This is a genomic window from Rhodococcus sp. H-CA8f, from assembly GCF_002501585.1.
Lineage (GTDB): Bacteria > Actinomycetota > Actinomycetes > Mycobacteriales > Mycobacteriaceae > Rhodococcus_F > Rhodococcus_F erythropolis.
In genome coordinates, this window is the sequence record NZ_CP023720.1 from 6,067,325 (window position 1) to 6,124,995 (window position 57,671).

At 62.9% G+C, this 57,671-nt stretch carries 56 protein-coding genes (2 of these 56 running past the window's edge); 31 read left to right on the forward strand and 25 right to left on the reverse strand.

From position 1 onward, the window contains the following. Positions 1-552, reverse strand: the 5' portion of a protein-coding gene (locus CPI83_RS28205; RefSeq protein WP_029254163.1) for a hypothetical protein. It extends 39 nt beyond the left edge of the window; only the first 552 of its 591 coding nucleotides appear in the window; its start codon is at positions 550-552; the stop codon falls past the left edge of the window. Positions 553-710: 158 nt separating this feature from the next. Here CPI83_RS28205 and CPI83_RS28210 point away from each other — a divergent pair, with 158 nt between their 5' ends. Then, positions 711-1,478 carry an SDR family NAD(P)-dependent oxidoreductase gene (locus CPI83_RS28210; protein WP_019746337.1) on the forward strand — a complete coding sequence of 256 codons (768 nt, stop codon included), beginning with the start codon at positions 711-713 and terminating at the stop codon, positions 1,476-1,478. A 55-nt stretch (positions 1,479-1,533) separates the two neighbouring features. Here CPI83_RS28210 and CPI83_RS28215 read toward each other — a convergent pair whose 3' ends face one another. After that, positions 1,534-3,861, reverse strand: coding sequence for a bifunctional diguanylate cyclase/phosphodiesterase (locus CPI83_RS28215; RefSeq protein ID WP_097388065.1), 2,328 nt, complete (start codon positions 3,859-3,861; stop codon positions 1,534-1,536). A 138-nt stretch (positions 3,862-3,999) separates the two neighbouring features. Further along, positions 4,000-5,556: a TM0106 family RecB-like putative nuclease gene (locus CPI83_RS28220; RefSeq protein WP_029537352.1), complete on the reverse strand. Its 1,557-nt coding sequence runs from the start codon at positions 5,554-5,556 to the stop codon at positions 4,000-4,002. Positions 5,557-5,680: 124 nt separating this feature from the next. Here CPI83_RS28220 and CPI83_RS28225 point away from each other — a divergent pair, with 124 nt between their 5' ends. The 8 genes from CPI83_RS28225 (at position 5,681) to cysC (ending at position 12,772) form a co-directional block, all read left to right on the forward strand. Continuing rightward, positions 5,681-6,334: a DUF6474 family protein gene (locus CPI83_RS28225; protein WP_003944178.1), complete on the forward strand. Its 654-nt coding sequence runs from the start codon at positions 5,681-5,683 to the stop codon at positions 6,332-6,334. Between the two features lie 14 nt (positions 6,335-6,348). Further along, positions 6,349-6,864: a hypothetical protein gene (locus CPI83_RS28230; protein ID WP_092765645.1), complete on the forward strand. Its 516-nt coding sequence runs from the start codon at positions 6,349-6,351 to the stop codon at positions 6,862-6,864. A 52-nt stretch (positions 6,865-6,916) separates the two neighbouring features. Next, the gene (locus CPI83_RS28235; RefSeq protein WP_069146702.1) at positions 6,917-7,585 is read left to right on the forward strand and encodes a YcnI family protein; all 669 of its coding nucleotides are present in this window, start codon (positions 6,917-6,919) and stop codon (positions 7,583-7,585) included. Beyond that, positions 7,585-8,103 carry a copper resistance CopC family protein gene (locus tag CPI83_RS28240; protein ID WP_020905707.1) on the forward strand — a complete coding sequence of 173 codons (519 nt, stop codon included), beginning with the start codon at positions 7,585-7,587 and terminating at the stop codon, positions 8,101-8,103. The genes CPI83_RS28235 and CPI83_RS28240 overlap by 1 nt, the downstream gene beginning before the upstream one ends. Before the next feature lie 4 nt (positions 8,104-8,107). Further along, complete coding sequence (locus CPI83_RS28245) at positions 8,108-9,049, forward strand: CopD family protein (protein ID WP_069146704.1); 942 nt, start codon at positions 8,108-8,110, stop codon at positions 9,047-9,049. Between the two features lie 122 nt (positions 9,050-9,171). Next, complete coding sequence (locus CPI83_RS28250; RefSeq protein WP_019746329.1) at positions 9,172-9,981, forward strand: Stf0 family sulfotransferase; 810 nt, start codon at positions 9,172-9,174, stop codon at positions 9,979-9,981. Continuing rightward, positions 9,978-10,892 carry a sulfate adenylyltransferase subunit CysD gene (gene cysD, locus CPI83_RS28255; RefSeq protein WP_019746328.1) on the forward strand — a complete coding sequence of 305 codons (915 nt, stop codon included), beginning with the start codon at positions 9,978-9,980 and terminating at the stop codon, positions 10,890-10,892. Before CPI83_RS28250 ends, cysD begins: the two co-directional genes overlap by 4 nt. Beyond that, entirely contained in the window at positions 10,892-12,772 is a 1,881-nt protein-coding gene (gene cysC, locus CPI83_RS28260) for an adenylyl-sulfate kinase (RefSeq protein ID WP_097388066.1), read from the forward strand. Before cysD ends, cysC begins: the two co-directional genes overlap by 1 nt. Here the strand turns inward: cysC and CPI83_RS28265 are convergent. Genes CPI83_RS28265 through CPI83_RS28280 form a run of 4 tightly spaced genes read right to left on the reverse strand, consistent with a single transcriptional unit; the run spans position 12,769 to position 19,748 of the window. Then, the gene (locus tag CPI83_RS28265) at positions 12,769-14,139 is read right to left on the reverse strand and encodes a sulfatase (RefSeq protein ID WP_097388067.1); all 1,371 of its coding nucleotides are present in this window, start codon (positions 14,137-14,139) and stop codon (positions 12,769-12,771) included. The two genes, cysC and CPI83_RS28265, sit on opposite strands and share 4 nt — an antisense overlap. A 56-nt stretch (positions 14,140-14,195) precedes the next feature. Further along, entirely contained in the window at positions 14,196-17,393 is a 3,198-nt protein-coding gene (locus tag CPI83_RS28270; protein ID WP_069146705.1) for a carboxyl transferase domain-containing protein, read from the reverse strand. After that, complete coding sequence (locus tag CPI83_RS28275; protein WP_020905702.1) at positions 17,390-19,087, reverse strand: AMP-binding protein; 1,698 nt, start codon at positions 19,085-19,087, stop codon at positions 17,390-17,392. Before CPI83_RS28275 ends, CPI83_RS28270 begins: the two co-directional genes overlap by 4 nt. Before the next feature lie 25 nt (positions 19,088-19,112). Continuing rightward, positions 19,113-19,748, reverse strand: a complete 636-nt coding sequence (locus CPI83_RS28280) for a TetR/AcrR family transcriptional regulator (protein WP_019746323.1) — start codon at positions 19,746-19,748, stop codon at positions 19,113-19,115. A 1-nt stretch (position 19,749) separates the two neighbouring features. Here CPI83_RS28280 and CPI83_RS28285 point away from each other — a divergent pair, with 1 nt between their 5' ends. Then, positions 19,750-19,929 carry a hypothetical protein gene (locus CPI83_RS28285; RefSeq protein WP_060938715.1) on the forward strand — a complete coding sequence of 60 codons (180 nt, stop codon included), beginning with the start codon at positions 19,750-19,752 and terminating at the stop codon, positions 19,927-19,929. A gap of 1 nt (position 19,930) precedes the next feature. On the opposite strand, the gene CPI83_RS28290 is transcribed toward CPI83_RS28285, so the two are convergent. Further along, positions 19,931-20,518: a DinB family protein gene (locus tag CPI83_RS28290; protein ID WP_019746321.1), complete on the reverse strand. Its 588-nt coding sequence runs from the start codon at positions 20,516-20,518 to the stop codon at positions 19,931-19,933. A gap of 18 nt (positions 20,519-20,536) precedes the next feature. Here CPI83_RS28290 and CPI83_RS28295 point away from each other — a divergent pair, with 18 nt between their 5' ends. The 4 genes from CPI83_RS28295 to CPI83_RS28310 all read left to right on the forward strand — a co-directional run bounded on the left by CPI83_RS28295 (position 20,537) and on the right by CPI83_RS28310 (position 24,245). Further along, on the forward strand, positions 20,537-21,784 hold the full coding sequence (locus tag CPI83_RS28295) for a hypothetical protein (RefSeq protein WP_046377698.1): 1,248 nt from the start codon (positions 20,537-20,539) through the stop codon (positions 21,782-21,784). Positions 21,785-21,849: 65 nt separating this feature from the next. Continuing rightward, positions 21,850-23,499, forward strand: coding sequence for an MFS transporter (locus CPI83_RS28300; protein WP_021332682.1), 1,650 nt, complete (start codon positions 21,850-21,852; stop codon positions 23,497-23,499). 3 nt (positions 23,500-23,502) lie between these two features. Further along, entirely contained in the window at positions 23,503-23,955 is a 453-nt protein-coding gene (locus CPI83_RS28305; protein WP_097388068.1) for a DUF6325 family protein, read from the forward strand. Then, positions 23,952-24,245: an SHOCT domain-containing protein gene (locus CPI83_RS28310; protein WP_069146707.1), complete on the forward strand. Its 294-nt coding sequence runs from the start codon at positions 23,952-23,954 to the stop codon at positions 24,243-24,245. The genes CPI83_RS28305 and CPI83_RS28310 overlap by 4 nt, the downstream gene beginning before the upstream one ends. 1 nt (position 24,246) lies before the next feature. Here CPI83_RS28310 and CPI83_RS28315 read toward each other — a convergent pair whose 3' ends face one another. The 5 genes from CPI83_RS28315 to CPI83_RS28335 form a co-directional block, all read right to left on the reverse strand. Then, a complete protein-coding gene (locus tag CPI83_RS28315) occupies positions 24,247-24,933 on the reverse strand; it encodes a SagB family peptide dehydrogenase (RefSeq protein WP_097388069.1) in 687 nt (228 codons plus the stop codon). Continuing rightward, positions 24,930-25,910 (reverse strand): ABC transporter substrate-binding protein, encoded by a 981-nt coding sequence (locus tag CPI83_RS28320; protein ID WP_063315292.1) that lies wholly within the window; start codon positions 25,908-25,910, stop codon positions 24,930-24,932. The genes CPI83_RS28315 and CPI83_RS28320 overlap by 4 nt, the downstream gene beginning before the upstream one ends. Then, the gene (locus CPI83_RS28325) at positions 25,907-26,701 is read right to left on the reverse strand and encodes an ABC transporter ATP-binding protein (RefSeq protein ID WP_097388070.1); all 795 of its coding nucleotides are present in this window, start codon (positions 26,699-26,701) and stop codon (positions 25,907-25,909) included. The genes CPI83_RS28320 and CPI83_RS28325 overlap by 4 nt, the downstream gene beginning before the upstream one ends. Beyond that, positions 26,698-27,765, reverse strand: coding sequence for an iron ABC transporter permease (locus tag CPI83_RS28330; RefSeq protein WP_058038095.1), 1,068 nt, complete (start codon positions 27,763-27,765; stop codon positions 26,698-26,700). Before CPI83_RS28330 ends, CPI83_RS28325 begins: the two co-directional genes overlap by 4 nt. An 84-nt stretch (positions 27,766-27,849) precedes the next feature. Next, on the reverse strand, positions 27,850-29,109 hold the full coding sequence (locus CPI83_RS28335; protein ID WP_097388071.1) for an MFS transporter: 1,260 nt from the start codon (positions 29,107-29,109) through the stop codon (positions 27,850-27,852). Between the two features lie 92 nt (positions 29,110-29,201). Between CPI83_RS28335 and CPI83_RS28340 the strand changes: the two genes are divergently transcribed. The 5 genes from CPI83_RS28340 to CPI83_RS28360 all read left to right on the forward strand — a co-directional run bounded on the left by CPI83_RS28340 (position 29,202) and on the right by CPI83_RS28360 (position 34,343). Beyond that, entirely contained in the window at positions 29,202-29,390 is a 189-nt protein-coding gene (locus CPI83_RS28340) for a streptamidine-related RiPP repeat protein (RefSeq protein WP_047272767.1), read from the forward strand. Between the two features lie 94 nt (positions 29,391-29,484). Continuing rightward, positions 29,485-30,297: a hypothetical protein gene (locus CPI83_RS28345; RefSeq protein ID WP_097388072.1), complete on the forward strand. Its 813-nt coding sequence runs from the start codon at positions 29,485-29,487 to the stop codon at positions 30,295-30,297. Then, entirely contained in the window at positions 30,294-31,721 is a 1,428-nt protein-coding gene (locus CPI83_RS28350) for a CocE/NonD family hydrolase (RefSeq protein WP_097388073.1), read from the forward strand. The genes CPI83_RS28345 and CPI83_RS28350 overlap by 4 nt, the downstream gene beginning before the upstream one ends. Further along, complete coding sequence (locus tag CPI83_RS28355) at positions 31,714-33,054, forward strand: YcaO-like family protein (RefSeq protein WP_097388074.1); 1,341 nt, start codon at positions 31,714-31,716, stop codon at positions 33,052-33,054. Before CPI83_RS28350 ends, CPI83_RS28355 begins: the two co-directional genes overlap by 8 nt. Further along, entirely contained in the window at positions 33,051-34,343 is a 1,293-nt protein-coding gene (locus tag CPI83_RS28360) for a YcaO-like family protein (protein WP_097388075.1), read from the forward strand. The genes CPI83_RS28355 and CPI83_RS28360 overlap by 4 nt, the downstream gene beginning before the upstream one ends. On the opposite strand, the gene CPI83_RS28365 is transcribed toward CPI83_RS28360, so the two are convergent. Next, positions 34,290-35,261 (reverse strand): sugar nucleotide-binding protein, encoded by a 972-nt coding sequence (locus CPI83_RS28365; RefSeq protein ID WP_097388076.1) that lies wholly within the window; start codon positions 35,259-35,261, stop codon positions 34,290-34,292. The genes CPI83_RS28360 and CPI83_RS28365 overlap by 54 nt on opposite strands. 51 nt (positions 35,262-35,312) lie before the next feature. On the opposite strand from CPI83_RS28365, the gene CPI83_RS28370 reads away from it, so the two are divergent. Further along, positions 35,313-35,939, forward strand: coding sequence for a TetR/AcrR family transcriptional regulator (locus CPI83_RS28370; protein WP_019746303.1), 627 nt, complete (start codon positions 35,313-35,315; stop codon positions 35,937-35,939). 6 nt (positions 35,940-35,945) lie between these two features. On the opposite strand, the gene CPI83_RS28375 is transcribed toward CPI83_RS28370, so the two are convergent. The 3 genes from CPI83_RS28375 to CPI83_RS28385 form a co-directional block, all read right to left on the reverse strand. Then, positions 35,946-36,386 carry a PAS domain-containing protein gene (locus CPI83_RS28375; protein WP_003943598.1) on the reverse strand — a complete coding sequence of 147 codons (441 nt, stop codon included), beginning with the start codon at positions 36,384-36,386 and terminating at the stop codon, positions 35,946-35,948. 111 nt (positions 36,387-36,497) lie between these two features. Then, positions 36,498-37,238: an ABC transporter ATP-binding protein gene (locus tag CPI83_RS28380; protein ID WP_097388077.1), complete on the reverse strand. Its 741-nt coding sequence runs from the start codon at positions 37,236-37,238 to the stop codon at positions 36,498-36,500. Continuing rightward, positions 37,235-38,281 carry an ABC transporter permease gene (locus CPI83_RS28385; protein WP_198586329.1) on the reverse strand — a complete coding sequence of 349 codons (1,047 nt, stop codon included), beginning with the start codon at positions 38,279-38,281 and terminating at the stop codon, positions 37,235-37,237. Before CPI83_RS28385 ends, CPI83_RS28380 begins: the two co-directional genes overlap by 4 nt. A gap of 114 nt (positions 38,282-38,395) precedes the next feature. On the opposite strand from CPI83_RS28385, the gene CPI83_RS28390 reads away from it, so the two are divergent. The 4 genes from CPI83_RS28390 (at position 38,396) to CPI83_RS28405 (ending at position 42,503) form a co-directional block, all read left to right on the forward strand. Further along, positions 38,396-39,598: a sensor histidine kinase gene (locus CPI83_RS28390; protein ID WP_021332670.1), complete on the forward strand. Its 1,203-nt coding sequence runs from the start codon at positions 38,396-38,398 to the stop codon at positions 39,596-39,598. Further along, on the forward strand, positions 39,595-40,212 hold the full coding sequence (locus CPI83_RS28395; RefSeq protein ID WP_019746299.1) for a response regulator transcription factor: 618 nt from the start codon (positions 39,595-39,597) through the stop codon (positions 40,210-40,212). The genes CPI83_RS28390 and CPI83_RS28395 overlap by 4 nt, the downstream gene beginning before the upstream one ends. 92 nt (positions 40,213-40,304) lie before the next feature. Next, positions 40,305-41,543 carry an HNH endonuclease signature motif containing protein gene (locus CPI83_RS28400; RefSeq protein ID WP_097388079.1) on the forward strand — a complete coding sequence of 413 codons (1,239 nt, stop codon included), beginning with the start codon at positions 40,305-40,307 and terminating at the stop codon, positions 41,541-41,543. A gap of 144 nt (positions 41,544-41,687) precedes the next feature. Next, positions 41,688-42,503, forward strand: a complete 816-nt coding sequence (locus CPI83_RS28405; RefSeq protein WP_019746297.1) for a siderophore-interacting protein — start codon at positions 41,688-41,690, stop codon at positions 42,501-42,503. Between the two features lie 9 nt (positions 42,504-42,512). Here CPI83_RS28405 and CPI83_RS31270 read toward each other — a convergent pair whose 3' ends face one another. Then, on the reverse strand, positions 42,513-42,941 hold the full coding sequence (locus CPI83_RS31270; RefSeq protein ID WP_230091052.1) for a hypothetical protein: 429 nt from the start codon (positions 42,939-42,941) through the stop codon (positions 42,513-42,515). 115 nt (positions 42,942-43,056) lie between these two features. On the opposite strand from CPI83_RS31270, the gene CPI83_RS28420 reads away from it, so the two are divergent. Then, entirely contained in the window at positions 43,057-44,013 is a 957-nt protein-coding gene (locus CPI83_RS28420) for a proline dehydrogenase family protein (protein WP_097388080.1), read from the forward strand. Positions 44,014-44,073: 60 nt separating this feature from the next. Here the strand turns inward: CPI83_RS28420 and CPI83_RS28425 are convergent, their stop codons facing one another. The 3 genes from CPI83_RS28425 to CPI83_RS28435 form a co-directional block, all read right to left on the reverse strand. Then, positions 44,074-44,517, reverse strand: coding sequence for an SRPBCC family protein (locus tag CPI83_RS28425; protein ID WP_019746286.1), 444 nt, complete (start codon positions 44,515-44,517; stop codon positions 44,074-44,076). A gap of 3 nt (positions 44,518-44,520) precedes the next feature. Beyond that, complete coding sequence (locus CPI83_RS28430) at positions 44,521-46,074, reverse strand: succinic semialdehyde dehydrogenase (protein ID WP_003943578.1); 1,554 nt, start codon at positions 46,072-46,074, stop codon at positions 44,521-44,523. A gap of 78 nt (positions 46,075-46,152) precedes the next feature. Then, positions 46,153-47,469, reverse strand: coding sequence for an MFS transporter (locus CPI83_RS28435; RefSeq protein WP_021332663.1), 1,317 nt, complete (start codon positions 47,467-47,469; stop codon positions 46,153-46,155). Positions 47,470-47,540: 71 nt separating this feature from the next. Here CPI83_RS28435 and CPI83_RS28440 point away from each other — a divergent pair, with 71 nt between their 5' ends. Both CPI83_RS28440 and CPI83_RS28445 read left to right on the forward strand, forming a co-directional pair. Next, the gene (locus CPI83_RS28440; protein WP_097388081.1) at positions 47,541-48,512 is read left to right on the forward strand and encodes a helix-turn-helix domain-containing protein; all 972 of its coding nucleotides are present in this window, start codon (positions 47,541-47,543) and stop codon (positions 48,510-48,512) included. 30 nt (positions 48,513-48,542) lie between these two features. After that, the gene (locus CPI83_RS28445; RefSeq protein WP_003943558.1) at positions 48,543-48,920 is read left to right on the forward strand and encodes a DUF5313 family protein; all 378 of its coding nucleotides are present in this window, start codon (positions 48,543-48,545) and stop codon (positions 48,918-48,920) included. Between the two features lie 7 nt (positions 48,921-48,927). Here the strand turns inward: CPI83_RS28445 and CPI83_RS28450 are convergent, their stop codons facing one another. Both CPI83_RS28450 and CPI83_RS28455 read right to left on the reverse strand, forming a co-directional pair. Continuing rightward, entirely contained in the window at positions 48,928-50,679 is a 1,752-nt protein-coding gene (locus CPI83_RS28450) for an oleate hydratase (protein WP_306305300.1), read from the reverse strand. 22 nt (positions 50,680-50,701) lie between these two features. After that, positions 50,702-51,628, reverse strand: a complete 927-nt coding sequence (locus CPI83_RS28455) for a TetR family transcriptional regulator (protein ID WP_060938731.1) — start codon at positions 51,626-51,628, stop codon at positions 50,702-50,704. A 115-nt stretch (positions 51,629-51,743) separates the two neighbouring features. On the opposite strand from CPI83_RS28455, the gene CPI83_RS28460 reads away from it, so the two are divergent. The 3 genes from CPI83_RS28460 to CPI83_RS28470 all read left to right on the forward strand — a co-directional run bounded on the left by CPI83_RS28460 (position 51,744) and on the right by CPI83_RS28470 (position 56,170). Further along, positions 51,744-52,697: a cyclase family protein gene (locus CPI83_RS28460; protein WP_003943547.1), complete on the forward strand. Its 954-nt coding sequence runs from the start codon at positions 51,744-51,746 to the stop codon at positions 52,695-52,697. Next, positions 52,694-54,343, forward strand: a complete 1,650-nt coding sequence (locus tag CPI83_RS28465; RefSeq protein WP_029254129.1) for a long-chain fatty acid--CoA ligase — start codon at positions 52,694-52,696, stop codon at positions 54,341-54,343. The genes CPI83_RS28460 and CPI83_RS28465 overlap by 4 nt, the downstream gene beginning before the upstream one ends. A gap of 378 nt (positions 54,344-54,721) precedes the next feature. Then, positions 54,722-56,170, forward strand: coding sequence for a histidine-type phosphatase (locus tag CPI83_RS28470; RefSeq protein ID WP_097388082.1), 1,449 nt, complete (start codon positions 54,722-54,724; stop codon positions 56,168-56,170). On the opposite strand, the gene CPI83_RS28475 is transcribed toward CPI83_RS28470, so the two are convergent. Then, positions 56,116-56,499, reverse strand: coding sequence for a helix-turn-helix transcriptional regulator (locus tag CPI83_RS28475; RefSeq protein WP_021332657.1), 384 nt, complete (start codon positions 56,497-56,499; stop codon positions 56,116-56,118). The two genes, CPI83_RS28470 and CPI83_RS28475, sit on opposite strands and share 55 nt — an antisense overlap. A 168-nt stretch (positions 56,500-56,667) precedes the next feature. Continuing rightward, on the reverse strand, positions 56,668-57,126 hold the full coding sequence (locus CPI83_RS28480; RefSeq protein WP_019746277.1) for a hypothetical protein: 459 nt from the start codon (positions 57,124-57,126) through the stop codon (positions 56,668-56,670). A 170-nt stretch (positions 57,127-57,296) separates the two neighbouring features. Here CPI83_RS28480 and CPI83_RS28485 point away from each other — a divergent pair, with 170 nt between their 5' ends. After that, positions 57,297-57,671: the beginning of an oxygenase MpaB family protein gene (locus CPI83_RS28485; protein ID WP_029537326.1), read on the forward strand. Its footprint extends 522 nt past the window's final position; the window shows 375 of its 897 coding nt (coding positions 1-375); it begins with the start codon at positions 57,297-57,299; its stop codon lies off the right edge, out of view.

Consider the following 57,671-nt stretch of genomic DNA (forward strand, 5'->3'; position numbering starts at 1 on the left):
GAATCCGGAGTTGTGATACTGCCGAAATGGGCCCTTGCCCTTGGCAACAAGATGCTCCGCGAGCGGACGAACCGTCGTCATGTCGACGGGCAGTTGAGCAAACTGTTCCAACGCATCCGAGTCCTCGAGACTGCAGTCGATCACGGTCCCGTCGCCGTCGGCGGACGCCAACTCGGTGCGTCTGATGGCGACCAGATCGTGCTTGGCATCGAGTTCTTCGATGCTGCAGCCGGTTCGCGATTCCAGTGCCGAACTGGATACGTACACGGACATGACGTGCTCGATCGGCTTACCGCCGACCAGATGGCACTCGACGCTCAGAATCTCCATCGGACCGATGTTGAGTGTGAACAAGCGATGGCGCTCCGCCGATCGATTTGTCGACGGCAGGCAACTGATCGTCCACTGTTCGATCTCGACGGCGGCCGGAGCGTCGAACGCGTAGGAGAGAACCTCGGCAATCAGCTCGGCAAGATCTTCGAAGAGCGGGTCGCGCTGCAACCGCTCGAAATTCTCGACAGAAGCGGCGGGACGCACAGGCGCCTTGCTCACGCAGGTCCCCTCTCGTCCGGTGCTTTGCTCTCAGACCTCGCGTCCAAGGTACCCAGCCCTACGCGGGTCTCGCGCGTTCGCCCTCACATACACCCTCGCGTTATGGTTCTCGACACGCACCACCGCCTTACCGATCGCTAACTCGAGGAGCACACGAAGTGGAAATCAAGGGAACCGCAGCACTGGTCACCGGAGCGGCATCAGGCCTCGGCGCCGCAACAGCCAAGCGCCTCGCCGACGCCGGTGCTACCGTCTTCGGCCTGGATCTGCCCGCGTCGATCGAGCGCGCAGGCGACAACGTCCCCGCCGGCGTCACTCTCATCCCCACCGACGTGACCAGCGGCGAAGAGGTCGAGGCAGCGATCAACCAGATCGTCGAGTCGGGCTCCCCGCTGCGTATCGTGGTCAACTGTGCCGGTGTCGGCTGGGCCGGACGCATCCTGTCCAAGAAGGGTCCGCACGACCTCGAGCTGTTCCGCACGGTCATCACCGTCAACCTGCTCGGCACCTTCAACGTCATGCGCCTCGCGGCCGACGCCATCTCCAAGACCGAGGCCGTCGACGAGTCCGGCCAGCGTGGCGTCGTCATCAACACCGCTTCCGTTGCTGCCTTCGAAGGACAGATCGGCCAGATCGCGTACTCCGCTTCCAAGGGCGGAGTGCACGGCATGACTGTTCCGGCTGCCCGTGACCTCGCGCAGTTCGGCATCCGCGTCAACACGATCGCCCCCGGCATCATCGACACCCCGATGCTCGCAGGCGTCACCGACGAGTACCGCAAGGGCCTCGAGGCCGGCGTTCCGTTCCCGTCCCGCCTGGGCCAGCCGTCCGAGTACGCGCAACTCGCGCAGATGATCGTCGAGCACGACTACCTCAACGGCGAGACCATCCGCATGGACGGCGCTCTCCGCATGGCGCCGCGCTAACTTCCCTGCTGTGCGCCTTTATTAACCGCCCGCGGTTAATAAAGGCGCACAGTTGTCAGAACGAATGAAAATACCCACCGCTGGATTGGGCAGTTGCGCTGAGGTACTCGGCCACTTCCGTCGCCGGCATCGGTCGGCTGACGTAGTAACCCTGAACCAATTCGCAACCGGCGGTACGCAAGAGACTCAATTGGTCGGCCGTCTCCACGCCTTCCGCCAATGACTGCATACCGAGCGCCTTCGCCACCTCGACCACCGAAGTGACAACTGCCGAATCACCCTCACTCAGTTCGGTGATGAACGACCGGTCGATCTTGAGAATGTCCAACGGCAGGTTCTTCAAACTCTCGAAAGACGAATAGCCAGTTCCGAAGTCGTCCAGGGCAATCGCAATTCCGGTGGCACGCAGGCGATCCAGCTCGGCGACGGCAAGCTCCTCTACCGCTCCCGTCTCTGTGATTTCCAGCTGAAGCCGTTTGCTGGACAGACCGGATGCCTCCAGCGCATCGTTGACTGCTGATCCGAAGCCGGACGACATCAGTTGCACCGGAGAGACGTTTACCGTCACGTAGGTATCATCGGGCCAGGTCGTCGCTTCGGCGCAGGCCATGTGTAAAACCTGAAGCCCCAGCGGGACAATCAAACCCGTCTCTTCCGCGACATCGATGAAGATGCGCGGCGCAAGCACTCCCCGCACCGGGTGGTTCCAGCGAAGCAGTGCCTCGAATCCCTCGACGCGGCCGGTGTCCGCACGAACCTGCGGTTGGTAGTACAGCTCGAACTGCCGAGACTCGATCGCAAGCCCAAGCTCTTGCAGGGCCGATGCTCGTTCCCTGGCCCGCGCGCGCAGCGCCGGTGAGTATTTTCCGACCCGGTTCTTGCCGGCAGATTTTGCCGCATACAGCGCCAGGTCGGCGGACATGACAAGCGTGTCCGCGTCTTCGGAATCTGCCGGCGCGCTGGCATACCCGATCGATGCACGAACCTCGATGCGATTCCCCCGCACGAAAAACGGCTCACGCAATGCACCCAGATAGCGAGCAAACACCTCGCCGCCGTCCCCTGTTCCCCGCAAGACGACGCCGAATTCGTCGCCACCGATTCGGGCGCACATGGCGCCGTCGACCACCCGATTGAGCCGTGCAGCAACGGAAATCAACAGTTTGTCGCCGACGGGGTGCCCTAACGTGTCGTTCACCGACTTGAAATTGTCCAGGTCGAGGATGCCGACAAGAACCTGCTCGCCGGTCCGGACAGCGCCGAGCGCGTCGGACAGCTCCGTGCCGAACGTCCGGCGATTCGGGAGCCCGGTCAGTCCGTCGGTTGCAGCAAGCCAAAGAATTCGCCGCTCGTAGTTGTACTTCTCGGTGACGTCCGAGCCCACGCCTCGCCAACCAACGAACTCCATGGCCTCGGAAAGCCTGGGATGACCCGACAGAGACCACCATCGGTCGACGCCGCCGACACGAACGGGAATGACGACCTCTCGAAACGGCATGAGGCGGTCGAGGTGATCTCCGATGACGTGGGCCGCGGCTCGACCACTCTTCGTCGAACCGACGTCGAGCCGATCCAACAATCCGCGCAGCGACAGGGTTCGCAGGTCGGAGACGGAGACTCCCGAGATCTGCGACAGCCGAGCGGAGGTGTGCGACAACGTCCCGGTGGTGTCGACTTCCCACAGCCAGTCGCGCGACCCACCCTCGAAATCGTCGAGAAGCAAACTGACCGTCTGGCGCTCGGCAGCAGCCTCGAACTCGGCAAGACAACGACTTCGGAACGACGCCCAGAGGTACACGACGCCGATAATCAATGTCACCGAGAAAACGACCAACTGGAACGAGAGGACAGTGTATTCCGTGGTTCTCTTAGGCAGGATAACGACGAGCAATCCGATGCTGTGCACCAGAATCCACGCTACCGCTATCGACCGAACCGTCGACAATGCCACGGCGCCGGCGCCCATGACTCCGGCGAATGTCGCTATAAGCACAAGCTTTCGCGAGTTGTCCGTCACGGGCAGCATCGCTGCGGCGAGAACGACAAGCAGAAGCCCAAGCAGGATCACCTCGAGCATGAGCGCCCAGTAGTCGTACCTCGTCGTATGTTTGGGCGTGTACCGGCCCTTCAGGACGACTCGCGGTATCCAGACGCGCACCGAATTGAGGACAACCAAGAAGGCCGCAGAACCCCAGATCACCCGAAACTCGTTGTGACCGGGGGGTATGACGTACGCAAGCAAAGCGCATACGCTGAGTACATTGACCATGTTGGCCAGTGGCGCGACCGTCGTCACCTGCAGTATCTGGCGTGCGAAGAGGTCGCGCCGCTCGACGTCAGACAGTTCGGCGTCGCTCGCACTCGAAGTCAGCCTGCTCAGCATGCAACACCCTCCATCGTGGAGCCGACCAGATGAAGGTAGCGCGGATGCGGGTTCGGGGCACACGATGACGAGAAACTACGAATTGAAACACACTGTTAAATAGGATGTTTCAGACAATAGCGACAGAACGGATCAGCGCTACAACTCGGAAGCCAGCGGAATTTCCTTCTCCGCGCGGTCCGTCATCCACTCACGTAGAACCTTGGTGGCAATGACGTCGTCCTCGTTGTATTGCAGGATGCGTGTCCGCTGCGTCTCGTCGGGCTCACCGTCGTAGCCGACCGCCTCGCGGTACCACGCCATCGACGCTTCACCACCGGCTTCGGCGTCACGCCAGTTGAACCCGGCGACGGGGGCAATCTTCTTGAGTCCCTTGCCGTTCGGGCAGATGAACTGATCACTCACCGCTTGATAGATGTCGACCCACTGCGGACTGTCGATGAACTCGCGGATCTCGTCCTTGCTCGGAATCCCGGGCTCACCGGCAAACCTGCGCGCCGAGTCCAACAACCACTTGTCCTCGGCCGAACGCGAATAGCAGTATGCGGCAAAGGTTTTACCCGAAGCAGCGGCTGCGGCACGCTCCGCCATCAGCCAGCCCCAGAACTCCGCGAACGACCGCGCCTCGTCACGCGTCGGCAGCGGATCCCACGTCGCAAATCCTCGATACATCGAGAAGCCACCGACATTGAGCAGCGTTCCCCACAGGTAGGCGCCGTGCTCCTGATAGCTCTCCATGTCGACGTCGATCTCGATGTCCGCCCGAGTCACCGAGATCTTCTCGAACCGCCGCACCAACGGAGCATCTGCCAACCACGCCTTGGCGATCACGACTGCGTCGTCGAAATTTCCGTGCGGCCAATCCTCGAGCGGCTCACCGTCCCAGGCGGCCAGCTGATCTATCGTGTTGCAGCCGACGTCGCGCAGAAGCTCCGCGCGCGATCCGACAGCCACCAGGCTGACATCGCGGTTGCGAACCAACTCCTGCTTGCATTCGGTCCACCACGGGCACGACTTGCACTCGCTCACCTGTGAAGGGGACGTCAGCACCTCACCGCGGGCAACAGCGATACGGTCGGCGAAACGCTCGTCGTAATCGTCGAGAATCGCACTGAGGTCGTGGACGAGGACGCAGTCTCCGTTGTATCCGATCGCGCCTGCCGTGAGCGACGGGCTCGCCAGCCCACGACGCTCGAGCATCCGATAGACCTGCGCGACGCGCATCTGATCGCGGACCTGACTGCGGACCTTGCGCTTGGGATCGACCGCGGGCTCCCATTCGAAGAGCCCCGAGGTGATCGCGCCCTGGCCGGGATCGGTCACCTTGTGATTGACGACAATGACGGGGATGTACCCGCCGCCCTCGTCGTCACGGATGAGCATTTCGCAGCGGCCCTTGCGTCCGGTGTCGCGCTCGACGGGCAAGACCGCGCCCCAGATCCGGTCCGCGCCGGCCTCACAGGCAGCAAGAGTGTCACGAGCCTGAGCCGACGCCGATTGATCGGGGTTGATCTTCACCCAACGCTCGGGAGCAGCGCCGATCACGAGTTCGGCGATCTCCGCGCGCTTCGCGATCGCGGCATCCTGGCGCTGCTTGACGCCGGTGTCGACGGGTTCCGAAGCCGATTTCCCGGGAAACAACCCGTCCAGACGCACCCGATGACGGCATCGGGTCAACGCCCCCGAATCGATGATCGGGAGCTGGGGCGCGGGGTTGTTAACGGAACACACGATGACGAAGATTATGTGCTCCCCTAGGCTGAAGCCGAAGCGCAGGTACCTGGCAACACACAAACACCTGGAAACGGGGTCCTTTTCGATGGGGTTGTTCAAGAAGCGAAAGTCTCGTGCCACCCGCAAGGCGGAGGCAAAGGCTCTCAAGCACAAGGCTGAGGTCGAGGCGAAGCTCAACGCCAAGAGCCAGCGTAAGCGCGACAAGGTCGAGACCAAGTCGCTCAAGAAGCTGGAGAAAGCCGAGATCGAGTCACAGCACAAGATCGAAAAGGCGCAGATCGCGACCCTGAAGGCGCAGGAGAAAGCCGCTGCGAATCAGGGCCTGACTGTCGCCAAGGTGCGTAAGTACCTGGGTGTGGCACGTCTGCTTGCCCCCGTTCTCCTGCCGATCGCCTACCGCGCTGCCACGGCTGTGCGCGCCCAGCTCGACACCACGCGCGCGCAGAAGATGGGCATCGCCGTCGACCAGCTCGGTGACTACACCGGTCACGGCGCGAAGTTGAGCGCTCGTATCGCCGGCGCCGAGAGCTCGGTCACCGAGATCCTCAGCCGCAAGCCCGACGATGCGGAGACGCAGCGTTTTGCCGCCGCCATCCGTGAGCGCCTCGGCGATCTCAGCACGGCAGTTCGCGCTGCCGAGCAGATGCCTCAGGCTCGCCGTAAGGCAGCTCACCAGGCAATTTCTTCCGAACTCGACGGCGTCGAAGCAGATCTGCTCGCACGTCTCGGCGTGCGCTAGACCTGAGAACGCCAGTGAGAGCAGCCGAGCAGACCGCGACCCTCCGGGGGATATCTGTCGGTTCCGCTTCGGCTGCTCTCGCTGTCGCCGCGCATGGAATCGGCGGAGGCGAGCTGCCACAGTCGTCGTCGCTGACCCTGTTGCTCGCCGTCTGCGCAACCGTCGGCGCCGTGACAGCCACCCTTCCCGCCCTCTCCCGGGGGCCCGCTGCCCTGATCGTGGCTCTTGGCCTGGGTCAGCTTGCCGCCCACACCACCATGACGCTCTCCGAGCACGCTCATTCGCCCGCTCCGGGATTGCTGATGCTCGGTGCTCACGCCGGTGCCACCGTCGCCTGTGCGGTGGCGGTCCTGGCCGCCGAGCGCCTCTACCGCGTTGTCACCCACGCTCTCCACGTCGTCCTGGCGTCCCTGGCTCCCGCCGCCGTCACTTCCCGCGGCCACACCGTCTCGACCGGAATCCATCACGGACCCGTCGACGCCCTTCTTCGCGCCAGCATCTCGCGGCGCGGTCCTCCTGCCCTGGTCTGAAGATTCGTAGAACTCCCCACCCCTTCACCAGACCAAGAGGACACTTCCCGACATGAAGAACACCCTGATTTCGCGTGCGGTTGTCACGACCGTCGCTACCGGCAGCGCTGTGCTGCTGGCCGCCGGAATTGCTTCAGCACACGTCAGCGTCGTCGCACCAGGAGCTACGCAGGGCGGGTACTCCGTTCTCACGTTCCGCGTGCCCACCGAATCCGACACCGCTTCGACCACCAAGCTGACGGTGGCCCTCCCCGACCTCAAGTCGGCACGCACCGAACCGATGCCCGGTTGGACCGCCGTCGTCGAGAAGGACCCCACCTCGCTGGTCGCGAAGTCCGTGACGTGGACGGCCGACCCCGGCGTCGGAATCGCCCCCGGCCAGTTCCAGCAGTTCGTCCTTTCCGCCGGCCCGCTGCCGGAGCAGGAAGAGGTCGAGTTCAAGGCCGTCCAGACGTACAGCGACGGCAACGTCGTCAACTGGGATCAGGAAGAACTTGCCGACGGCAGCGAGCCGGACAAGCCCGCGCCGACGCTGACTCTCGCCGCATCCACCGGCGACGCCCACGGAGCCCCCTCTGCCGATAACACTGCCGAGACGTCCGATGCTTCCGAATCTTCTTCGTCAGACAACACCGCGCGCTGGCTCGGCGGCGTCGGCCTGGTGCTCGGCGCCTTGGGCGCTGCACTCGGCCTCGGCGCACTGGTCAGGAGCAAGCGCTGATGAGTACCCGGATCAAGGTCATCGCCGTCGGCATGCTCGCGATGCTGGCCACGATGCTCGGAATGGGCACGGCCAGTGCGCACTCCGCGGTTGTCGGCTCCAACCCGGAAAACGGCGCGTCCATTCAGGTTGCGCCTGACAAGGTTTCGGTCACGTTCAACGAGGCTCTGCAGGCGCAGTTCGCGGCGCTGACGGTCACCGGCCCGGACGGCAACCTCTGGACCAAGAGCGATCCGTCCGTCGAAGGACCCACTGTCAGTGCAGACCTCGGCGATCTCGGGCCGACCGGCGTCTACACCATCGCGTACCGAGTCACTTCCGCCGACGGCCACCCCGTCAACGGAACTCTGACCTTCACCCTCACCGAGGCGGGGTCGGGCACTCCCGGCGCTGCCGCCGCGTCGAGTACGGGTGAGTCGGAGTCCGGCAGCATGCCGGTGTGGATCTTCATCGTCGCCGGCGTCGTCGTGTTCGGCGGCGCGCTGTTCTTCGTGCTGCGTAAGCCGAAGTCGAGCTGATCGCGTGACGGGTACGGCAAACAGGTGGTGGTTGCTGTTTGCCGTACCCACAGCTCTGCTGGGAGTCCTCATCGCCTGGGGCCTCGCGAGCCCGTCGGGACCCGAATCGTCGAGCACTGTCCGCGTTCTCGCGATCGGATGCGGCTCGTTGACGCTCGGCATCGCGACGCTTGCCTGGATGGGCCGCAGTGAACGCCGCCCGGCAACAACCCCCGCCGTCATGTGGACTCAGCTCACCGCGGCGGCAGCGGTTTGGCTCGTCGCCGAGATCACGCTCCTCGTGCTCAATGCCGCAGCCGCAGACGGCGCCCCGGTCACCTCGCTGACCATCGGGCACTTCGGCGCATTCGTCTCCGAGGTCAACGTCGGCCGCGTCGGTGTCGCGATCATCGCGTGCGCGTTTGCCGTGGTCTGTTACGGCATCTACGGGTTCACCAATCCCGAGACGGTGCCCGTCGCACCGGCATTGGTCGTCTCCGCGTTGGCGCTCGCTGCCCGCCCGATCACCGGGCACATGGCGCAGCAGAGCTTCGGATCGATCCTCGACGCCGTTCACGTCCTCGCTGCGGCCTTGTGGTTCGGCGTGCTCGCCGCACTCGCGCTTGCCGTACCGTCGCGCGGTGCCTGGGCGATCTGGTTGCCCAGGTACTCCGCCCTCGCCTGGCGATGTGTCCTCGCGTTGGTCGTCACCGGTATCGTCAACGCCGTGGTGCGACTCGACTCGCTCTCCGCCTTCTACGACACCGCTTACGGCCGGGTGATCCTCGCCAAGATCGTGGCGATCGCAATGCTCGTCGCACTGGGATGGTGGTGGCGCCGGACATGGGTGGTCGCAAGTGCTGCACACCGCATGAGTTCGGACGGATCCCTGCGCCGCGCCATCGGTGAAGTTGTCTTCATGGCCATCGCATTCGGGCTCGCCGCGGCCCTTGCGACAACTGCGTAAGACGTGCCTCAGCACAAGATTTCGTGACCCGCACATTTAACGTTTCACGTCGAGATTTAACCTCTACGTGAGTTTATTTTCCCAGCTTGCGGCGGTTTCCGGCCACCCTTAGCGTTGCTCGCATGACGGAGGCCCAACGCTCGTTTCTCGTCTGCGCTTCGCAGCGCAGTGGCAGTACTTTGCTGGTCGAATCCCTGCGAGCAACAGGGGTCGCGGGTGAGCCGGAAGAGTTCTTCCAGTACCTCCCCGAGACCTCGCGTTCGCCGCAACCGAGGCAGTGGTTCGAAGACGTCACGGACGAGTCCGTCCTGGGGCTGCTCGCCCCGTTCCACCCGGGTACGCCGGACACCCGCACCTCCGAGCAGTGGCGCACACAACTTCTCGAACTCGGCCGAACACCCAACGGAGTCTGGGGCGGCAAGCTGATGTGGAATCAGACACCGCTCCTGCTCGATCGCGCAGCCGGATTGCCGTGGCGCAGTGGGACAGATCTACGTTCCGCACTCCACGACACTCTCGATCACGACCTGCAGTTCATCCACGTCTATCGAGAAGATGTTGTCGCTCAGGCTGTATCGATGTGGCGAGCCGTGCAGACGCAGGTCTGGCGCGACGACGCGACCCCACCGAATCTCTCGGACGGTGCGCAGTACAACGCGCTCGGAATCGCACACCTGGTGACGATTCTCGGTGAGCAGGAACGACAGTGGAAGCGCTGGTTCGAGGAAGAGGACATCTCCCCCATCGAGATCGGGTTCCGCGATCTCACCGAAGACCCGCAGTCCGTGGTCGCAAAAACCCTCATTTCCCTCGGTCTCGACGGACAACTGGCCCCACCACCGCCGCTGCGTCGTCAGAGCGACGGACGCTCCCGCGAATGGGTGCAGCGTTATCGCATCGACGCCGAACAGAACGGATACCCCGTCACATGAGCACCGTCACCGATGTCGTCGACGAACTCCGAGTTCTCGAATCCGAAGCGGTTCACATCATTCGAGAGGTGGTGGCAGAACTCGAAAGACCGGTACTGCTCTTCTCGGCCGGCAAGGACTCGATAGTCCTGCTTCGACTCGCCGAGAAGGCGTTTCGACCCTCCCCACTCCCTTTCCCGGTCCTACACGTCGACACCGGTCACAATTTCGAGGAAGTCATCGAATTTCGCGACCGCCGAATCAAGGAGGGCGGGCACACACTTCTGGTTGCTTCCGTTCAGGATTCGATCGACCAGGGTCGAGTGCAGGAGTCGACCGAGACCAGCGGATCGCGAAACCGCCTGCAGACCAGAACTCTGCTCGACGCTCTCGAAGGCGGGCGATTCGACGCCGCATTCGGCGGCGCCCGCCGGGACGAGGAACGCGCGCGAGCCAAGGAACGAGTCCTGAGCTTCCGTGACGAGTTCGGCCAGTGGGACCCTCGGGCGCAACGGGCCGAACCGTGGTCGCTCTACAACGGTCGGATCAGACGCGGAGAGTCCGTTCGTGTCTTCCCGCTGAGCAACTGGACAGAACTCGACATCTGGCGCTACATAGCCCAGGAGGAACTGGAGTTGCCGCCCATCTATTTCGCGCACGAACGGCGGGTATTCGAGCGCGACGGAATGCTCCTCGCTGCTTCGGAATTCAGCACCGACGCCGAGAACGCCGCGGCAACGACCGAGTGGGTGCGATATCGAACCGTCGGCGATCTGACCATCACCGGCGCCGTTCGATCGCACGCCACCACCATCGACGACGTCGTCACCGAGATCTCGGCCGCGACGGTTTCCGAACGAGGCGAGACTCGCGCAGACGACCGAACCTCGGTCGCCGCGATGGAAGACCGAAAGCGTGAGGGCTACTTCTGATGACCACCACCATCACTCGCCAACTCCTGCGGCTGGCCACGGCGGGTAGCGTCGACGACGGCAAGAGCACGCTGATCGGCCGACTGTTGCACGACACCGACAGTCTGCCTACCGATCACCTCGATTCCGTGACCGACGAGCACGGTGTCGCCGACCTGGCTGCACTCTCCGACGGATTGCGCGCCGAGCGTGAACAGGGCATCACGATCGACGTCGCGTACCGATTCTTCTCCACTCCGACCAGAAGTTACGTACTCGCCGACACCCCGGGACACGAGCGCTACACGCGCAACATGTTCACCGGCGCGTCCAACGCCCACGTAGCGGTCCTGCTGGTCGACGCGAGAACCGGCGTGCTGCGTCAGACGCGTCGACACGCCAGAATCGCAGCGCTACTTGGTGTTCCGAACCTTGTGGCCGTGGTGAACAAGATCGATCTGGTGGGCTTCGACGAAGCGAGATTCGCGCAGGTACAGGAAGAATTGCGGGTATTGGCACGCCAGCTCGGGCGAGGCGACGTACTTGCCATCCCCGTCTCCGCGAAAGCCGGCGACAATGTCGTGACCCGCTCGGAGAACACCGCGTGGTACAACGGGCCGACACTTCTCGAATATCTCGAAGGCGTCGAACTCCTTGCGCCCGCGACCCACATCGAGGAACTTCGGCTTCCCGTGCAGTGGGTTTCGCGTCCCGATCTGCAGAATCGGCGCCGGTACACCGGCCGAATTTCGGCAGGCACACTGAGCGTCGGAGACGAGGTAATGGTCCTGCCGTCCGGATCGAAGAGCACCGTGATCAGCCTGGACACCCTCGACGACAACCGCAGTACTGCCGTTGCACCACTGTCGGTTTCGGTGGAACTGGCCGATGACATCGACGTCGGACGTGGCGACGTTCTGGTCAGCGGCGGTGCGCAGGCTCATTTGCCGGTTCTGGCCCGAGAACTCGAAGCCACGATCTGCTGGTTGTCGAACACTCCATTGCGAGCCGGCGATCGGATAGCGCTCAAACATACTTCCCGGACCGTGCGCGCGACCGTTCAAGAACTGCACACCCGACTCGACCCCGAGACGCTCGATGAGCAGGACAGCCCAGTCGAACTGGGGCTCAACGACATCGGAACGGTCACGCTCCGAACCAGTTCCGTGGTGGTCGCCGACACCTACGACCACAATCGGGACTCCGGCGCTTTCATTCTGATCGACGAGCAGAGTAACGACACCGTCGGCGCCGGCACCATTCTCGAGCCACGCGTCGTCGTTCCCGGTGAGCAGACCCGCAACGACATCAAGTGGCATCCGTCTTCACTCGAACGTCAGCGGCGGTGGGCGTCGACGACCCAGAAGGGCGCGACGATCTGGTTGACCGGCCTACCTGCCTCCGGAAAATCCACCGTCGCTGTGGCTGTCGAACGTGCGCTGGTCGACGCGGGACGCACCGCGTATCTCCTGGACGGTGACAACGTCCGCCACGGTATCTCCGACGATCTCGGGTTCTCGCCGGGAGACCGGGCCGAGAACATCCGGCGCGTCGGACATCTCACTCGACTGTTCGCCGACGCCGGCGTCGTGGCCATCGCGTCGATGGTCTCACCGCTGCGTTCGGATCGGGCAATTGCGCGTGCTCTCAACGAAGCTGCCGGGCTCACTTTCCTCGAAGTTGCCGTCACCACTCCCGTCGAAGAATGCGAACGCCGAGATCCCAAGGGCCTGTACGCGCGTGCGCGAGCCGGTGAACTGAAGGGGCTCACCGGAATCGACGCACCGTACGAGACTCCGGAGGACCCGGACCTGGCTTTCGACACGACAGGCGCTGACATCAACGAACTGGTCGGGCGGGTCATCGCATTGTTGGAGGAGCGCGAAACCGCCAGGCCCTAGGGGTTTTCGGTGTCCGACTCGAGGTAACCGCGGTCCGCACTGTAGGCGGACCGCACGTTGGGTCGGACACCGATCTTCTCGAGGTAGGCCGCCATGCGATGCACCGCCATCGCGCTTCCCAATGCCTCGTCCGGGAGACGATCATCCGTTTCGGCGCGCCACGTGTGAAGCTGCGAGGACAATTCCGCCTGTATTGCCGAGACTTCCGGTCGATCGATCAGATTGATCCTCTCGTCGGGGTCGGCACGAAGGTCGTACAGCTCCCGGGGTGCGCGTACCGCCAGATGCTCGGTGCCGAGCGCCTTTCCGGAAAGACTGTCCTCTATGTCGAGCGGTAGATCCAGAGCGGGGCGGACAGCGTAGTTCTCGATGTAGCTGTAGTCCTTGGTGCGCACCGCGCGAATGGGATCGAAACTGTCGTGAAAGGTCTTCTCCGTGAACAAGGAGGTTCGGACAGGTTCGGACGGCTCGGTTCCACGATCGACGAGGGCATCGGCGTGCGAGCGCCCTTCCACCTCGGTGGGGACGTCGATACCGAGGAGATCGAGAATGGTCGGAACAAGATCCACACCGCTGAACAGTGTCTCGTATTCCTTTCCGCCACTGCGATACCGAGCCGGAGGGCGAGCGATCAACGCAATGCCGGTGCCGGGGGCGTAGAGCGTCGACTTGGCACGTGGGAACGCGGCGCCGTGATCGGTGAGAAAGAAGACCCACGTGTTCTCGTCGAGCCCCTCTTCCTCGAGCGTCCCGAGCAGATCACCCACCGCGGCGTCGGCTACCTCTACGCTGCCGTGGAATTCGGCCAGGTCCTCGCGTACCTGCGGCACGTCGGGAAGATATCCGGGCACCTCCAGCGCTGCGGTGTCCGCCAGGGTATAGCGATCGGCCGGGTACGGCCGATGCGTTTCGAAGAACCCCGTGGTGAGAAGGAAAGGCTCGGGCGGGAAGCGTCGTAGCCAGTTCTGGGCGCGCGGAACCACGTAGTCGCAGAACGAGTTCGTGACGTCGTACTCGTGATAGCCAAGCCGCTTCGGGTACGCAGTCTCGTGCTGCATGCCGAAGAGCGAGGTGTACCAACCGTTGTCGGAGAGGATCTGCGGAAGCGTCTGCACCTCAGCGTGGTACTCCCAGCCGTGGTGCGCCAACCCGATCAGACCGTTGTTGTGCGGATACCTGCCCGAGAAGAGAGAACCGCGCGAAGGTGAGCACAGCGGCGCCGTCGCGTGTGCGTCGGTGAACCGGATGCCCTCTGCCGCCAGCCGGTCCAGGTTGGGGCTGTTGACCCCGGCGACACCGTAACTCGCGAGGTGTCGGCCCAGGTCGTGCCAATGAATGATCAGGACGTTATCTCGCGCAGCCGACACGTGGGCAAGGCTAGTTGCCCTGCCCACGTGCGGCAACAGCTCGAATCAGCAGGATCTCAACTGTTTCTGCCGAGCTGCCTGATCCAGGCGCGGGTGTCGGCGGGATCGATGACATCGTCCAGTTCGAACGTGGTAGCCGCCATCAATGCCTTGCCCTGTGCGTAGGCCAGTTCCACGAACTGACCGAACAGAGTTTCCCGAGCCTCCGGGTCTTCGACGGATTCGAGTTCCTTACGGAAACCGAGGCGCACGGCACCTTCCAGACCCATCGGCCCGATCTCGCCGGTCGGCCACGCCACCGTGAACTCGGGTGCGTGGAAGGAACCACCGGCCATCGCCATGGCGCCCAACCCGTAACCCTTGCGCAGGATGATCGTTCCGAACGGCACCGTCAGGCGAGCACCGGCAACGAAGAATCTGCCGAACCTTCGGACCGTCGCCTCCTCCTCCGAGTCCGGACCCACCATGAATCCCGGTGTGTCGCAGAGGGTCACCAGAGGAATGCGGTGCGCTTCGAGCAGTTCCAGGAAATCCGAAGCCTTGTCCGAGGCTTCCGCGTCGATCGCTCCGCCGAGATGCTCGCTGCTGTTCGCCAGCACACCGTACGGAACTCCTTCGACACGAACGAGTGCCGTCACTACACCGCGACCGTAATCTCGACGCAGTTCCAGGACGCTGTCGACGTCCGCGATCGCCTCGATCGCTCCACGAACGTCATACGAGCGCAGGCGATTCTCCGGGACCACGTGCCGGGAGAGCCGCGGATCCGGAGCCGTCCACGCCTGGCTCGCGCCCTGGAAGTAGCCGAGGTACTGCTTCGCCAGCGCCACCGCATGAGCGTCGTCGTCAGCCACCAGGTGTACGACGCCGTTACGGCGCTGCACGTCGATGGGGCCGATGTCCTCGGGGCGGAAGTTTCCGAGCCCGCCGCCCTCGACCATGGCAGGGCCTCCCATGCCGATGTTGGCGTCGGGCGTCGCGATCAGTACATCGCAGGCACCGGCCAGGGCCGCGTTGCCCGCGAAGCAGCGGCCGGACACGACAGCGACCATGGGTACGCGGCCGCTCAGCGCCGCCATGGCACGGAAGGTTCCCAGTTCCAGGCCCGCTCCCGCCCCTGCATCGGTGTCACCGGGGCGACCACCGCCGCCTTCCGCGAACAGCACTACCGGAACTCGCTTACGATCGGCGATCTCGAGCAGGCGGTCGGTCTTGGCGTGATTGCGCATGCCCTGGGTACCGGCCAGCACCGAGTAGTCGTACGAGATCACGACGCTCTCGCCGCCGCTGATGGTCGCCACTCCGCCGATCAGACCGTCAGCGGGAGTGTTGGCGATCAGGTCTTCCTCGCTTCGCCGACTGCGCTGTGCTGCCAGCGCGAGAGCGCCGTACTCGACCAGGGTGTCGTCGTCGACCAGGTCGTAGACGTTCTCGCGAGCAGTCCGCCGCCCCAGCTTGTGGCGCTTCGCCACTGCCGCGGGCCGCGCCGCGTCCAGGGTCACCTCGTGGCGAGCGATGATCTCCGCCAGGTCGGGACGTACGTCGTCGAGGTCCACCTCGTCGACCTCGGCGAGCTTCGATCCCGCGCTCGCGCTACGGACGACGAGCAACGGTTCGCCCGCACTCACCGATCTCCCCGGTGACGACAGGACCCGGACCACTTCGAGGTCACCGGGCGCCGAGAGAACATGCTGCATTTTCATCGCTTCGAGGACGGCAACCTGGCCACCCGCATGGACGCCGTCACCGACTGCGGCAAGTTCGACGACGATTCCCGCCATCTGTGCACGGACCACGTCCTCGTCCGGCGCGATGTCCACACTCGCGGAGGGTGTTTGTGGGCCCGCTTCGGGAACGAGGTCCGCCAATCGAGAACCCAACCAGTCGACGTCGACCAGGCCGTCGCGGAAGTCCTTGTCCGACAGTAGTGCCTGCAGGAATTCGAGGTTGGTCGCCACGCCGTCGATGGTGAACTCACTCAAAGCAGCAATCGACTTGCGCACAGCGGCAGGAAAATCCGATCGATGCGTGTGGGTGACGACCTTCGCCAGCAGCGAATCATAACGCGCACTCGGCGAGAGTCCGACCGTACCGAAGGTGTCCACTCGCACGCCGGGTCCGCCCGGAGGAGTGAAGTTGTCGAGCGTGCCGGAGGACGGCAGCGCATTGCCGTCCGGCGTCATGGTTTCCATGTTGACGCGGGCCTGTATCGCAATCCCCGAAGCGTTTGCCACGGATCCGACCGTCTCCGATACCTTCTCGACAGCAGTGATTCCGGTTGGCAGGTCCAGGTCCTCGAACGGAACCCCGTCCGCGATCGCGAGTTGCACGGCGACGAGGTCGATTCCGGTGACCTCTTCGGTCACCGTGTGCTCCACCTGAATTCGTGGATTGACTTCGAGGAAGACGAATCCGCGTTCCTCGACCAGGAACTCGACCGTCGCGATGCCTCGATAGCCGACCTCGGCGCACAGCCTTGCGGCCGCAGCGTGAAGACGCTCGCGCAGGGCCCCCGACAGCCCCTGCGCGGGCGCAACCTCGATCAACTTCTGATGCCGACGTTGGACGCTGCAATCACGGTCACCCAGAGCGAGCGCGTGGGTTCCGCCTTGCCCCGGCGCCGCCACGATCTGCACTTCGATGTGCCGAGCGTGCTCACTGAGTACCTCGGCGAACAGTGCCGAACTGCCGAATCCCGACTGGGCTTCGGCCGCACACACACGGTACGCGTCGTCGAGCGCTTTCGGGTCGCGCACCGCGCGCATGCCGCGGCCACCGCCGCCGCTGAGCGCCTTGATCATGATGCCGCGGGAGTTGCGCTCGAAGAATTCACGCACCTCGTCGAGGTCGGCGTTCGCCGATGTCGATGGCAGGACCGGTACGCCGGAGTCGACCGCCGCAGTGCGGGCACTGGCCTTGTCGCCGAAAGTCCGGAGAACCTGGGCGTCCGGGCCGACGAAGACGATGCCCGCCTCGGTACACGCCTGCGCGAATTCGGCATTCTCACTGAGGAATCCGTAGCCCGGGTGCACGTGCGTGGCGCCCGTTTCGGCCGCGATCTTCAGCAGTGCGCTCTGATCGAGATACGCGGATGCGCCCGAAGCTCCGAGCGGCACCGACTCCGTGGCCGCCGCGACGTGCGGACTGGACGCGTCGTCCTCGGCGTACACCGACACCGTCTCGATCCCGAGTTCACGGGCAGTTCGAATGATCCGCAGCGCGATTTCGCCGCGGTTCGCAATCAGCAGTCTCACTTTTCCCCCTGAGTGCGCTCGAACAGATCGCCCTTGCGCACCTTTCCTGTTGCAGTCATCGGAAGCGCCTCGAGCACTTCCACTTCGGGCACCTTGTACGTAGCCATGTTCTCCTTGGCCCACGAGACGATCTCATCGGCCGCGGTGTCGGAACCCTCGACCAGCTGGACAAACGCAAAAGCCACCTGCCCCTTGTCCGGGTCCGGTTTCGGTACCACCGCAGCCTTTTCGATCGCGGGATGCAGCATCAGCAGCGCTTCCACCTCGGAGGGGAAGACACTCATGCCGTTGGTCTTGATCATTTCCTTGTTTCGCGCCAGGTAGTGCAAACCACCACGCTCACTGAACTTTCCGACATCGCCGGTCTGCAACCAGCCGTCACGGATGGCGTCGGCGGTGGCAGCCTCGTTGCGGTAGTACGCGGAAAGGATCGACGGACTGCGCACGATGATCTGTCCGTGCTCACCGACGGGAACCGGCCTGCCGTCGTGATCGACGATCAGAACGTCGGTACCAGGCACCGGAATTCCGCAGAACACCGGCTCGCTTTTCAGGTCGTAGTCGCCGTCCTGGAAACCGAGGGTGATCGTGTCCGCGGTGTGGGTTTCGGTCATGCCGTAGCTCGCTTCGCGCAGAACACCGCCGGTAGCCTCGCGCCACCGCTGGCGCGTGGCCGGATCGAGTTTGAGAACAAACGAGACTGCCATGGCGTTCTGGAGTGTCGAGAGATTTCGCTCCGAGAACCCTGATGTGTCCATCAGTTCGACGTAATTGTCGACGGTTCCGACCAGCGAGGTCACACCGTAGGTCTCGACCGCGTCGAGCGTGGTCTCCGCATCCCAACGATTCAGCAGGACAACGGTTCCGCCGTTGACGAGCGGAACCAGAATGCCGAAGTCCTCACCCGCGATCCAGAAGATCGGCAGAAACACCAGAGATACCGGCGGATTGGCACCCACCTGGTCACCACCGGCAAGCGTCGCGGTGGCCGCGGTGTAAACCATGTGACGCTGAGTGTGCTCACAACCCTTGGGCATTCCCGTCGTTCCGCCCGTGTAGTTCAGGGCGGCGAGGGAATCGAGTTCGGTGGCAACGGGAGTCGCCCGCTCACTGGTGATGATCGACTGCCAGTCGCTCAGGCGCGGATCGTCGACCTCGAAGGGCAGTTCGACGGTGGGGATCGCAGTCAGCATGTCCGATACTGCGGTCTTCGCGACGTGTTCGAGTGGAGTCTGCGAACGAACCTTCTTCACCAGCTTCGAGAAAGTGTTCTGTGTGAGAAGGACCGTCACGCCCGCATCGTTGAGTTCGTGAATCAATTCGTGTTCACGGAAGAGCGGATTGATGGGCACGTGAACCGCACCGACCTTGAGAATGCCGAGCATCGCGATATGGAACTGCGGGCAATTGACCAGGTGAACGCCGACGCGATCGCCGCGTTTGACGCCCAGCGAAAGCAGCCATCCGGCAAAACGATCCGAAAGCTCGTCGTACTCGGCGTACGTGATGACGCGGCCGTAGAAGACGATTGCGGGAGTATCCGGCCGCTCGAGCGCCCAATGCCGCAAGTAGTCGACAAGTCCCCCGCCTTCGAGCGGATACTCGACGGCGCGGGGAATCCCGGCGGGCCAATGCGCTTGTTGCAGCGCAGAGATTTCCGCCAGAGCCGCTTCGAGCACGTCTTGTTCTGCCACCGATCACTCCATTCGTAAAAGAAATCTATTTCGACTCTTCGAACCCGATCAACCGTTCGGACATCGTCGTCATATCTGCAATGAACTGGTTCTGCTCTTCGACACTCGCCTTACTCAGTCGTGCTCCACCGGCCATCTGTGCGTCCGAGATCATCTGAACGAGCACCGGGGGCGAAACACAGGGATCTACGTCGTGAACCTGTCGAATCCGTTCGACAAAGCGGACGTAGCGGCTCACGAGCTTTTCGCGAACCGCCGACCAACTGCGCTCGACCTCGGAATCCACCCGCGCCCGATGCTCGATCACCGCGAGCAGGTCACCGTAGGTGTACACGGCCGTGATGAACGCCGACGTGGTCGTTCGGAGAACTTCGCGTAGATCCTCGGCCGCCGGGCCCTCCATGTGCTGAGCGTCGAGGAAGCGTCGGCACATCATTTCGGCGACGGCGCGGAAGACCTCGTCCTTCGACGAGAAGTACGCGTAGAAGGTCGCCCGGGACACATCAGCCCTGGTCGTGATCGTCTCGACCGTCACGGCGTCGTATCCGAGTTCGCCGAAACAGAGAGCAGCGGTGTCGAGCAGGCCGGCCCGACGTGGACCGTCCCCGAGCTTGCGGGCTGTCCGCGCTCGCTCCTGCGTTTCGCTGGTGGTCACCGTCACAGTGTGTGTTGACGTTGACGTCAATGTCAAGAATTGCGGCATCCTCGCCGCCGTTCTCGTCGGCTCAGTCGCGAAGATGGGCGAGAAGAAAATCGTCTCCCGGATCACCCGTGGGGCCGGCGACATGGTCGGCCCGGCGATCGTCGTCGTGGTGATCGGTGCGGCAGCGGTATTCGAGTAGTTCAGGCGTGGTGGGCCTCGCGTGCCGCCGTCTCCAGACGGTCGTTGTACTCGGCCCACCACGCCTCATCACCGGGAGCCAGATTGTTGTCGCCCGCCTTCATCCCAGCAGCTCCGTCGATCAGCTCCCGCACGATGTCCGCGTGGCCGGCGTGCCGATGGATCTCGGTGACAACGTGAACGAGTATCCGGTGCAATGTGACGTCGCGACGATCCTCCGGCCAGTGCTTCACGAAGCCGGGGGCGTCCAGATCGTGCTGCTCGATCGTGGCGTCAGCGAAAGCCCAGGTGCGGCGATAGGTTTCGACGATGTCGGCACTGGACTCATCGGCGCGGGCCCACATGTCGACGTTGAGTTCCTCCGAACGCAACCACGCCGGTAGATCGGGAACCCGACGGCCGAACGTCGGACCGAAATACCCGAGCTCGACGCCGATCATGTGTTTGACCAGTCCCAACAAGTTGGTCCCTGTCCGGGTCATCGGACGCCGAATGTCATACTCCGACAGCCCGTCGAGCTTCCAGACGAGCGCGTCACGTGCTGCCTGCAGGTACCGCTGGAGATCTTCCTTTTCCGAGTTGGTGGTCATGAAACCAACCTAAACCGAGTGGAGCAGACATTGACAGCGGTGGAGGATCTGACCGAGGTTGCCTCCCGGGCCGTCGCCGCCGAGCGTGACGCCCGGTCGGTGCGCTGGCACAACCCGGCAGCCGTCCGCAAGGCCGCCGCGTCCGTGCGTGATTCGCTCGACGACGAACGATCAGCGCTGAGCCGACCGTCGTACAGCGGTTTGTCGCCGTCGCCGCACATGGCTCGCCAACTCGAACTGATCACGACGTTGCAGCCGCCGCTGCCCGCCGACGCCGGCATCAGCACCGCCGCGCAGGCCGAGGCCGACGCCGTCGCCGCGGTGACCACCGCGCGGATAGCCTTGCGCGCCGCCCACCTTGCGGTTCTCGAAGCACGCGTCGCCGCGCTCGATGCCGGAGATTCCGATACCGTCGCCGCCGCGATCCGCGGTTACATCCCGCTGAACTCGGGCAACCCCGTCGTCCGGCACGTGCAGGGTCTCGGCTCCCGGATCCGTGAGGAAGCACGGCACGTCGTGAGTGGCAAGCCTCGGTCGATCGCTTTTCGACTGGGGCTGAGCCTCGGAATGGGCTTGGCGTACCTGGCATTCATTCGCCTCTTCCAGTGGGACGCCAAGGAAGATCGACTGCCTTACCTTGCGCTGTACGCACTCTCGGGTGTGGTCGGAAGCGTCGTGTGCACCAATGCGCTCAGCTTCGACGCCGGCCGCGTCCGTGCTGCTTTGTCCGGCGGAACCAGGCTCTGGCACGTCCTCGTCGCGAAGAATGCGATGATGCTGCTTCTCGTCGGCAGCGCCGGGTTCTTGCTCAGTGCCATCCTCGCGTGGCGCTCCGGAAGCAGTGCTGATCTGGTGAAGGCGTGCGGTCAGGTACTGACCATGATCCTGCTGTGGCTCGGTGTCGCCAACGTGATGTCCGTGGCCTTGCCGCTGCGGGCCGAACCGATGACGGCGAGGCGCCACGACGGCACATGGAAGCAGTTCCTGCTGTCCTTCGTCATCTCGTACGGTGTCGGACTGATCGTCAATCTGATGCTCTACTGGCGAGTCTGGGCGAAGACGACGCTGCTCGAACAAATGGGCGGGCCGTGGATTCCGGTCCTGTTGCTCCTCGCGAGCGCGGCCGCGACGTGGCTGTTGCTGACCGTCCTGGCCGTACTCCTGGCCGAGCAACCACGCTTCCGGCGCGCCTTGCAACGGGAGATGGTGGTCTACCGCGAAGAAACCAACCACTTGCAGGCGACCATTCAGCACAATTCCGGCTAATGTAACCGTGCGTGGCTGATCCGGGCACGCCGCGAGTACACGCAGTGTCGAGGAAGGCGTGACCCATGATGTCCGTAAAGCCTGGCGCAGCCGATACGTCGGCCGCCGTAACCACCGCCTCCTGGCTACCACTGATCGTGGTGGTCCTCACGCAGATTCAGGCGTCGTTCGCCGTCAATGCGCTGACCGTCTCGATGGCCGGCATCACCACCGATCTCGACACTCCTGCAACAAGTGTCGGCACCGCGATCACCGCAGGCACCTTTGCCATGGCTGCCTTCATTCTGCTGGGCGCCAAGATCGGCGCCCGCTACGGGACGCGTTTGGTCTTCCAGATTGCCGTCGCGATTCACGGTCTCGCGATGGCTGCGGTCGCTCTGAGCCAGAGCCCGGCAATGCTGTTCGTGGCGCAAGCCGCGTCCGGCGCCGTGATCGCTCTCATCGCCCCCGCGTTGACGGTTTTCATCGCCACGAACTTCAATGGCGATCAGCAGGCAAAGGCCATCGGTTACCTGGCAGCAGCAATCCCCGCAGCCGGTGTGCTGGCACTACTCATCGCCGGTTCCTTCGCGACGACCATCGGGTGGCGCTACTCCTTCGCCCTCGTCGTGGCGCTCGCCGTGGTCAACCTGGTCCTGAGTTTCCGTGTCAAACCTGTTCCCCCGCAGAAGGACATCACCATCGATTGGGCCGGCGCCGCACTGGCTGCCGTTGCCGTCATCCTGCTCAGCTTCGGTTTCAGCGGCCTGAACTCGTGGGGCGTCATCCTGGCCACCGACGCTGCGCCGTTCTCGGTCATCGGTGTTTCACCCGCGGCCATCCTGATCGTCCTCGGCACCATCTGCGCGCAGGGATTCTTCCAGTGGACGCGAAGCCGCAAGGCGCAGAACAAGCCTCAGCTCTTCAACCTCGACGTCCTCAAGACCGGCGCCGAGCGCGCCACCACGATTTGCATGGCGACGATGATGTTCGTGGGAACCGCGGCCAACTTCCTCATTCCGCTGTACATGCAGATCATCCAGGGCCGCAGCAGCTTGCAGACGTCGTTCTCGATCATCCCGTACACACTCTCGATCTTCATCGCGAGCACCGTCGTCGCGCGCCTGTACAAGACGTACTCCCCGCGTCTGATCGCACGAGCCGGGTTCGTCGTTGTTGCCGCTGGACTCATCCTGTTGGCCTTCACCATTCGTGGTGACTGGCATCAGATCTTTGTTGTCATCGGCCTGATCACCCTCGGCCTCGGGCAGGGCGCCATCGTTGCGCTGGTGTTCAACACCCTCCTCACCGCAGCTCCCAAGGAACTGGCCGGTGACGTCGGCGCCTGGCGAGGACTGGTACACAACATGTCCGGCAGTGTCGGCATCGCGGTGGCCAGCGTGTTCGCCGTCGGAATCCTGGGTACCCTCGTCAGCTCGCAGCTGATCGACAACCCCACCATCCCGGCATCGCTCAAGGTCGAGTCAGGGATCAATCTCGACCAGGTCAACTTCGTCCCCAACGATCAACTCGTCGTGACGCTCGAAAACACCTCCGCGACACAGGCACAGATCGACGAAGCCATCCGGATCAACACCGAAGCGCGCCTGCGCGCACTGCGAACCTCGCTGCTCGTACTCGCCGGGCTCTCTCTGCTCGCCATCATTCCGGCCGGGCGCATGCCCAACGAAGTACCTGCTCTGGAAGAACCGCAACCCACGAAGGGCAAGAAGTAACCGATGTCCAACCAAGACCAATTCGGTCCGATCGAGTACGTTGCTGTCGAGTTTCCCAGCGGTGCACCGACCTCCGCGGGATTCGAGCAGCTGCTCGCTCTCGTCGACTCCGGAGTGATCCGCATCCTCGACCTCGAGTTCGTCACCAAAGCCGCCGACGGATCGGTATCCGTCGTACCCGCGTCCACCTTCGAACTCGCAGATTTCGATTTGGCGCAGTTCGACGGCGCTGCCTCCGGACTGCTCGACGCCGGCGACATCGCTGCCGTTGGTGAAGAGTTGGCTGCCGGAAGTGTTGCCGCCGTACTCGTCTACGAGGAACTGGCAATACTGCCGGTCATCGAGGCCTGGACCCGCAGCGGCGCAAAGGTTGTCACCGAAGGTCACCTGAGCGTGGACGAACTGGCTGCTGCACTGGACAACACCGCACCGGATACCACGGAGAAGGACGCATGAGTTTCTTGAGGCGAGCCGGCCGGGTAGCCGTCGCAAGCTCCATTCACGGCAATGTTCAGCGCCGTCAGCGGACCCGTTGGGCTGCCGAAGATCAGGCCCGCGCAGCGCAGGTCCAGCCGGTGCCGCCGATTCCCGATCTACCGCCCCTCCCGCCGCAGGCAGCTCCGGCAGAATCGGAAATGTCGATGGACGCGAAGCTCGAACAGCTCACCAAGCTGGGCGAACTCAAGAATGCCGGCGTATTGACGGAGGCCGAGTTCGAGACCCAGAAGGCGCGCATCCTCGCCTGAACTAGCTGGGCCGCCCGAGTGCAAAAGCCATGACGGGAAGCTGCGTCGTCGCGAGATTCAACAGAGATGCCACTCGGGCATCCGTGAATCCTGCGATGGCGCAGCCCACAAGTCCCATCGCCTCGGTCACAAGGTACAGATTCTGAACCAGCACACCGGCATCCACGTGCATCGTGCGGTAGTGCCGCATCGCGTACTTCTCGAGCGGCGCTTCCACGTCGGCGACCACAAACAGAAGAACCGGGAACACGTCGACGAACTCGGGCTGGAGAAGGCTCGCTCGAAGGTTTCCTTGTACGTCACCCAGCCGGACGGCCTCAGCACGGCCTTCCTGGATGTACCGGTACACCCCGGCTCCAAGCGAGTGTCCGGGTTGGCTGACAACAAACGACAGCCTCAGTTCGCGCATCCCACCGGCCGTCGGGCTGCTGACCAGACTGTGGTGCAGCACATTTGAAAGTTCATCGATTCCCAAAGCATCTTGCGCTGGGTTGTAGTGGCTCCGTCGTGCCTGCAAGATATCCGGAAAGTCCTGGGCCGGCAGTGGCGTCGGCGCCGGTAATTCAACGAACTCAGACGTCACCGGCGGCAGTGCGCCCTCGTCGAACGGTAGCTCCGACGGACTCACCGTCCGGTCCAACACTGCATGCAGCGATACGACGGCCTCGATTCGCTCGAGTGCGGTCACGAACCCGGGTGCAGCAGGCGAGACACCTCGCCGGCCCCGTCGATCGAGACCAACTCGCCGGCGAACCACGCCTCCGGAACGGCAAAGATCGCATTCGACGCCGCGGCGGGGGTTCCGGCAAATGCCGTCCGCGCAGCATCCAGGGTGGATTCCCGAGCCGACTCGGTGGAGTAGACGACGAGGACAGCCTTCGGCGACTTCGCGAGCACCGATTCCGTGGCTACCTGGCCGAAGTACTTTCCGTCGGGAAGGTCGTTCTCGAAAAGATTGCTTCCCCCGGCGGCCTCGAGCACACTGCTGTAGAGGCCCCTGGCCAGAGCATAGGACTGTCCCTCCGAAACCTGAACCATCACAGTGGGAACCGGCTCCTGCCCGGCGACAGATGCCTCGGTTGCTGCGAGGGACTTCTTGCCGTCGGCCAGGAGGGTTGCTGCCGCGTCACTAGTTCCGGTCAAGGCGCCGAGACCGTCGAGGTCGGACCAGACGTCGTCGATCCGCCCCTCGGTGACGGCCTTGTGGCAGTAGCCGCTGTTCACGAAGATCGGGATGCCGAGGTCACGCAATTCGTCCATGGTCTGCAATCGGTCACCGTCGAACCAGTATTCCCCGTCGGAGACAATCAGATCCGGACGGGCGTCGAGCAATGCTTCTTTCGCGGGAACTCCGGTGCTCAGTACCGGCACGGCCGCGAACTGATCAGCGAGTTCGGGGCTGGGAGGAGAGAGGTCGGTATTCGATTGTCCGACAATGCGGTCGGCGGCGCCGAGCTGAATGAGAAGTTCCGTCATCGACGGATACAGCGAGACAATCCGCTCCGCCGTCTTGGGCACCGTGACCTCGCGATCACAATTGGTGACGGTGATCTTCTCGGACGACGACGCCGCCGAATCCGCCGTGGAGTTTCCGCATGCGGTCAGTACTGCAGTGGCGGTAACGGCCGAGCACAACAGCGCGGCAGTACGTATCGAGGATTTCAAGACACTGCTTCTTTCGTGTGTAGGAGCGGAGGGGCGAACGAGAGCAGGGGGCGCCCGGTCAACGGATGAGTGCCGAGATGCACCTGAACCCCGAATACTTCGGACAGCAGGTCCTCGGTGAGGACCTCGGCCGTTGGTCCTGTCGCGACAACTACCCCGCCGGAGAGCAGACAGACGTAGTCGCAATACGCTGCGGCCAAGGCGAGTTCATGGATCGCGACAATCGTCGTGGTACCGAGTTCGGCGACCAATTCCATCAATTCGAGTTGAGCACGGATGTCGAGGTGGTTGGTGGGCTCGTCCAGGACCAGCACCGACGGTTGTTGAGCGATCGCCCGGGCCAACATCACACGCTGCTTTTCTCCGCCGGACAGTTCGGCGAAGAGACGTGATCCAAAGCCCTGCATGCCGGTTCGCATCAGTGCTGCGCTGACGATGTCTCGGTCGATCTCGCCGAGTCGAGAGAACGCGCTGTGATGCGGCGTTCGACCCGTTGCAACCACCTCGCGGACGCTGAACGAGAAATCGGATGAATGCTCCTGCCCCACAACACCGATGATGCGTGCTGCCGATCGAGGCGAGTGATCGTCCCAAACATTCACCTCGTCCACCTTCACGATTCCGCTTCGCGGCTTCATCGAGCGATACAACGCGCGAAGGAGGGAGGACTTTCCACTGCCGTTCGGTCCGACGAGTCCGACCACGCTTCCCTCGGGCGCTTCGAGGTCTACACCCGAAACCACGAGGCGTCCGCCCCGAACGACGTGAATTCCGCTGGCCGACAATCTCATGACTGCGCACCGCCGTCCCGTCGAAGCAACCAGAGGAAGAACGGTGCACCCAATCCGGCGGTGATGATCCCGAGTGGTAATTCGTTGGGCGCATCCAACATCCGAGCCGCAAGATCGACGATCACCAGGAAGGTGGCACCAACCAACGCGGTCGCGGGGAGCAGCTTGCCGTGATCGGAACCGACCAGAAGTCGTACGGCGTGCGGCACGAGCAGCCCCACGAAACCGATTCCCCCGGCGACGGATACGACAACCGCGGTCAGCAACGACGCGATCACCAGTAGTAGCAACCTGGTACGGCGCACGTCCACGCCGACCGATTGCGCGCTCTCGTCTCCCATGGCCAACGCGTTGAGTTGGCGCGATTGTGTCAACAGAATTGCCGCACAGACGGTGATCACCGCGGCGGGCACACCGAGATCCGACCAACTGGCCCCGCTCACCGAGCCCAGCAACCAGAAGAGCACTCCCGAAAGCTGACTCGGATCGGCGCGCAACTGCACAAAACTTGTTGCAGCCGAGAGCAGATAGCCGATGGCAACTCCGGCCAGGACCATGCGCAGCGGGACGAGCATTCCCTCTCGCCGACCCAGTACGAGAACCGCGATCAGGGAGACCATGGCCCCCAGGAAGGCTGCCACCGGAACACCGATCGACAGGCTGGTTCCGATGCCGGTCGTCATGATCAGTACTGCACCGAAGGATGCTCCGGAACCCACGCCCAGAATGTACGGATCGGCAATCGGGTTGCGCACCAACGCTTGCAGCACGGCGCCGGCCAGCGACAGCCCGGCGCCCGCCAATGCCGCAATCAGAATGCGCGGTACCCGCAATCCCCACACGATCCGATCGAGCAACGGGTCGACCGGCGGACCGCCGACGTGTGCGTACAACACCGCGAACACGTCGGCAAAGGACACCGACGCGGCACCCGACCACACCGCGACGGTGGAGACCGCGACAAGCACAACCGCCGTGGCCAACAGAAACGGGACGTACCCGCGCTCGCCGACGGGATGTGGACGCGACGGCACTCGTGGTGCTGCCTCGCTGGTCAGCGTCATCGCACTCCTGAGTCGGTGGGGTTCGCAGTCATGAACAGGTGGATCTAACCATAACGACAGTCGTTTTCATTAATAGTCACATGCTCATCTGTGCGGGTGAGGGTCGGTCCGCAGCGCGCTCGCCCACGCGAATAGCGCCCCGACCAGCGCAAAGATGCACGCAACGAGGTAGGCGGTGCCGATGTCCCAGCGTCCTGCGATTGCCCCGGCAATCAAGGCGCCGACCGGCGAACCACCCCAGGCGACCATCCTCGCCGTGGTGTTCACGCGCCCCTGCAGACGATCCGGAGTCAGGCGCTGACGTGCACCGATGCCATTGAGGATGGTGACGGTCGCACAGCCGGAGTAGACGACGAGCGCCGTGATCGCGGCGCCGGTATTGCCGGTTGTCGCAACGACGAACAGCACCACCGGGCCGATGGTCAGCGCCCCGACCGTGATCGCCCCGACCGGCCACTGCGCCGGTAGGCGTGGGAGCAAGACTGCCCCGACCACTCCACCCACGGAGACGGCCGTCCACACGGCGCCGATCATCGGACTCGACGTCGAAATCCCAAGCCTCTCGGATGCGTACACCACCAGGAGCGCCGTAACCGCACCCTGCGTCAGCGAATTGACGAAGCCGACGCCGGTCAAGGCCCGCAGAAGCGGCGACTGCCAGAGGAAGTTGAGGCCTTCGCGTATGTCACGCGCAATTCCGGTTCCCGACTTCTTCGGCGCCGCAGGAGTAATCGAAAACGAGGCTCCGATCGAGGCCATGGCCAGCCCGGCCAGTACGTAAGCCAGTGCATCAGCACCCAATGCGTAGGCCGGGCCGATCGAGGCCACAAGCACGCCGGCTATCGCCGGAAAGACAACATCGATCAGCGTGCTGGACGTCCACAGCGCGCTGTTGGCCGCCGGTATCCTCTGCCGACCGACCAGAGCAGGCAGCGCTCCGAAAGCAGCGGCGTCGAACCACACGAAACACGTTCCGATACACATCGATACGCCGACGGCATGCCACGCCGTCAATACGCCGAGTGCCTGCGCTGCCGGAATACTCGCCAAAGCAAGTGCAGCTACGGCCTGCGCACACAGGATGACCGTCCGCCGGTTGACTCGGTCTGCCACGGCGCCGGCGAACAAGCCGAACACGAGATACGGCAGAACCGTCCCCGCAGCCGCGAGCGAGGTGAGAAACGGAGACCGGCTGATGTCGAACACCAGGATCGGCATGGCCACTCCGGTGACCGCCGCACCGGCTACGGCAATCGTACGAGCCGTGAAGAACAATCGAAACGATCTGTCCCGAAAGACATGTGGTTGCGCTTCGACGGATCCCGTCGTCGGGGTCTCGCTCATGTATGCACTCTCTTGTACCTGTTGCTCTCCGTGGCGATCTTTCGTACGGTGGGATCGTAATGGAAATGGTTTCCATTACGGAAGGGATGACAATGAGCAACATTTCGTTCGACAGCATCTCCAACTCGGCTCCGGCCAATGCACTCCAGGGCGTCGGCACCAACGCTCTCGTCGACAACCCGTTCACCTTCGAGCCGGTTGCCGAGGCAACGTCCGCACACGCTCTGCAGGGTGTGGGCACCAATGCCCTCGTCGACAACCCGTTCAGCTTCCAGAGCTGAAACCTCCCCTGATCCAGACTGTTTCGACAGTCTGATCTGCCGATGACCCCGCCCGCATCCGACTCGTCGGGTGCGGGCACCGACAAGGAGATCCGTGTACGCCCTCGCCGACGGACACCAGCTGTATCCGACCACGGACGGTGCTTGGCATTACCTGACACCGGACGAGAACGCGGTCACGATCGGCGCGCCGGCCGAAGACCTCGCGGAACTCGACAACTTTCTCAGGCGCTCTGGTTCGGTGCTCGGCCCGGGAGCTATCGAGATCGCCGACGCCCTCGTCTCTCGCGGCGTGCTGGTTGTTCCAGGTCAAGTGCCAGAGATTCCGGTCCCACAGCGTGTGCTGATGGACGGGGTCGGACCCGTTGCCGATGCCTGCATCGCTCTGCTCTCCAAGGCGCTTCCGGACCTCGAGGTCGTATCCACCACTGCGCCAATCGAAGACGACGTTGCGTCGTCGGACCTCGTACTGTCGGTTGCCGACGCTCCTCCTCACGACGCGTGGTCGGAACTCGATACCTGGTGCCGCCACAGCCGAACTCCGTGGCAACGCGTCCACGCGGAACTGGGTGAGATCTGCATCGGTCCCTTCTTCGACGGCATCGACAGCGCGAGCTACCGGGACGTCTGCGGTCGACGCCTTGCCGCGTCACGTGTACCGGATCACCTGCTGGCGCTGTGGAACCACCTCGCCGACAGCGAACGTCGTCCGCTTAAACTTTCACCCACCGCAGCCGCAATGGTCAGTGCACTTGCATGTTCGGACGTCGTGGCTAGTTCTTACGGCGCACCGCAATCACACCTTCACCACCAGATCCGGATGAATCCACGAACCCTGATGATGACTCGCCATCCCGTGCTACCTCTGCCGGGCGGCGTTCTCGAGCCTTCGCCGACGCTCCGGTGATCTCACTCGGAGTGAAGATCCCGGCGGCAGACGGTTCTTCGCTGGCTACGGATGTGCTTCTCCCAGATTCTTCACCGCGGGGACTGATCGTGATCCGCACCCCGTACGGACGCGGGTGGCATCTGGCCGAGGGGCTCGAATGGCGATCGCGAGGAATTGCATTCATCTGTCAGGACGTACGTGGACGGCACGATTCCACCGGATCTTGGGAACCCTACGTCCACGAGCGCGAGGACGGTGCCGCCCTTGCCGAGTGGCTGCAGGATCAGCCGTGGACACCGGAGTGCGTCATCGCAAGCGGGGCTTCGTATGCGGCCGGAACTGCGTGGGCGTTTGCTGCCGAGACCAACGGCGCCGATCGGGCATTTCGTGCTCGCGGCGTCGTCTCCAAAGTGCCGACCATCGGAAGCGACCGCGTCAAACGTGATCCCTCGGGGATACTTCTCCTCGCCGAGCATCTGGCGTGGTGGGGCGAGCACGGAGATTCGTCTTCCTCTCGTGAGGGTTTCATCCCTGCCCTGATGCGCTCGGATTCGTCTTTGCTGGAACATCTCCCGGTGCAGTCGATGATCGAGGAGGTTGGCCTGACCTCCGATTCACCGGGCTGGTTGACGCCGATCCGTCGCGCTCGTGAGCGCGAAGACTTCGGTGGCGATGATCTGGTGTCCGCGGACGAACTCTCCGAACTCGACGTCGCCGGGCTGCACATCGGTGGTTGGGACGATGCGATGATTCGGGAGACACTGCGGCACTTCACGTCCGTGGGGCGCGGGCCGCAGAGTTTGATCGTGGGCCCCTGGGCGCACGACCTCCGCCCTGGAATGGTCGGCGAGACAAGTTTCGGCCGCCTTCAGGTCGAGTGGATGGAATCGATATTCTCGGCGCGGCCCGTGACCATCAATCGGGTATTCGACCGGGGTGCCGGCGATTGGTCGACCGAACCGTATGTCACGGGTGCGAATCGCGTTCGTCTCGAACCAGACCCGAGGACGGCGCCTTTCAACTTCACGCACCCCGCAGACGAGGGCCGAAACGACTGTGTTGTCTGGACTTTCGACATGGAGGTCGAGTGTGTGCTGTCGGGAATGCCTTCGGTGGAGTTGACAGTGCATTCGCCCGAGGGCGAAGCTGACTGGATCGTCGAGCTGAGCATCGTCGATAGCGCCGGAGTCACCAGGTCGATCGCTCGTGGGGCCGGCGTCAGCCTGCAGCCGACGATGGTGACAATCGATCTGGATCCCGTGCTGCACACTGTGCGCGCGGGTGATGTCTTGACGCTGCGGATCGCCGGCTCGGATTTCCCCCGCCTCGCACGCAATCTCGGAGACGGTGATCGCTATCGAGGAACACGCAGTACCGCACTGCACCAATCATTTTCCGGGTCGTTGACCCTGCCGATACTCGGAGGAACTGCCGGTGGATGACTTGCTGGTCGACGCCCGAAGCGGCGTGCTGACCTCACTGGAACCACACATTCGCTCGGACATGCCGACGGGCTGGGTCGGTTGGTCCGCGAGGGTGGCCGACACCAGAAACTTCGGCGGCAGCGGTTCACTGTTTCGCGCGGACCCTTACGGATTCGGGGCTTCGATACGCGACGACGCAGCAGCTCGCGGTGCTGCAACCGGTGAGGCTGTCGAAAGATATTGCGGCAACGTAGTCCCCGAAGATCTGATCCGCAGCAGTGCGTCAGCGCTGGAACTGGCAGGCTCACGGGTCGTCGATCCCGCGAAATTTGCTTTGTACAGCGAGGATCAGTACCGCCTTCCCGGATTCCCCTTTGTTCCCTTCACATCGGCTCTGGAAATCCGCTGGGCGCTGGGTCACACCATGGACGATAAAGTACCCACCTATGTGCCAGCCGCCCTGACCTATCTCGGGTACTACACCGGCACCCGTCGCGGCGAACCACCGATCGCGTCGTTGCAGTACGCCGGGATCGCCGCGGGACGCTCACGCGACGAGGCCGAGATGTCTGCTCTGCTGGAACTTCTCGAACGCGATGCCACCGCACTGTGGTGGTGCGGGGACCGGTCACAGCCGGCAATCGAGCTCGCCGACTGGGAGCGGTTACCTGCGCACCGCCAACTCGGGGATCTGGAGAGCCAGACCCGCAGCGTTCGAGTGCTTCTGCTTCCCTCCCCCTTCGGCATTCCCGTCGCCGCGGTGTGGATCCGGGATGACCGACGTGGATTGGTCGCGCTGGGCACAGCTTGTCGACCAACGGTGGAGGCGGCAGTCTCGAAGGCGCTTGTCGAGGCGTACGCCGTACTTGCCATCACGATCGACCTCGCCGACCCCGACGGGCCGACCTGGCGCAGCGTGGCGGACGGAACGCTGCCGGCGCACCTGTACAAACCCTTTCGGGCCGACCGTCGTTACCGGGACGAGTTCGATGCGCAGTGGAAGGACGTCGTCGATCTGCCGACCGTCGCCCAGCTGTATCTCGACCCCGTGATGGCGCACCTTGCGGAAGAGCACCTCTTCGATTACACCGAAACACGCTCGGTATCAGAGGTTCCCGACGAAGATCCTGTGAATCTTGCTTCTCTGGTAGTCCTTCTGACGTCTCGAGGGTACCAACCGATTTCCGTCGATCTCACTACTCGCGACATCTCGATTGCCGGGTTACACGTCGTCCGTGTCCTCTCGCCCGGTCTGTACAACAATGCCCCGGCGGCTTTTCCCCTTCTTGGAGGTAGCAGATTGACCAGCGCATCGACCACCCATCTGCATCTGCCGGTCCCTCTCGCATGAGGTCTTTGCTCGTCGACCGCCGAACTGGGATCATTCGAGAGTTGGTCGACGCCGTTGTTCCCCAGCACTTTCCGCCGGAGTTCAAGCTGATTCACTCGTATGTCTGCGATTCGGCACGCTTTTCACCCTGGTCCAGCGACTCGGCGGGTGCCGGATACTGCTTCGATCTAGGTGACCGTGCGCGGCCTACCGCAGCTGCGATAGGCGAAGCGGTGGAACGATATTGCGGGAACATCGTCGCCAAACCGATCGTCCGCGGGTCGGCCGATGCATTGATCGGAGCAAGCATCGACCTGTCACAACTCGCGTGTTTCGACGCCGCCCAGTACGCGCGGCCACAGTTCCCGTTCGTCGAACCAACCGACGATCTCGAGTTGGACTGGACTCGCGGAGTCGACCTGATCACGGGTTCGGATATCTGGGTACCGGCCGAACTCGTCTGGGGTTCGTATCCTCATTTCGTCGCCCGGACGGGTCCGGCGATCTCTCCAGTAGCGCAGGCGGGTCTCGCCGCCGGTCCCACGACGGAATTCGCGATACGGAATGCATTGCACGAGATAGTCGAGCGCGACGCGATGACGCTTTCCTGGACCGGAAGACGCGGCGTTCGGATAGTCACCGGCATCCCCGAGGTGCTTCGCCGCCTGGGCAATCACGGCAGCCTCTCGACCAGGTGGTTGTCATTCGACAGCGATTTCGGCATCCCGGTGCTCGGCGCCCTCGTCCACGACCGACTCACCGGATACTCGACCATGGGTACCGCCTGCCACGAAGAAGCGCAGACGGCTGCTTTCAAGTCGCTCGGCGAAGCGCTTCAGCTGCAACTGCTTTCCGCCGACTACGACGACCCGGAGAGCGGCATCGGTCTAGCCGCGACCTCCCCGACCAGCCCGCTTGCGCCGTGGCGAGCCGACCGACACTACGCGGACGTCTACCGATCGGACTTCGCCGACGTCATGGACTACGGATGCCACTTGCAGCTCCACCTGGACCCGGAGATCCAAGCACGATTCGAGAGTGAGCTGGCAGATGCCGTCGTCGGCGAGGTGGATACCGACTCTCTGACGTCACCCATCGACACCGAAAGCGCACTGACAGGTTCGGGTTTCAGGCCGGCATGGGTCGATCTGACCACAACTGATGTTCTCCGCGCCGGCCTGCGCGTCGTCCGCGTCGTCGTTCCCGGTTGTCTCACCAATGCGGCCGCCGGATTGCCGTTTCTCGGCTCGCCCCGACTAGTCGACGGTCTTGCCGGACGTCCGCCTCGTACCATCCCATTGCCGCACTGACAGTTCCGGAACTGCCAGTTGTAACGACTCTGCGGTCTCCACCGCGTGAAACCAAGTCGGCTTCGAGATTGCACTGTCTCGAATCACCTGCACGGCACGCGCGGCGATGGTTGCCGTCGCGGCCGACTGGCTACGCCCCGAAACCCACAGCGCCGGGCCGGTATCCGTTCGTGCCATCGCAACCCAACGATCCGAGCCCCACAGCTTCTTCGGCACTACCTTCTGGAGGGCGGGCGCCCACGTCATGGCCGCAAGCCCGAGCGTCGCGGTGGACGTGTCCAATCGCAGGTACGTTCTGACCGGAACACCAAGGTCGCGCGTCAACGCATGTTGGTCCGAAAAGTCTGCCCGCACAGCAGGACCGGATCGGTACCCGGTCGCGTCCGCCGGCATCCGAAACGTCTTCATCCCGGTGTAGTTCCGGATCGATCGCCCGTCGGGATCGGGAAACCTCGTCCCCAACATCCCGTACGTCCACGCCGTCGCGGCCGGTCCGTGTAGTTCTCCGCCGCCGAGGCCGATCACGATGTCCACGGGTCCGTCGCCGAGTCGATGCGCCTCGGCGGCAAGGACACTGGTCAATCCAGGTGCCAATCCGACGCCCATCAGGACGGGTCCGTCGACCGCTTCCAGTTCTTCGCAGTAGTTCGAGGTTGCCGTGACGTCGACGAATGCCGCCCCACTGCGTACCGCTTCTTCTGCCAAGCGAACATCCTCGAAACCCGAGGCATTCACCACGACATCGAAGTCTCGAACCGCAGCCGAATACGCGCCTGGTTCTTTAAGATCAACGACGACGTCCGCGCGGGCACGATCGCGCCCGGCGGAGTACGCGGAGATTTCGGGGACCTTCGCGAGTTGTTTCATCAGGGGAATCCCGACGGCACCGTAGCCACCGAGTACAAGAACCTTCGTCATTATTTCGCCTCCCGAGTCGCTAGAGTTCGACTCTAGAGTTAGACTCTAATCATGACTGAGGTACTTCGGGAAGACACGTCGGCGCGGCGCAAGATCATCGAGGCAGCGCGTGAAGTTTTTGTCGATCCCGGCTACGCGGCCGCCACGATCAAACAGCTTGCCGCGGCGGCGGGCGTGTCGGTGCAGAGTGTCTATTTTGTGTTCGGCAACAAGCCGAGCGTGCTGTCAGCACTGCTCGACGTGGCCGTTGCGGGCGACGAGGAAAAGACGGCAACTCTCGACCGTCCGTGGGTGGCGGCGGCACTGGGCGCCCCACATCCACTCGGGCAACTCCGGATTCAGGTTCACCACGGACGGCTCATTCTGGAGCGCACCGCGGACATACTGTTGGCCCTGCGGGCCGCTGCTTCCGCGGACGAGGACGCCGCCCGCCTTTGGCAAATCAACCGCACTCAGCGACGCACGGTGCAGGAACATCTGATGGTCGGCATCGTCGAAAAAGCGCCAACCGTCGACCTCGAAACAGCCGTGAACGTCGCACTCACGCTGCTCAGTCCCGAGACGTACACAGACCTCGTGGTCGGAGCGGGTTGGACCGGCCAAAAGTACGAAGAATGGGTGGTCAACACCCTTGCCGCCACCCTGGGCCTGGACCGAACCGTCAAATCCCGGAAGTAGCTGGGACTACTTGGTGGGCTTGTCGTCGATGTGCCGTGGGTTGTTCCACAGGCGTTCCGTCAGATCGTGAAGGACGGCGAGGGTGATCGTGTCGTCGTCCCGTCGGAGCAGAGACTGACTGACCGTCGCGCGCACCAATGTGCTGTCCGAGTGCACGAACTCCTTGACCGAGCCCGGCTCGGAGCTCAGTTCACGATGAGCCTGCTCGGCACTGACGTCGTCGGCATCCTTGTCGTAGAGAATGTCCTGCAAACGCAACGCCGAGACGGCCTTCTTGGGATATCCCAGCATGTCAGCGAAGGACGGGTTGGCAAAAACGATGCTGCCGTCGCGGTGAACGGCCATAACCGGCACCGGAAGCCTGTCGAGGAGAATCAGAGCAGGCATCTGCTCCAGATCCGCAATCGGCGATTGTGGCGGCTGCGCAACATTGCGGCGGCGTTCCATAACACGTCCTCTCAAGTTGCCCGAGTCGACAACAGTCTAACTGCCCAGCAAATCGCGGGTTGACTTCCCGCCCGGATGCAGTGACGAATGCCCGAATCGTGCCCGCCTGAGTTACGCCGCGAGCGCCTCCTGGTCCTCCGCCAAGGAACCGTCAACAACACGATAGACAGTATCCATCCGAGACAGGTGACTTCGGTCGTGTGTCACGAGAAGGGTTGCCGCCTCGTGTTCCCGCACCACCCCGATGATCAGATCCATGACAGCGGCACCGCGCTCCTGATCGAGCGCGCTGGTGGGCTCGTCGACCACCAGAAGCTGCGGATCGTTCATCAATGCTCGCGCGAGATTGACGCGCTGTCGCTGCCCACCCGACAGCTGAGACGGCCGTTTTCCGCACTGATCCGCGAGCCCGACAGCGTCCAGCAAATCCATCGCTTTTGATTTCACGGCTTTGCGACGGGTCCGTGACGTGAAAACGGACTGCCCCAGATGCGCCATCACCTCGAGCTGTTCCAGAGCCGTCAGCGACGACACGAGGTTGGACTGCTGGAAGACGATTCCGATCGACGAGCGTCGCAGCTCCGACGCCGCCCGCCGACTCAGCGCCGCGATGTCGGTGCTGCCTTCCGGCGTCCGGAGATAGACGTGCCCGGAATCCGGACGGATCAGGGTCGACGCCACCGCCAACAGGCTGGACTTGCCCGAACCCGAAGGTCCGGTGATCGCGGCGATCTCGCCGCGGTGCAGTCGCAGAGACACGTCGTCCAGCGCCGTCACCCGCGATTGCCCGTCGGGAAACGTCAGATCGACGTTCTGGATGTCGAGAACTGTGGTGCCGGTTGTCATGGTCATCGTGCGCTCCCCAATGCTGTGAGTGGATCGGTGGTCGAGAGGAATCGAAGTGCAAAGGCCGCGCCGAGCAGGCCGAGTCCGATCAATGCCACGGCAGGTACGACGGTGGTCGATGCGTCCAGGACAAACGGCATGGCGTCACCGATCAGCGAGCCGGCCACGGCCGTCAGCCCGATTCCGACGGTGACGCCGGCAATCAGGACGATGAGCGCCTGGCCCAGAGCGTCGCGCACCAGAGAACCGGTGGTCGCGCCGAGCGCTTTCAACGTCGCGATATCCGGGGTTCGCTGGATCGTCCACACCGTGAAGAACGCACCGATCACCAGGGCCGAGATCGCGAACAACATGAGCGTCATCAGCGTCAACGACCCGTTTTCCGACTTGTACGAACCGATCGCGTCGAGCGAACCGCTGACCGTCGTCGACGTCGTCACGGCTGACTTGTCCGTTGCGGAAGCGTCAAAGGCTCCGGTGACGGCCAGTACTGTCGCAACTCCGCCGCGTGGATTGGCCTCCTGCCAGTCACCGAGCGTCATCCAGACGACGGGCGAATGGCTGTACCAGTCGTCACCGCGAACGTCGCTGACGGTGAACTGCTGCGTACCGACGCTCACCTGATCGCCGGCGCCCGCCCCCAGATCGCGGGCGGCACCTTCGCTCAACACCACCGTGCCTGACGCCGACGGCGTCACGTCACCGAAACCGCCGTCAGCACCGAACAGGGCCACCGACTTCTGATTTCCGTCGGCCAATCCTGCCTTCCCGCGGCCGATTCCGATGGGATCGACATCCTTCGCGGCCCCGGCCCAGGCGTTGACCTGGTCCTGTGTGAGCGCCGACTCGTCGAACGACGCCCCAGCTCCGGTGTCTGCAAACACCACCGTGTCGGCATTCATGGCCTCGATGGCCGACACGTTCTGATGGCGAAGTCCTGCAGTCAACCCGCTGAGAAAACTGACCAGAAGTGCAACCAACAGAACCACGACGGAGATCAGCGCGAAACGACCTCGCGCTGCCCGTAAGTCCCTCATTGCGACAAACACTGTGAATTCCTTTCCTGTGCTTGCCTCTACGCTCTCGCGGATGCAGACTCTTTCCATCGCACCTCGGATCGACATTCCAGCGCTCGAAAGAACCATCCCGGTTTACAACTTTTGATGGATGAACCAGGCCCGAACCTCGCTAAGCTGGGCGAGATGCACCGATCTCCGCTCACGCCTGTCTTCGCCGGCCTACAACTGGGCCTGCATGTCCTTGTCATGGCGCTGGCCGGTGTGGTGTTTCTTCGAGCGCTGATCGACGAATCCGACCTGACCGCAACAATCATCGCGTTGGCCGTGATCTTTGTTGCCGTCTATCTTTTCGGGGTTGCCAAAAGGCTGCGCGGCAACGCTGCCCGCTGGTGGCTGGCCGTGCTGACCCTCGTCTGGATCGCAACGATGGCGGTATCCGCCGACGCCGCCTACCTCGCGTTCGGACTCTTCTTCCTCTATCTCCATATTCTGCGGCGCCCCTGGAGCCTGCTGGCCGTCACCGCGGCGACGGCCGTCGCCGTGATCGGCACCGGATTGCATCGTGGGTGGACGGTGGCCGGCGCCGTCGGTCCGATCATCGGCGCCGCCGTAGCCGTTGCTATCGGTCTCGGATATCAGGCGCTGTACCGGGAGGCAGCCGAGCGCGGTCGTCTCATCGACGAATTGATGAACACCCGTGAAGAATTGGCGTCGACGTCTCGCGATGCCGGAAAATTCGCCGAACGTGAAAGGCTCGCAGCCGAGATCCACGACACCGTGGCCCAAGGACTTTCGAGCATCCAGATGCTCCTTCACGCTGCCGAACGCGCCGATCCGGAGAGCCCGGCCATCCGGCAGATCAGCCTCGCACGGGAAACCGCAGCGGACAGTCTTGCCGAAACCCGCCAACTCATCGCCGAATTGACACCTGCGGCCCTGGACGGTCAGTCGCTCGCAGATGCGCTTCGTCGAATCTGTGAACGCGCGAGCAGTCCTGAACTGGAAGCGCGATCCGTGGTCGAAGGTGAGGCAATCCGGCTGCCGATGCCTCTCGAAGCAACACTGGTGCGCATCGCCCAGGGTGCGGTGTCCAATGTTCTCCGCCACGCGGATGCAACCAGAATGGCTGTGACACTGACGTATTCCGACAACACCGTCAGCCTCGACGTGGTCGACAACGGCCGCGGCTTCGACGTGGAAGTTCTCGAACGTGGACCGGCGGAATCTTTTGGCCTCAACGCAATTCGACGACGCGTCGAACTGCAGGGCGGAACGTTCTCCATCGAGTCGGAGCCGGGACACACGGCCGTCGCGGTGACGTTTCCCCTCGATGTCGGTGAACAGTGATCCGCCTGCTGCTCGCCGACGATCACGCGATCGTGCGCGCCGGGCTGCGAGCGCTGCTCGAAAGCGAATCCGACATCGAGGTGGTCGGCGAAGCAGGGACCGCCGAGGAAGCCATAGCCTTCTGCGCCACCACGCCGGTCGACCTCGTGCTCATGGACCTGCGGTTCGGGCCAGGCAAGACCGGGGTCGACGCCACCCGCGCGGTATGCGCGCTGCCGAATCCGCCGCACGTACTCGTTGTGACCAACTACGACACGGACGCGGATATCTTGAGCGCCGTCGAAGCCGGAGCCAGCGGCTATCTACTCAAGGACACACCCCCGGTCGAGTTGCTGTCGGCCGTCCGCGCCGCTGCGAGCGGGGACAGCGTTCTCTCCCCTGCCATCGCGTCGAAGCTCATGACTCGGGTACGCAAACCCGAAACCAGCCTTAGTCCAAGGGAAATCGAAGTGCTGAAGTTGGTGGCGGCGGGTCGATCCAACCGAGAGATCGGTAAAGAACTTTTCCTGAGCGAGACCACGGTCAAATCGCATCTGGTCCACATCTTCGGCAAGTTGGGCGTGAAGTCGCGGACGTCGGCGGTAGCTCGTGCGCGGGAGCTGGGTTCGATCTGACGTTTGTCCGAATTGTCGAAAGTAGCTGGACAGCAGTAATTTTCGCTTGTAATTCTCTTGTGTTCGAAACTCTGTTCGAATATGATTGCTGCATGGACAGTCGGGATGCGTGGCAACTGGATGGTGAGGACCTCAAGAGTGAGGTTTTCGATCTGGTGCGCGCCCGGCACGAGTTGCAGTCGCGGATGGTGTTGCTGATCGTGGAGATGTTTTCCCGTGAGGTTCTCGGCGGGAAGGGTTTTCGGGCGATCGCACAGTGGTTGCACGGGTCGACGAATTTGGAGATCGGTGAGTGCAGTCTGCTGGTCGGGTTGGCGCGGTTGTTGATGCTCGAACCTGTGGTCGGCGATGCGTTTCATCGTGGTGATGTTGATGCGTTGAAAGCCCGTCAGGTGGCGTCGTTTTGTCAGCATCCGCCCAAGAACATGACCCTGGCGGATGTGGACAAGGCCCGGGGGATTCTGTTGGGTCTGGCGTCGAAGAACATTGCCGATTGTGATGCGGTGCGGGCGGCGATCCGGCGGATCGAGAAGCAGTACGGCAAACGCGAGGATGGTGTTCCGGACGGGGAAGATTCGGAGCGGAATGAGTTCTACGCCTCGAAAGGCCTGTACGGCAGAGTAACTGTGAAGGGTGATCTGGATGCTGTGAACGGGGCCCGTCTGATCACCTTGTTGTCGAGGCTGTCGGCGCCGACGCCGGAGAAAGACGGCGTCAAGGACACCCGCACGCCTGCTTTACGGCGTGCGGACGGGTTCTGCGAACTGTTGCGCCGGTACGAGCGGGCGGGGTTGGGTCCGATCGAGGGCGGCGTGAAACCACACATCACGGTCACCGCATCGGCGAAAGACATGACGGACCTTAAAGTTCTGAAAGACCTCCTGCCGTCCACCGATGAACTGGGATTTGCGTGGACGGATTGGGTGGGCCCGATCAGCATCGACACTGCACGGATGCTGGCGTGCGACTGCACCGTCACCCGAATCTTGTTGGATGAGAATGGTGTTCCGCTCGACTGCGGTAAGGAAGCGAGAACGGCAACGGTTCCGCAGCGGCGGGCGTTGGCGGTTCGTGATGGTGGGTGTGCGTTTCCGGGGTGTGGGACTCCGTCGGGGTGGTGCGATGCTCACCATATTGTTCACTGGAATGATGGTGGCCCAACAGATCTCGACAATCTGATCTTGTTGTGCGGTCATCACCACCGGACGCTGCACCACACCGAGTGGCGTGTCGAGGTCGGCCCGGATCGGAAGACGGTGTTCTATCCACCGATGTCCGTTGACCCGTATCAACATCCGATCGGTGGGAACAGCCCACCGACAGCCGCCTGAACGGGCATAACTGAAAATGCCAGCGTATGCACCGGGGAATAACCATGCCTCGGGGCATACGCTGGCGTTTTCAGCTGCTTTCGATGTCCGTCTTGCGACAGCATCTGTCTCCACTTCGACACGCAGGACCAATAGGGTCGAGGCATGTCTTTCTGCGAACCCGCCCGCGTTGTCACCGTCACGTCCCTGACCCCGCACATGCGGCGAATCAGCATCGAGGCAGAAGGTGACTGGCACTGGCCGACCGGCGGACAAGGCGACGAGCGCATCGATATTGCGTTCCCGAAACCCGGTGAAACAGAAGCAGATTACGACTACTTCAACAATCCCGACTACGGCAAGGCCGATCTCGGAACCGAGCCACCGTGGCGGCACTACACCGTGCGCAAGGTGCACGACGGCGGCCGACGTCTGGACATCGACTTCGTCGTGCACCCTGGCGGTATTGCAGCGGATTGGGCCCTGCGGGCCGAACCAGGTCACCTACTAGGCGTCTTCTGGTCGGACAGTTCGCGGTCCCACTACCAAGCACCGGCGGGTCCTCGCTGGCAGCTGCTGGTCGCAGACGCCACGGGTCTCCCCGGACTGGGCAGGATTGTCGAAGAACTTCGAGAGGGCGATGTCGCACAGGCGATCATCGAGGTCGAAACCGAAGAGGATCGACAGGAATTTGTCACTCGCGGCGACGTCACGTACACGTGGCTCGTGGGGAGTGGTCTCGGAAAGGCGCCGAGCGCACTGTTCGAAGCTGTGGAGAAGGTCGAGTTTCCCGAATCCGAATCGGCCGACATCTACGCGTGGGTGGCGTGCGAAAGCGCAACCAGCCGTCGTATTCGTAAGCATCTGAGGGAAGTTCGAGGAATTGCTCGCGACAAGCACAATGTTGTCGGGTACTGGCGAGAGGGCGCCGACGGTCACGTTTCCGGCATGAACAGCGAGGAAGTCACCGTCGGCGCCTGAGCGCCGTGATCACTCTGCCGGCAGTGTGTCGGTAGATTCTGCGTGAGCCTGCTGCACGTCAGCCGGCTTTTCCGCCAGCATCTCGAACAGTGCACGGCGTGCCTCGGCAAGAATTGCCTCTGCCTTGGCGACCTGCTCAGCGGTCCCACCTGCGGCTACCGCGACAGCGGCACCTCGGAGTAGACCCATCGCGGGACGGAGCGCTGCGCCGGCTTCACCGAAGTGAGGGCGGCCGTGTCCACGCTGGTCGGGACGACCGTGTCCGCGCTGACCTTCGCGACCGCGTCGGCCTTCGGGGCGTCCTTCTGCTCGGTCTTCGAAGCGACCCTCGGGGCGCTCTCCATCGAATCCTCGACGGAAACCGTGTCCACGATGCGGGCCTCGGCGGCCATGCTCGCGACGTTCTTGCATTTCTGGGTTGTTGTGTGGGGCGTACATGTTGTCCTCCTGGACTGTCTGTGTTTGTTTGACGTATCGACGATATATCGACAATAGATCGAACGCAAGGGTCCGGAGAATAATTCCCGCACCCTCGTCCGGATACGCTGAAGCCGTGAACACGGATCTACAAGCCCAGGCCGCCGACGTCCTACGCCGCCTCGCACTCGACGAATCCCTGAAAGAACACACCATGGCGGACGCTGCAACGGCAGCACTCGCACGGAAAGTGGCCGCTCGCTACATCGGCGGCGAAACCATCGACGACGCCTTCGATCGTCTTCCCTCGATCTTCGCCCGAGGGCACAAGGCGAGCATCGAATACACCGGGGAAAGCGTCCGGGATCCCGAGCTCGCGAACGCCGAAACCGACGTTTTCGTGGAACTGGCGGAACGAATCGGCACGTCGGGTGTCGAGAGCACCGTGTCGTTCGACCTCTCGCACATCGGCTTGGTAATCGATCCGGAGCAGTGCTTTCGCAATGTCGTGCGCCTGGCCGAGGCCACGGAACGCGCAGGTGCCGAGCTGATCATCTCCGCCGAAGCGTCCGATCGCACCGACCTGGTCCTCGACATGCACGCGCGACTGGCCGAGCGCTTCACTCACGTGGGGATCACTGTTCAGGCCCGACTGCACCGGACCGCAAAGGATCTCGCCGCTCTGCTGGACCGACCCGGCCGCATCCGTCTCGTGAAGGGCGCCTTCCTCGAAGCCGAATCCGTCGCCTACCCGCGCGGTAGTGCCGAACTGCGCAGCGCGTATCTCGACTACGCTGCCCGAACTGTCGAATCGGGTCACCAGGTTTCCATCGCGACGCATGACCGCGACATTCTCGAAGCATTACGCGCCGAGCATGATTCGAAGCTCAGAGCCGACCACGTGGAGTTCGAGATGCTGCTCGGTCTCGGTACCGAGCAACTGGACACACTCCGAGCCGCGGGCTTCACCACGCGTGAATACGTCATCTTCGGAACACAGTGGTGGCTGTACGTACTCAATCGCATCGCCGAAGAGCCGGAGCGTGTCTACACCGCGCTCGTCGACGCCGCGCTTGTCACCACTGCAAACTGATCCGCAGCAACACAAGTGGGGCTGCACTCGATTCGAGTGCAGCCCCACTTGTGTATGTTTCTAGCTCTCCAGAAACGCCTTGATGCGCGCCAGAGTGGTTTCCATTCCGGTCTGCATCAGCTGATCTCGACCCCGACCGAGCAGGCCGCTACCCGACATCATGCGGACGTAAAGCGCAGGCGTCGCATAGATTTCACGAGTCTCGGTAAGCACAGTGCCCGTTCCCGAAGGCTCGAGCACGTACGTCCACCGAGCCTTCGGCTCGTCCGATTCGAAGGAGAACTTCCGGCAGTCGACCACGTCGACCACCGTGCAGTGCGTGCTCCACCGAATCAGGCCGTGCTTGTTGGTGCCCTTGAACTTTGCACCCACAGTGCCCGGAGTTCCGGAAGTCCATGTTCCACCGGTGTTTTCAGGGCTGAAGCGACCCATACCTTCGATGTCGCTGACAACCTTCCACACCGATACCGGAGTTGCCTCGATGTACGCGCTGGCGGTTTCCACCCGTTACCGGCCCGGAACCCAGGACATGATCTTGATGGCGTGAGGCATGAGCTTTGCCCACACCTTGGCCGGAAGTCCGCGCGGTCCACCGAGATTCATGACGCGGGTGGTGGCAACGGTCTGCGGCTCGGTGTACTTGATCAGCCCCTCGGCGCCGTGACGACGACCGACGCCCGAGACACCCATGCCGCCCATCGGTGCTGCGGTGCTGCCCCAGGTGGGTGCGTAACCCTCGTCGACGTTGACGGTGCCGGCGTGGATGCGCGCTGCGATGGCTTCGCCGGCAGCCTTGCTTCCCGCCCACACACTGGCGTTGAGGCCGTACTCGGTGTCGTTGGCCGCAGCGATGGCCTCTTCGACGTCCTTGACGGGGTAGATCGAGACGAGCGGCCCGAAGGTCTCGTCGCGGTAGCACTCGGCGTCTTCGGGAACCCCGGTGAGCAGCGTGGGCTCGTAGAACAGCGGTCCGATGTCCGGGCGGGCCTTGCCGCCGGCAATGACGGTGGCGCCCTTGACCACTGCGTCGTCGACATGCGCGGAGATTGCCTTGACCTGGGCCTCGGAGACGAGGCTGCCCATCTCGATTCCGAATTCGTAACCAGCGGCGAGGTTCATCTTCTTGACGCGGTCACCGAACATACGGATGAACTCGGGTGCGATGGACTCTTCGACGTAGATGCGCTCGATGGAGATGCACAGCTGACCGGAGTTGGAGAAGCACGCACGCACAGCGGCGTCGGTGACCTCGCGCAGGTCTGCGCCGGCCGCGACGATCATCGGGTTCTTGCCACCGAGTTCGGCGGAGAAGCCGATCAGTCGACGGCCGGCCTGCTCGGCGAGGAGCTGACCGGTCGCGGTGGAACCGGTGAACATGAGGTAGTCGGTGTTCTCGACCAACGCGGTGCCCACGACGGAGCCCGGTCCGGGAACCACGGCGAAGAGGTCGCGGGGCAGTCCCGCCTTGTAGAGCAGCTCGACGCAGGCGAGCGCGCAGTACGGCGTCTGGCTGTCCGGCTTGAGGACAACGGCATTGCCCGCGAGCAGCGCGGCGATGGCGTCGGACACGGCCAGCGTCATCGGGTAGTTCCACGGCGAGATGACGCCGACGACACCCTTGGGCTGGTAGCGGACGACGGTCTTCGTCAGACCCGGGAGCATGCCGGAGACGCGACGCGGGCGCAGCAGCTTCGGCGCCACACGTGCGTAGTGACGCGACGTCATCGAGATGTCGAGGACTTCTTCCTGAGCTGCGGTACGCGACTTTCCGGTCTCGGCCTGAGCCATGTCCATGAGGGCGTCGCGGTTCTCGAGGATGAGGTCGCGGTAGCGGTGGAAGACGGCGGCGCGGTCGAGGACGGAGCGCTTGGCCCATTCCTTCTGGGCGACGCGGGCACGGGCGATGGCCGCAAGTGCGTCGTCGGCGGTGCCGACGGGGATGGTCGCCAGCTCCTTGCCGGTGAACACCTCGGTGATGGACTTCGTCGGGCGATCGGCAACATTGTCGATGGCGATCAGATCGGCGAGCCGCGAGAAGGTCGCAGCGGACGGAGCAGGCATTTCAGTACCCCTACTGGTGAGTAGTTCTTGGAGTTACACACAACTTACCCCGTCGCTGGTACCGATCACAGTGCCGAATCAGACAGAGTCAACCAATACTGCCTCTTTCGGACGTTTTGCGATCAACAACGACATGACTGCAGCGATCGCGCAGAGCGCGCCGGCCACCAAGAAGGCAGCGTCGTACGAGCCGATCTGATCACGAACGAGGCCGGCCAAGAAGGCCACCAGACCTGCACCGATCTGGTGCGATGCCAGCACCCAACCGAACACGATGGGGGCGTCGGCGCCGAAGTGTTGACGGCACAGCGCGACCGTCGGCGGAACCGTCGCCACCCAGTCGAGCCCGTAGAAGATGACAAACGCGATCATCGGCGGATTCACGGTGTTGGCGAGCAGCAGCGGCAGGAAGAGCAGCGAGATTCCGCGGAAGAGGTAGTAGATGCCGAGAAGTTTTCGCGAGTCCATCCGGTCGGTGAACCAACCCGAAGCAATGGTGCCGACCATGTCGAGGATTCCGATCAACGCCAACAGGGACGCGGCCGTCGTGATCGGCATTCCGTGATCGTGCGACGCCGGGACGAAGTGCGTTCCGATCAGGCCGTTGGTGCTCGCGCCGCAGATCGCGAAGGTACCGGCGAGAAGCCAGAACACCTTGGTCTTCGACGCCATCACCAGCACCGAGATCGCCCGGCCTCCGGCGCCGCCGCGCTGGTAGACAGGCTTGGCGGGTGGGGCGTAATCGGCGGGCGCGCCGTACGGCGTCGTTCCCACGTCTGACGGATAGTTACGCAGGAACAGCAGAACGAACGGCACGACGGCCAGTGCGGCAAACGAAACTGTGAAGGCGACGCTCTTCCAGTCGTACGTTTCCGCGAGCTTCGCCAGGACGGGCAGGAACACCAGCTGACCGGCAGCACCACCGGCCGTCAGGATGCCGGTCACGAGACCACGCTTTTCGACGAACCAGCGATCGACGACGGTGGCGACAAACGCCAGCGCCATCGAACCCGTACCGAGGCCGACGAACACACCCCACAGCAGAATGAGCTGCCAACTCGAGGTCATGAAGATCGTGAGACCACTGCCGAGCGAGATGAGCGCCAACGCCGAAGTGACGACCGCCCGGATACCGAACCTTTCCATCAGGGCAGCGGCGAACGGCGAGGTCAGCCCGTACAGGATCAGGTTGACCGAGACGGCGGCCGAGATGCTGGCGCGCGACCACCCGAAATCCTCGTGCAGCGGATCGATCAGCACCGATGGGGCAGCGCGGAAGCTCGCCGCACCGACCAATGCCAGGAATGCCACGATCGCGACGGACCACGCGCGGTGAAAGCGCGGGGGGCTCACCTGCTGCGGGCCCGATTCGGGGAGAGCGGTCTCAGAAGTCACAGAGAGAATTCTGCAGTTCGGATTCGATCGAGAACAGTGGCCAGATTGCCAATATATGAAAGGATCGAGCCATGTCTGGTCCGCATCGCGTCGTCGTACTGGCTCTGAACGGAGTCATTCCCTTCGAGCTCGGGATCCCCGCGCGTATCTTCGGGCGTGCCATCGACGTCGAGGATCGGCCGCTGTACGAGATCCTGACGTGCACCGTCGACGGCAATCCCGTGCAGACCGACGCTGACTTCAGCATTTCGGTCGACCATGGGAGCGAGTTGCTCGCCACCGCCGACACCGTCGTCATCCCCGCGTCGTACGAATTGGGCCCGGCCTTCGACGAGGGTTATCTCTCCCCCGAATTGACCGCAGCATTCGAACACATCCGCCCGGGGACCCGGCTGGTCTCGATCTGCACCGGTTCGTACATCCTCGCCGCGGCCGGTTTGCTCGACGGACTCCGTGCCACGACGCATTGGCGCAACACCGACCATTTCCAGCGTGTCTATCCCAAGGTGAACGTGGATCCCGACGTGCTGTTCGTCGACGAAGGCCACATCCTGACCTCGGCCGGCGTGGCGTCAGGCGTCGATCTCTGTCTGCACATCGTCAGACGCGACCACGGCATGGAAGTGGCGAACACCGTCGCGAGGCGTTGCGTCGTACCGCCGTGGCGCGACGGTGGTCAAGCGCAGTACATCCGCCGCCCACTGGCTGACAAGCCTTCGGAATCGACTGCCGACGCTCGGCACTGGGCCCTCGAACATCTCGGCGATCCGATCACGCTGGCAGACCTGGCGACGCGTGCCAACATGAGCGTCCGCACCTTCAGCCGTCGATTCCGCGACGAAGTCGGAACCACACCGAACCGCTGGTTGACCAGCAGACGCGTCGATCGGGCACGTGAATTGCTGGAGGAATCCGATCTGTCGATCGATGCAATTGCAGCTCGAACCGGCTTCGGGACCGCGACATCGATGCGTCAACACATGAACGAGGCGCTCGGCGTTTCACCGAGCGCCTACCGACGCACGTTCAAGGCACCGGCGTAAGCGGCAGTACCAGGCACTATCCTGGAGGCCATGGCCGAACAGACTCGCCCGAACTTCCCCCAGTACTGCGGATACCTCCTGGGGAAGACGCTCCCCGACCGGTACCAGGACTGGGTGCGGAACGATCTGGTCGGACCGGGTGCGCAGGCTCGCTACATCATTCGTTTCACCGTGCCGGCGACGCTGATTCTTCTGCTGTTCCTGTTGATTCCGGGACCGATCTGGATTCCCTTGGCCATGATGGCCTTGTTGCTCATCCCGCTCGCGTACTTCGTCGTGGCGCTCGGGACCATCTACCGCCGTCACCGACTGCTGAGCCACGGACTCGATCCCGAATTGCTCGACGAGAAGGCCCAGCGCCGTGCCGATCGCACTCGCGAGGACTACGAGAAGCGGCACGGTCGCTGAGCACCCCTCAGCGGAACATCGTCACTGCGGCCTTGGCGAGGACCTTCGGATCCTTCTCGTAGTGATGCATCTTGGTGAGCTTGTCTTCCGGAATCCCCAGGAACTTGTAGACGGCCACCTGAGCGCAGCGCACCGAGTACTGCTCGGTGAACACCATGTCGAACGGCAACTCCGCGAACTGACTGATGAAGGCCAGGTTCTTGGAGTGCTTCGGCACCACCAGCGGCCGGTCGCCGACGGCTCGCCGATTGAACAGCGCACTGGCGTAAGGCATGTGGCTGGGAATCGAATTCACGACGCTGTCCATAATCTCTTGTCGGCGCGCGGCGAGCGCACCGCTCTCGTCGAGTGCCTCGAGATGCCCGAGAGTCTCTTCCAGCATTTCCCGGCCGGTCATCTCGATGAACGGCTTCTTCACGTAATCTCCGTCCTTGCGCGGGAACAGACAGTAACCCCAGAAGACTCCTTCGTTCTCCTTCTGCGCGTGGTAGTGCGGCTGATGGTGAACCACGATCGACAGAAGCACGTTCGAGTCCACGAACGTGTTGAGTGCATTTCCGGGGAGCTGCTTGGTGATTCGGGAAATCTCGTTGATGAGCTCGTGTGACGAAGTGGTGACGGTGAAGCTGGTCCACTCACTCTGCGCCCGGTCCCCGAAGAACTTGTCGGGATTCCCGAGATCGTAGAAATGCTCGGTGGCCTGCTTCCACAGCAGCGCACTCGGCGCGTATCTCATGTCTTCGACGATCGGAGTATCCAGATCGCCGATCGACGAACTGTCGGTGATGCTGCCGTTGGTGTCGAAGACGAAATCGCCTTCCGCCACGTCGATTCGGCCCTTCTCGCCGGTGCGGACGTTCTCGTAATCGAGTCCCGTCACGATGATCTCGTCTCGAAGCGGGGTGTCCTTGAACACGAACTCCGTGATCTTCAGTTCGTTGACGAACTTCACGCCCTTACCTTCGAGGAAGGTCCGCATCGGCAAGATGATGCTCTCGTACTGGTTGTACGGGGACCTGGTGACACCCGCAAGCGTCTGAATGCGGCTGAACTCGAGAATCATTCGGTTCATGTACCGGCGAAGCTCCATCGCCGAACTCACCCGCTTGAAAGCGAAAGTGGTCTCCCACATGTACCAGAAGTTGGTGGTGAAGAAGTGCGGAGTGTCCTCGAACCACTGCTCGATGCTGATGTCGTCGAGTTTTGCCTCGTCCGACTCCGGCATCGTCATCAGCTTCGTCAACAAGTACCGGTCCTTGTTGTCGAATTGCATGTGCTTGTAATCGTTCTCGCCCTTGTTGCGAATACCGTCTCGGTCGATCAACCGTGCGACGTCATGCGTGGGGTGCGCGTGGTCGAAGTCGAGAATGTCATCCGTCACCGACTTTCCCGGGTTGTCCAGCGACGGAACCGCACTCAATACGTCCCAGAGGTTCTCGTAGGTTTCCTCGTTGAGCATGCGGCCGCCGCGGTTGATGAAACCCGCGTCGTTACCGAGTTCGCGATGGCCGTACTGGTGCTGAAACGTAGCGGCGGATTCGCCGTCGTTCGCTCCGTGCATGTCCAGGCCCATGATGGTGATGTCCTCACCGTTCCACTCACCGTCTCGAATCAGATAGACGGCAGCCGAGAGGTTTCCGATGCCGGCACCGATCATGTAGGCCTTGTGAGACAGATTGGAAGACATTGGGTTTCGTTCCTTACTCGAGTCGCGGTACGGATACCTTCCAAGCATGGACCCGTTTGCCCGCAGGCGCATCACCCGAACCGGATGACGTCCGTCACGGTCGCTGAAGGCGCACCAGATCCAGCGCAAAACGCGCGTAGTCGCGTGCAATTTCCTCGGGGGTTTGTGGTCCGCTCGGCCGATACCATTGCGCGACAGAGACACACATCACGACAATCGCACGCGCGGCCTGTCGCGGCCGATCCGTCTCGAACACACCGGCGGCGATTCCGTCGTCCACTTGCTTCGTCATCAACCATTGCTGGTAGTTGCGTGATTCCGTGATGCGCAACCTGTTCTCGGCTGTGAGACTGCGCATTTCGCTGGCGCCGAGGAATCCTTGATCACGCCGATAGATATGGAACAAGGTCACACATTCGACAAGGAAAGCCAATCTTTCGTCGGGACTTTCGCCCTCTTCGATAGCCGCCAACGATCTCGTGTTCAGTTCAGCCATGGTGAGGTCGAGAATTTCGGCCAACATCTGTTGCTTACTGGAATAGTGGTGATACAGACCCGGAACACTCATCTGCGCACGTTTGGCGATCTCACGCATCGCAGCGCCGTGATATCCGGTCTTCACCATCTCCGCGAGCGCGGCAGCCAACACCGGATCGAACGAACTCGGACCGAACCTTCGCCACTCGTTCGGGCGAAAATGTGCGTCCGGGTCGGCGTCGTCGCCTCCCCATCGCGGCTGTTCCGGCGGACGCACTATCGCAGCCGGGAGCAGAGCGTCGAAACGCACTCCGAGAATCCCGCCGATTGCCGCCAACCGGTCGACGCTGACTCTGGTCTTTCCGGTCTCGACAGCGCTGAGGGTAGCCGGGCTGACATCGAGACGCCTGGCCAATTCACGCAGCGAGAGCCCGCTGTGACGCCGCGCTTGCCGGATCGACGCCCCGATCAGGACAGCATTCTCAAATTCGGTCACAGTGTTCAGTATTGCCGAACATAGGATTTCCAACAATGCGATGACCACGGAAATCTATGAACGTGTTGAATACTAGTTATCGGCCTGAACATGATGTGGATCACAAAGACCCAGGTCCGCCCGAGCGATCGTTCGGTGTCGGTAGCGAGAGGATCGAATCACCATGACCGAGGCGCCATATCTTGGAGAACTCCTGCGCGACGCACCCAGCAACTGGGGCAAGTGGGGAGAGTCCGACGAGGTCGGTTCACTGAACTACCTCGACGCCGGACAGGTGCTTCGCGGCGTCGGAACCATCAAGCAGGGTTCCGTGTTCACACTCCAACGTCTTATCGGCGATCCCAAGGGTGATCCGGTCTGGCCGGGCCGGAGCCCCGCCGAGCGCACACAGATCTTCGACGAGAGCAGCTGGGACGGCGACGACGCCCCCAACTTCCCCGGCGGCCTGCATTACGCGGACGACAAGATCGACGCATTCCTGCAGGGCTCGACGCAGTACGACGCACTCGGCCACGTCTGGTACGACGGCGCCCTGTGGAACGGATACTCGGCTGATACCACTGTCGGCGGCCTGGAGAAGGCCAGCGTCGAACCGATTGCCGACCGCGGCGTCGTCGGACGCGCAGTACTTCTCGACATGGCGAAGTTCCGCGGCAAGGAAAACCTCGACAAGGCCGAAACCTTCACGCACCATGATCTTTTGGCCTGTGCCGAAGCGCAGGGCGTCACCATCGAGAAGCGTGACATTCTCGTCATCCGCACCAACTTCCTCAAGCTGTTCTTCGACCAGGGCGAAGCCTTCTACGAGGGATTCTGCGAGCCCGGCTTGATCTACAGCCCCGAACTCGTCCAGTGGTTCCAGGACATGGAGATTCCGAACCTCGTCACCGACACCATTGCCAACGAGGTCACCACCGACCCCGAAAACGGTGTGGCACTGGTTCTCCACAACGCATTGATGCGCAATCTCGGTGTCGTGTTCACCGAGATCTGCGATCTGGAGAAGCTGGCCGCGGACTGCGCGTCCGACGGCCAGTACACGTTCTTGTACGTCGCCGCACCGCTCAAGGTTGCCAAGGCCAGCGGCTCTCCCGTGAATCCGGTTGCCATCAAATGACATACGAAGATCGCCCTTGGTTGGCGTTGTACCGCAACGACGTTCCCCCCGACATCGACGTCGAACAGCCCACAATGCTCGAATTGTTGGCAGCGGCGGTCCGCTCTGATCCGGACGCCACGGCCGTGAAGTACTTCGACGGTCAACTCAGTTTCGCCGAACTGGATCAGCAGAGTGACGCCCTGGCCCGCGCACTACGAGCAGGTGGTCTGACGAAGGGAGACCGTGTCGCACTCTTCCTGCAGAACGTTCCGCAATTCGTGCTCGCCCTCGCCGGAATCTGGAAAGCCGGCGGCGTCGCAGTCTCGATCAATCCCATGAGCCGTGAACGAGAACTGGGATACCAACTCGAAGATTCCGGAGCAGCGGTTCTGATCGCTCTCGAGGGGCTCTACGAGTCCGTCGGCCGCAACGTCGTCTCCGACTCGCCGGTCAGGCGAGTCATCACCACCTCGGAACTCGAGTACCAAAGCCGCAACGATCCACGGGTTTTCGACGGAATCGTGAAGAAGGATCTCGGTACCGACGATCTCGCGACGCTGATCGACCAGCATCGTCTCGGCGATCCGATCACTACCGACGCTGCACCGGAAGACATTGCGGTACTGACCTATACGTCGGGGACCACAGGTCCGCCCAAGGGAGCGATGACCTCTCACGCGAACATGACCTTCAACGCCCAGGTCTACCGTGACTGGCTGGGGCTCACCCCGAAAGACACGGTTCTCGGCGTCGCACCGCTCTTCCACATCACGGGGTTGATCGGTCACATCGCGGTGTCCGTCTTGGCGAGAATGCCGCTGGTGCTTGCCTACCGCTTCCAGCCCGAGGTGATGCTCGACGCGATTCGTGAGCACCGCCCGACATTCACAGTCGGCGCCATCACTGCGTTCACCGCACTGCTCAACACTCCGGGTTGCGCGCCCGAAGACTTCACCTCCATGCGGTTGCTGTATTCCGGCGGCGCACCCATCTCGCCGACAGCCGCCGAGGCAGTCCGCGCCATGACCGGTGCTGCGCTGCACAACATCTACGGGCTGACCGAGACCACGTCGCCCACTCACGCCGTTCCCGTCGGGGCGGACACGCCCGTCGACCCCACGTCCGGGGCACTGTCCGTTGGCGTTCCAGTACCCAACACCGTGGTCCGCATCGAAGACGAGGGCGGTGCGGTCCTGCCGATCGGAGAGATCGGCGAATTGGTCGTCCGTGGTCCACAGGTGGTGCGCGGTTACTGGAACAAGCCGGAGGAGAGTGCGTCGGCCATTCGCGACGGGTGGTTCCACACCGGCGACGTCGGTTTCATGGACGAAGCCGGCTGGTTCTACGTCGTCGACCGTAAGAAGGACATGATCATTGCGTCCGGCTACAAGGTGTGGCCACGCGAGGTCGAGGACGTTCTTGCCGAGCACCCCGCAGTCCGTGAGGCGGCAGTCGTCGGGATCGCCGACGAATACCGCGGTGAGACGGTGAAGGCGTTTGTCAGCCTCGTCGCGGGGGCCTCGGTGACGCCGGAAGACTTGATCGATCACTGCAAGCAGCGGATGGCGGCGTACAAGTACCCACGCTCCGTGGTGCTGGTGGAGGAACTGCCCAAGACCGTCACGGGCAAGATCTTGCGACGGGAGCTGCGCACGACCTCCTGATCACAGGGCAGCGGGCGGACTTCACGGTCCGCCTGCTGTCTGATCGCGCACAGTTTTAGGTCGACCACGCAATCGGGGTAATGGAACAGTAATATGTGCTGAGTACCCACGGACAAACGGGAGACATCAGTGAGCAAGTTCGGACGTAAGAAGCAGCCCACGCCCAAGAGCTACCAGTGGCTGGCCATGACCCTCATCGCGTTGTCGCTCTCCGTGTCGATCGGGATTGCCGCCAAACCCTCCTGAGCTCCGCGAATCCGAAACTTGTAACCCCGCGTCCATCTGCACATGGGCAAATAGGTGCAATTCGGACGCTTAGCTGTTCTAACTTTCCTTCCGTCGTGTCACCTCGGCACCGACGGAGAGGATCAACTCACCATGCGAAGCTCACGCTTCGGCGTGCTGGCTGCTGCCGGCGCTGTCGGACTCGTGCTTGTCACCAGCAGCGTCCAGTCCATCGCCACGGCGTCACCGTTCGGTTCGCTCGACGCCGGTTCGAGTTCCGGTTCGACAGAGACACCGACCGTCAGCGACGGCGGCTTCACGTCCAAGACGCCCTACACTCCCGGTCAGCGCATCGCCGACTATCAGGCGCCGCCGACCGGATACATCCCGGTGTACACGGAAAGTGTTGCGCGCCATGGTTCCAGAGCACTGTCGAGCCTGAAGTACGACGACCTGAGCCTGCAGCTGTGGGAAATCGCCGAAGCCGAGAACGCATTGACACCCGTCGGCAAGGAATTCGGCCCGGCGCTTCGTGATCTCATGGACGCCAACAAGAAGCTGGGGTACGGCAACCTCAGCGGACTCGGGGTGGCCGAACATCGGCAGCTCGGAGCGCGCGTCACCGAGCGCCTCCCTCAATTGTTCGACGCCATCGCAGCGCAACAGGGCACCATCACTTTGACTTCGTCGGGCGTCGACCGTGCCGTGGACAGCGCCGAGAACTTCGCTCAGGGCCTGACCGGTGCGTTTCCGGCCGTCGCCGGCGATGTTGCGCCAGTGACCACGGATGCCGACCTTCTCTACTTCCACGACTCGGATGCAAACGCCGACTACAAGGACTACGAAGAGTCCGATCCTCGACTGAAAGCCGTCGACGACCAGATCGCCGATCTTCCCCGCACCCGCGAGGTCTCGCGGCACATGATGCTCAGGCTCTACTCGGAGGACTTCGTGAACCGGCTGAGTGCGGGCGAGTTCTCACTCGTCGACCGTGGCAAGGGCTCCAGCACGATCGACAACGAGGTCGACGCCGCGTACATGCTGTACAACACGTACATCATCACTCCGGGCATGGCCGAAGAAGGCACGTGGAATTTCGAGCGGTTCATCGACTCCGACGACGCTCAGTGGCTCGCGTACACGAACGACGCCGAGGACTACTACGCCAAGGGCCCTGGCTTCACCGGTGAAGACGTCACCTACCGGATGGCAACCGTCCTGCGCGACGAGTTCCTGCGCGGGTTGCAGGAACACACCGGCGACGCCGCCGTGCCGGGAGCGGACTTCCGATTTGCACACGCAGAAACGATCATCCCCTTCGCTGCGCTCCTGAAACTGCCGGGAAGCACCGCCTCGCAGGCCGAGGGCGATCTCTACACCTACGCGAACAACCCCTGGCGCGGAGCGAATGTCAGCCCGATGGCCGCCAACGTGCAGTGGGACGTCTACGCCGGACCGGACGGTGAGCGGCTGGTCCGAATGCTCTACAACGAGCGCGAGACAGCATTTGCTGCCCCGTGCGCTCCGGTGAGCGTCGGGAGTTTCTTCTACACGCCGGACGAACTGGCCCGCTGCCTACCGGAGATTTCACCGGCGGCCTGAGGTCCGGCAACTCGGGATCCAGCCAGCGGTCGACGAGGGCGCGCCCATGCCTGGTGCAACGCCAGCATGCGCGCCTTCTCGTCGTCTTCCATCAACAAGGCGTCGCAGATACGTACGATGACCGGAGCCGAAACACCAACGGACGTACCCTGTTCCAATCGCTGATAGTGATTGAAACTGATGTCGGCAATCTGCGCGACATCACGCCGACTGAGTCCGTGCATGCGGCGAGCACCCTCGCAGCGCATGCCGACCATTTCGGGCGCAAGACTGTTTCGTTTCTCGACGAGCATCTGGCTCATCAACTGACGCGCGCTCGACCCATTCACGTCGCCACCTTTTCCATCCCTGAAATATGCTTTCAACTAACACGTTTCAGAATATGGGATGGGACGGACACGGCGGTATCTCCGAGATGACAGATAATCACGCGATACCGCCAACCCTGTGCCCGTTCAGGCTGTGACGATCAGGCTGCGACGATCAGGCTATGACGATCAGGCTATGAACCTGCCGATCGTCGGATTCGACTGGCAGATGGGACTACTGCCCCAATTGATCGAACCGAACGCCGTCGCAACGACATTGCCGACGCCGGTGTTCACCGTGGCAGAGAGATACGGGTACGCCCCTACCAGGTCCACGATTCCGGACTTACCCGTGTCTGTGTTGACCCACGCAACGGTCACCTGACCCGCCGCCGGAATGGGCGCGGCTGCCGGGAACGAATCGAAGCGAATATCACCCTTGGCGATGGGCGGATTGGACTCTGGTCCGGACTGGCCGGTGAGCCCGGTCAACGAGGCCAGTGACCCCTGATTCGGGCACCCGATGGTGACGGCGGCGCCGCCGAAAGGGTGGGGCGGATCAGCCGAGGCGACTCCGGCGAACATGACGCTCGCGGCAATCGGTAATCCGATGGCCGCAAAAACCCCGGCCGTGCGTGTGACGCTCATAGCTGCTCCTCGGGTCGACAACACTTTCCGGATACCCCTGGTACAACGCCCGAAACGATGGAAAGTCGACTATTCACACCCCTAGACAACGCGTGTTGTCAGAACTACAGTCGGTGGTGCAGCTCACACCTACCTCTGCAGCGCGCAGACCAGTCCCAGGGAGTGTTCAGATGAAGCGCTACGACCTCCGCAGTCGCACGGATCGACTCGATCCCGAAACCGATTACGAAGAGATGTCGCGCATTCTCGCGGCGCAGGAGTTTCCCTGGGACATCAATCAGGCGCTCAGCTTCGCCCTTTTTCGCACGTACGCGGTCCCGTCCATCGGCAAGCTCCTCTTCTCGACGGGCGAGTTCACCGACAAGGTTCAAAAGCGCTACGACGACACCAGCCTGATCCTCGATGCCATCCTCGAGCACGGCCTCAGCAGCACCGAAGGCCGCAAGAGCGTGCGTCGAATGAATCAGATGCACGGTTCTTACGACATCTCCAACGACGACATGCTCTACGTTCTGGCCACCTTTGTCGTCACGCCGGTCAGATGG

Bases quoted from the DNA above. Each gene is read 5' to 3' on its own strand.
- CPI83_RS28215 (WP_097388065.1), bottom strand. From the start codon at position 3,861: ATGCTGAGCAGGCTGACTTCGAGTGCGAGCGACGCCGAACTGTCTGAC.
- CPI83_RS28225 (WP_003944178.1), top strand. From the start codon at position 5,681: ATGGGGTTGTTCAAGAAGCGAAAGTCTCGTGCCACCCGCAAGGCGGAG.
- CPI83_RS28235 (WP_069146702.1), top strand. From the start codon at position 6,917: ATGAAGAACACCCTGATTTCGCGTGCGGTTGTCACGACCGTCGCTACC.
- CPI83_RS28240 (WP_020905707.1), top strand. From the start codon at position 7,585: ATGAGTACCCGGATCAAGGTCATCGCCGTCGGCATGCTCGCGATGCTG.
- CPI83_RS28250 (WP_019746329.1), top strand. From the start codon at position 9,172: ATGACGGAGGCCCAACGCTCGTTTCTCGTCTGCGCTTCGCAGCGCAGT.
- cysD (WP_019746328.1), top strand. From the start codon at position 9,978: ATGAGCACCGTCACCGATGTCGTCGACGAACTCCGAGTTCTCGAATCC.
- cysC (WP_097388066.1), top strand. From the start codon at position 10,892: ATGACCACCACCATCACTCGCCAACTCCTGCGGCTGGCCACGGCGGGT.
- CPI83_RS28290 (WP_019746321.1), bottom strand. From the start codon at position 20,518: ATGACCACCAACTCGGAAAAGGAAGATCTCCAGCGGTACCTGCAGGCA.
- CPI83_RS28300 (WP_021332682.1), top strand. From the start codon at position 21,850: ATGATGTCCGTAAAGCCTGGCGCAGCCGATACGTCGGCCGCCGTAACC.
- CPI83_RS28305 (WP_097388068.1), top strand. From the start codon at position 23,503: ATGTCCAACCAAGACCAATTCGGTCCGATCGAGTACGTTGCTGTCGAG.
- CPI83_RS28310 (WP_069146707.1), top strand. From the start codon at position 23,952: ATGAGTTTCTTGAGGCGAGCCGGCCGGGTAGCCGTCGCAAGCTCCATT.
- CPI83_RS28325 (WP_097388070.1), bottom strand. From the start codon at position 26,701: ATGAGATTGTCGGCCAGCGGAATTCACGTCGTTCGGGGCGGACGCCTC.
- CPI83_RS28330 (WP_058038095.1), bottom strand. From the start codon at position 27,765: ATGACGCTGACCAGCGAGGCAGCACCACGAGTGCCGTCGCGTCCACAT.
- CPI83_RS28335 (WP_097388071.1), bottom strand. From the start codon at position 29,109: ATGAGCGAGACCCCGACGACGGGATCCGTCGAAGCGCAACCACATGTC.
- CPI83_RS28340 (WP_047272767.1), top strand. From the start codon at position 29,202: ATGAGCAACATTTCGTTCGACAGCATCTCCAACTCGGCTCCGGCCAAT.
- CPI83_RS28360 (WP_097388075.1), top strand. From the start codon at position 33,051: ATGAGGTCTTTGCTCGTCGACCGCCGAACTGGGATCATTCGAGAGTTG.
- CPI83_RS28365 (WP_097388076.1), bottom strand. From the start codon at position 35,261: ATGACGAAGGTTCTTGTACTCGGTGGCTACGGTGCCGTCGGGATTCCC.
- CPI83_RS28370 (WP_019746303.1), top strand. From the start codon at position 35,313: ATGACTGAGGTACTTCGGGAAGACACGTCGGCGCGGCGCAAGATCATC.
- CPI83_RS28375 (WP_003943598.1), bottom strand. From the start codon at position 36,386: ATGGAACGCCGCCGCAATGTTGCGCAGCCGCCACAATCGCCGATTGCG.
- CPI83_RS28380 (WP_097388077.1), bottom strand. From the start codon at position 37,238: ATGACCATGACAACCGGCACCACAGTTCTCGACATCCAGAACGTCGAT.
- CPI83_RS28390 (WP_021332670.1), top strand. From the start codon at position 38,396: ATGGATGAACCAGGCCCGAACCTCGCTAAGCTGGGCGAGATGCACCGA.
- CPI83_RS28400 (WP_097388079.1), top strand. From the start codon at position 40,305: ATGGACAGTCGGGATGCGTGGCAACTGGATGGTGAGGACCTCAAGAGT.
- CPI83_RS28405 (WP_019746297.1), top strand. From the start codon at position 41,688: ATGTCTTTCTGCGAACCCGCCCGCGTTGTCACCGTCACGTCCCTGACC.
- CPI83_RS31270 (WP_230091052.1), bottom strand. From the start codon at position 42,941: ATGTACGCCCCACACAACAACCCAGAAATGCAAGAACGTCGCGAGCAT.
- CPI83_RS28430 (WP_003943578.1), bottom strand. From the start codon at position 46,074: ATGCCTGCTCCGTCCGCTGCGACCTTCTCGCGGCTCGCCGATCTGATC.
- CPI83_RS28440 (WP_097388081.1), top strand. From the start codon at position 47,541: ATGTCTGGTCCGCATCGCGTCGTCGTACTGGCTCTGAACGGAGTCATT.
- CPI83_RS28445 (WP_003943558.1), top strand. From the start codon at position 48,543: ATGGCCGAACAGACTCGCCCGAACTTCCCCCAGTACTGCGGATACCTC.
- CPI83_RS28450 (WP_306305300.1), bottom strand. From the start codon at position 50,679: ATGCGCCTGCGGGCAAACGGGTCCATGCTTGGAAGGTATCCGTACCGC.
- CPI83_RS28460 (WP_003943547.1), top strand. From the start codon at position 51,744: ATGACCGAGGCGCCATATCTTGGAGAACTCCTGCGCGACGCACCCAGC.
- CPI83_RS28465 (WP_029254129.1), top strand. From the start codon at position 52,694: ATGACATACGAAGATCGCCCTTGGTTGGCGTTGTACCGCAACGACGTT.
- CPI83_RS28470 (WP_097388082.1), top strand. From the start codon at position 54,722: ATGCGAAGCTCACGCTTCGGCGTGCTGGCTGCTGCCGGCGCTGTCGGA.
- CPI83_RS28480 (WP_019746277.1), bottom strand. From the start codon at position 57,126: ATGAGCGTCACACGCACGGCCGGGGTTTTTGCGGCCATCGGATTACCG.